The sequence below is a fragment of the Streptomyces muensis genome, from assembly GCF_021474425.1.
Classification (GTDB): domain Bacteria; phylum Actinomycetota; class Actinomycetes; order Streptomycetales; family Streptomycetaceae; genus Streptomyces; species Streptomyces muensis.
Map to the genome: position 1 here is coordinate 1 of NZ_JAKEIP010000047.1, position 45339 is coordinate 45339.

32 protein-coding genes and 6 pseudogenes are annotated in these 45339 nt (G+C 70.2%); 24 read left to right on the forward strand and 14 right to left on the reverse strand.

The window, feature by feature from the left end; translation table 11 throughout:
* Positions 1 to 392: 392 nt before the first annotated feature.
* Positions 393 to 815 (reverse strand): hypothetical protein, encoded by a 423-nt coding sequence (locus tag L0P92_RS14670; protein WP_234763101.1) that lies wholly within the window; start codon positions 813 to 815, stop codon positions 393 to 395.
* 341 nt (positions 816 to 1156) lie between these two features.
* On the reverse strand, positions 1157 to 1909 hold the full coding sequence (locus tag L0P92_RS14675) for a tyrosine-type recombinase/integrase (RefSeq protein ID WP_234763103.1): 753 nt from the start codon (positions 1907 to 1909) through the stop codon (positions 1157 to 1159).
* 129 nt (positions 1910 to 2038) lie between these two features.
* On the opposite strand from L0P92_RS14675, the gene L0P92_RS14680 reads away from it, so the two are divergent.
* Both L0P92_RS14680 and L0P92_RS14685 read left to right on the forward strand, forming a co-directional pair.
* Positions 2039 to 2365 (forward strand): hypothetical protein, encoded by a 327-nt coding sequence (locus tag L0P92_RS14680; protein ID WP_234763142.1) that lies wholly within the window; start codon positions 2039 to 2041, stop codon positions 2363 to 2365.
* 139 nt (positions 2366 to 2504) lie between these two features.
* Positions 2505 to 3274: pseudogene (locus L0P92_RS14685) on the forward strand (IS5 family transposase).
* A gap of 175 nt (positions 3275 to 3449) precedes the next feature.
* On the opposite strand, the gene L0P92_RS14690 reads toward L0P92_RS14685, so the two are convergent.
* Together L0P92_RS14690 and L0P92_RS14695 are read right to left on the reverse strand one after the other, a co-directional pair.
* Positions 3450 to 5189, reverse strand: a complete 1740-nt coding sequence (locus L0P92_RS14690; RefSeq protein WP_234763104.1) for an AIPR family protein — start codon at positions 5187 to 5189, stop codon at positions 3450 to 3452.
* Positions 5190 to 5405: 216 nt separating this feature from the next.
* Positions 5406 to 5793: pseudogene (locus L0P92_RS14695) on the reverse strand (P-loop NTPase family protein); the annotation flags it as partial.
* 508 nt (positions 5794 to 6301) lie between these two features.
* Between L0P92_RS14695 and L0P92_RS14700 the strand changes: the two are divergent.
* The 4 genes from L0P92_RS14700 to L0P92_RS14715 all read left to right on the forward strand — a co-directional run bounded on the left by L0P92_RS14700 (position 6302) and on the right by L0P92_RS14715 (position 15206).
* Entirely contained in the window at positions 6302 to 7414 is a 1113-nt protein-coding gene (locus tag L0P92_RS14700; RefSeq protein ID WP_234763105.1) for a tyrosine-type recombinase/integrase, read from the forward strand.
* A gap of 741 nt (positions 7415 to 8155) precedes the next feature.
* Complete coding sequence (locus L0P92_RS14705; protein WP_234763106.1) at positions 8156 to 11353, forward strand: FtsX-like permease family protein; 3198 nt, start codon at positions 8156 to 8158, stop codon at positions 11351 to 11353.
* Positions 11350 to 14124 (forward strand): ABC transporter permease, encoded by a 2775-nt coding sequence (locus L0P92_RS14710; protein WP_234763108.1) that lies wholly within the window; start codon positions 11350 to 11352, stop codon positions 14122 to 14124. Before L0P92_RS14705 ends, L0P92_RS14710 begins: the two co-directional genes overlap by 4 nt.
* A gap of 74 nt (positions 14125 to 14198) precedes the next feature.
* Positions 14199 to 15206 (forward strand): ABC transporter ATP-binding protein, encoded by a 1008-nt coding sequence (locus tag L0P92_RS14715; RefSeq protein ID WP_234763109.1) that lies wholly within the window; start codon positions 14199 to 14201, stop codon positions 15204 to 15206.
* A gap of 38 nt (positions 15207 to 15244) precedes the next feature.
* On the opposite strand, the gene L0P92_RS14720 is transcribed toward L0P92_RS14715, so the two are convergent.
* Positions 15245 to 15946 (reverse strand): ABC transporter ATP-binding protein, encoded by a 702-nt coding sequence (locus L0P92_RS14720; protein WP_234763110.1) that lies wholly within the window; start codon positions 15944 to 15946, stop codon positions 15245 to 15247.
* A 240-nt stretch (positions 15947 to 16186) separates the two neighbouring features.
* Here L0P92_RS14720 and L0P92_RS14725 point away from each other — a divergent pair, with 240 nt between their 5' ends.
* The 4 genes and pseudogenes from L0P92_RS14725 to L0P92_RS14740 all read left to right on the forward strand — a co-directional run bounded on the left by L0P92_RS14725 (position 16187) and on the right by L0P92_RS14740 (position 21371).
* Complete coding sequence (locus L0P92_RS14725; RefSeq protein WP_234763111.1) at positions 16187 to 16888, forward strand: (2Fe-2S)-binding protein; 702 nt, start codon at positions 16187 to 16189, stop codon at positions 16886 to 16888.
* A 12-nt stretch (positions 16889 to 16900) separates the two neighbouring features.
* Positions 16901 to 17880, forward strand: a pseudogene (locus L0P92_RS14730) (FAD binding domain-containing protein).
* Positions 17877 to 20084 carry a xanthine dehydrogenase family protein molybdopterin-binding subunit gene (locus tag L0P92_RS14735; RefSeq protein WP_234763113.1) on the forward strand — a complete coding sequence of 736 codons (2208 nt, stop codon included), beginning with the start codon at positions 17877 to 17879 and terminating at the stop codon, positions 20082 to 20084. The pseudogene L0P92_RS14730 and the gene L0P92_RS14735 overlap by 4 nt, the downstream one beginning before the upstream one ends.
* 132 nt (positions 20085 to 20216) lie before the next feature.
* Positions 20217 to 21371 (forward strand): XdhC family protein, encoded by a 1155-nt coding sequence (locus L0P92_RS14740; protein ID WP_234763114.1) that lies wholly within the window; start codon positions 20217 to 20219, stop codon positions 21369 to 21371.
* Between the two features lie 29 nt (positions 21372 to 21400).
* Here L0P92_RS14740 and L0P92_RS14745 read toward each other — a convergent pair whose 3' ends face one another.
* Entirely contained in the window at positions 21401 to 22270 is an 870-nt protein-coding gene (locus L0P92_RS14745; RefSeq protein WP_234763115.1) for a helix-turn-helix domain-containing protein, read from the reverse strand.
* A gap of 156 nt (positions 22271 to 22426) precedes the next feature.
* On the opposite strand from L0P92_RS14745, the gene L0P92_RS14750 reads away from it, so the two are divergent.
* The 7 genes and pseudogenes from L0P92_RS14750 to L0P92_RS14775 all read left to right on the forward strand — a co-directional run bounded on the left by L0P92_RS14750 (position 22427) and on the right by L0P92_RS14775 (position 27340).
* Entirely contained in the window at positions 22427 to 23053 is a 627-nt protein-coding gene (locus tag L0P92_RS14750; protein ID WP_234763116.1) for a TetR family transcriptional regulator, read from the forward strand.
* Positions 23054 to 23192: 139 nt separating this feature from the next.
* Positions 23193 to 23918, forward strand: a complete 726-nt coding sequence (locus L0P92_RS14755) for a GntR family transcriptional regulator (RefSeq protein ID WP_234763117.1) — start codon at positions 23193 to 23195, stop codon at positions 23916 to 23918.
* 140 nt (positions 23919 to 24058) lie between these two features.
* Positions 24059 to 25132: an Ldh family oxidoreductase gene (locus L0P92_RS14760; RefSeq protein ID WP_234763118.1), complete on the forward strand. Its 1074-nt coding sequence runs from the start codon at positions 24059 to 24061 to the stop codon at positions 25130 to 25132.
* Positions 25129 to 25431 carry a putative quinol monooxygenase gene (locus L0P92_RS14765; protein WP_234763120.1) on the forward strand — a complete coding sequence of 101 codons (303 nt, stop codon included), beginning with the start codon at positions 25129 to 25131 and terminating at the stop codon, positions 25429 to 25431. The genes L0P92_RS14760 and L0P92_RS14765 overlap by 4 nt, the downstream gene beginning before the upstream one ends.
* A 21-nt stretch (positions 25432 to 25452) precedes the next feature.
* Positions 25453 to 25890 carry a cupin domain-containing protein gene (locus L0P92_RS14770; protein ID WP_234763122.1) on the forward strand — a complete coding sequence of 146 codons (438 nt, stop codon included), beginning with the start codon at positions 25453 to 25455 and terminating at the stop codon, positions 25888 to 25890.
* Positions 25887 to 26381: pseudogene (locus L0P92_RS45225) on the forward strand (aldehyde dehydrogenase family protein); the annotation flags it as partial. The gene L0P92_RS14770 and the pseudogene L0P92_RS45225, both read left to right, overlap by 4 nt.
* Positions 26279 to 27340, forward strand: coding sequence for an aldehyde dehydrogenase family protein (locus L0P92_RS14775; protein ID WP_308289721.1), 1062 nt, complete (start codon positions 26279 to 26281; stop codon positions 27338 to 27340). The pseudogene L0P92_RS45225 and the gene L0P92_RS14775, both read left to right, overlap by 103 nt.
* Here L0P92_RS14775 and L0P92_RS14780 read toward each other — a convergent pair.
* Together L0P92_RS14780 and L0P92_RS45710 are read right to left on the reverse strand one after the other, a co-directional pair.
* Entirely contained in the window at positions 27314 to 28237 is a 924-nt protein-coding gene (locus L0P92_RS14780) for an NAD(P)/FAD-dependent oxidoreductase (RefSeq protein ID WP_234763124.1), read from the reverse strand. The genes L0P92_RS14775 and L0P92_RS14780 overlap by 27 nt on opposite strands.
* A gap of 34 nt (positions 28238 to 28271) precedes the next feature.
* Positions 28272 to 28796, reverse strand: a pseudogene (locus L0P92_RS45710) (ABC transporter substrate-binding protein); the annotation flags it as partial.
* On the opposite strand from L0P92_RS45710, the gene L0P92_RS14795 reads away from it, so the two are divergent.
* Positions 28774 to 28920, forward strand: a complete 147-nt coding sequence (locus L0P92_RS14795; protein ID WP_234763127.1) for a hypothetical protein — start codon at positions 28774 to 28776, stop codon at positions 28918 to 28920. The pseudogene L0P92_RS45710 and the gene L0P92_RS14795 overlap by 23 nt on opposite strands.
* A gap of 207 nt (positions 28921 to 29127) precedes the next feature.
* Here the strand turns inward: L0P92_RS14795 and L0P92_RS14800 are convergent, their stop codons facing one another.
* The 4 genes and pseudogenes from L0P92_RS14800 to L0P92_RS14815 form a co-directional block, all read right to left on the reverse strand.
* Positions 29128 to 30093 (reverse strand): glycoside hydrolase family 6 protein, encoded by a 966-nt coding sequence (locus tag L0P92_RS14800; RefSeq protein WP_234763129.1) that lies wholly within the window; start codon positions 30091 to 30093, stop codon positions 29128 to 29130.
* Positions 30094 to 30332: 239 nt separating this feature from the next.
* Positions 30333 to 31436 (reverse strand): annotated as a pseudogene (locus L0P92_RS14805) (glycoside hydrolase family 10 protein); the annotation flags it as partial.
* 399 nt (positions 31437 to 31835) lie between these two features.
* Positions 31836 to 32702 carry a GNAT family N-acetyltransferase gene (locus L0P92_RS14810; protein WP_234763130.1) on the reverse strand — a complete coding sequence of 289 codons (867 nt, stop codon included), beginning with the start codon at positions 32700 to 32702 and terminating at the stop codon, positions 31836 to 31838.
* 209 nt (positions 32703 to 32911) lie between these two features.
* Positions 32912 to 34537: a PucR family transcriptional regulator gene (locus tag L0P92_RS14815; RefSeq protein WP_234763131.1), complete on the reverse strand. Its 1626-nt coding sequence runs from the start codon at positions 34535 to 34537 to the stop codon at positions 32912 to 32914.
* A 260-nt stretch (positions 34538 to 34797) separates the two neighbouring features.
* On the opposite strand from L0P92_RS14815, the gene L0P92_RS14820 reads away from it, so the two are divergent.
* The 4 genes from L0P92_RS14820 to L0P92_RS14835 all read left to right on the forward strand — a co-directional run bounded on the left by L0P92_RS14820 (position 34798) and on the right by L0P92_RS14835 (position 40943).
* A complete protein-coding gene (locus L0P92_RS14820; RefSeq protein ID WP_234763132.1) occupies positions 34798 to 36066 on the forward strand; it encodes an aspartate aminotransferase family protein in 1269 nt (422 codons plus the stop codon).
* On the forward strand, positions 36063 to 38966 hold the full coding sequence (locus L0P92_RS14825; RefSeq protein ID WP_234763133.1) for an FAD-binding and (Fe-S)-binding domain-containing protein: 2904 nt from the start codon (positions 36063 to 36065) through the stop codon (positions 38964 to 38966). The genes L0P92_RS14820 and L0P92_RS14825 overlap by 4 nt, the downstream gene beginning before the upstream one ends.
* Positions 38963 to 40402, forward strand: a complete 1440-nt coding sequence (locus tag L0P92_RS14830; protein WP_234763134.1) for an NAD-dependent succinate-semialdehyde dehydrogenase — start codon at positions 38963 to 38965, stop codon at positions 40400 to 40402. Before L0P92_RS14825 ends, L0P92_RS14830 begins: the two co-directional genes overlap by 4 nt.
* A gap of 187 nt (positions 40403 to 40589) precedes the next feature.
* Positions 40590 to 40943 carry a cupin domain-containing protein gene (locus L0P92_RS14835; RefSeq protein ID WP_234763136.1) on the forward strand — a complete coding sequence of 118 codons (354 nt, stop codon included), beginning with the start codon at positions 40590 to 40592 and terminating at the stop codon, positions 40941 to 40943.
* Between the two features lie 43 nt (positions 40944 to 40986).
* Here the strand turns inward: L0P92_RS14835 and L0P92_RS14840 are convergent, their stop codons facing one another.
* Both L0P92_RS14840 and L0P92_RS14845 read right to left on the reverse strand, forming a co-directional pair.
* The gene (locus L0P92_RS14840) at positions 40987 to 41730 is read right to left on the reverse strand and encodes an IclR family transcriptional regulator (RefSeq protein WP_234763137.1); all 744 of its coding nucleotides are present in this window, start codon (positions 41728 to 41730) and stop codon (positions 40987 to 40989) included.
* A 372-nt stretch (positions 41731 to 42102) separates the two neighbouring features.
* Entirely contained in the window at positions 42103 to 42849 is a 747-nt protein-coding gene (locus L0P92_RS14845) for an IclR family transcriptional regulator (protein WP_234763144.1), read from the reverse strand.
* Positions 42850 to 43132: 283 nt separating this feature from the next.
* Here L0P92_RS14845 and solA point away from each other — a divergent pair, with 283 nt between their 5' ends.
* Positions 43133 to 44272: an N-methyl-L-tryptophan oxidase gene (gene solA / locus L0P92_RS14850; RefSeq protein WP_234763139.1), complete on the forward strand. Its 1140-nt coding sequence runs from the start codon at positions 43133 to 43135 to the stop codon at positions 44270 to 44272.
* Between the two features lie 2 nt (positions 44273 to 44274).
* Positions 44275 to 45336 (forward strand): succinylglutamate desuccinylase/aspartoacylase family protein, encoded by a 1062-nt coding sequence (locus tag L0P92_RS14855; protein ID WP_234763140.1) that lies wholly within the window; start codon positions 44275 to 44277, stop codon positions 45334 to 45336.
* Positions 45337 to 45339 lie beyond the last annotated feature (3 nt).

The window sequence follows — 45339 nt, forward strand, 5'->3', positions numbered from 1 at the left end:
GGACCTCATCGGAGACGCTCATATCACAACAACGAGCCGCATCACGGGAAGCAACACCTTGATTCTCTGCGAGCCCTTACGTGCTCTTGGCGGCGTTGAGGCGTCGAGCTCCTGATCGTCGATCATGGTCGTGTGTGTGGAACGCGTCTCGGGCAGAGATCATCAGCTACCGACGGATCACGGGCGTGTCGGCTGGTGTAGACACTGAACTCGTCGCCGTGTTGGTCCCCTTGCGGCATGAACTGCACCAGGCAAGGCTTGCGGCCTAGCCACGAAAGCGTGCCGTGGGGGGAGAGATGCGCGAAGCACCGGCTGATCTTCGTCGACCGGTCACGATGCACTGGCGCTGATGCTGCCTGACGCGCTGCCAGGAGACAGCCCGGAAGTCAACTTCACAACTTGGGGAGTTCCCCCCGCTCGCTGATCATTCGCATCCATCCCTCAAGGGTGGTGACGAACTCTTCGAGGTCGGAAGTAGTGTAGGAGGCTCCCTCATGGTCCCAGTCAGGGTCGAGGACGACGACGCGGAAGCCGTATCCCTGGTACCAGCCGGCGTCGATATTGATCTCCCGAGCCTGAAGGCCGCCCTTCCGCACTGCCTCCTGCTCGGTGAGCCACGGCGGTCGTGCGGTGCGTGCCCAGTACAGGTCCTCGGAGTCGTTGACCTCGACTCTTCCATCCGGGAGGCGTCGGGCCAACAACGTGTTGTAGATGACATTCCAGCCCATAGGGACACGCAGCGGGAGCAAACCCCAGTCCTCGGAAACAGCTGCGGCCAGGGGGGATTGAGGCGGAAGCCGGAAGATCGCGTCCATGTGCCGTCAGCATAGTCAGGGGGGTACGTCCTTATACAGGTCGAGGCTCGGACGAGACCCCAACCCGTGTCGATGTCCGCGCCAGTCAGTACCGACCCGCCTCCCTGGCGACACGACAGGGCGAACGTTGCCTGATGCGGCACTAGGTCGGATACGACGGGCGCACACAAGGGGACATACCCGCGCACAGTTCGAAAATGGATGCCAGAGCTGCTGCCGTGCTGCTCGCGGCGGCCAGGGCCCAGCCAGGAGCCGAACGCCGGTCGAAGGTTCGAACCGACGCAACCGGGTACCGCTGCGAATTGGCTGGATCCCTGTGAGGGCTGCAGAGGGAGGGGCGGTCAATCTGCTGAGGCGGTCATCGAAGCAAGGTGCGGCTGAGGCCGCTCCTGGACGCGGAGTTGGAGGCAGGAGGGGCAGGCGCTCAGGACGCGGACGCCGCGCAAGCCACGACGGTAGACCCGTTCCGCAATGACGTCGTCGGAGCGTCGATGTGTGAGAACGCGGTTCCGAACACGGTGACCATGACCTCCTCCACGGCGAGGGGGTGGGTGGGCGTAGGTATCCCAGGTCTCGGAGAATTTGGCGTGCCGGGAGAGTGCTTGCACGGTTTTCGGGTCGTGCTTGCCGGAGCCGCCGAGCGTGGTGGTGTAGAAGTGCTTGAGGTCGTGGAAGCGGGTTCTGTCCGGAAGTCCGGCTTGCTTCACCGCCCTTCGCCATTTCTGGTGGAAGTCTCTGATCAGTACGGGTCGGCCGTGACGGTTCGTGACGATCAGGTCCTCGTCCGGCGGCTCGGCGTAGCCGCGTGCCTGGCGGCGGCGTTGGGCGGCTGGTGAGACGGGCTCCGGCTCGGAGAAGCGTGACACGTGGTGTGCCAGCCGCTCGATCAGGTAGTGATCCACTGGCAAGGTGGCGTAGCTGGCCTTGGTCTTGAGGCGTACGGCCTTACCGCGCTGCCGTTGTTCTTCGATGTGCAGCAGGTCGTGTTTCCAGGCCACCTGGCTTCGCTTCAGCCCGAAGGCCTCGCCCTGGCGCAGTCCGGCGCAGGCTCCGAGCCTGATCAGGACCTCGTAGCGCGGCGCGACCGTCCGCATTGCCGCTGCGACCGCGGCGACCTGCCCAGGAGACAGTGAGCCGTTTTCAACCCCAGCAGGGCTGCTGACGCGGCTCGCCCCTGTTGAGCCAGGCGGAGGCTCTGCGGGCAAGATGACGTCGTGCCCACCATGGTTGTTGAGATCCACGTGCCCTTGCTGGCGACGCCCGGCCTGCCGGACGGCTCCTACCCGTTTCCCTGGATCGAGGAGGTCGAGGACTTCCTGTCCGATCTCGAAGACCAAGGTGACGTGGAAGTCTTCGATGAGGGAGAGGAGGACGGGGACGTCTACGTCTTCTTCATCACCGGAGCCGGTGAGGGGGATCTTCTGGCGGTGGCGTCCCGCGTGGCCACCTTTCCTGGCGTCCCTGCGGGAACCCTCGCGGTCGTCAGTAACGACGAGGCCGAGGAGTTCGGTCTGGGACGACGGGTGGCGCTTCCACTGCCTGCGCTCTGAAGACCGGTGCGGAGTCTCCGCCCTCCCTGCCCAGGGCAGTTTCAGGTTGCGCGACACAGGGGCACTGCGTGCGTGAAGAAGTGAAGCTCCTGGTAGACGAGTTGTCGACCAAGATCAACCTGTCCGTCCGGAGCTTCGCATGCTTGTCTACCCATCGGGACTCGATCTGTCCAGTTCAGCCCTACAGTTCCTGGCTGGGAAGCTGACGGCCCTGCGCCGTGAACGCGGAACACGGTGGCGCCGGCTAGGAACAGACCGGCAGACCCTGCTGGTCCTGGCCCACCTGCGATGCGGACACACCTACGCTCAGCTGGCCACCGGGTTCGGCATCAGCCTCAGCACCGTCTACCGGTACGTGAGCGAGGCCGTCGAACTGCTGGCCGCCCTCGCTCCCGACCTCGCCGAAGCGGTACGCGCTGCATCCCGCAAAGCCTTCATAATCCTGGACGGAACCCTCCTGCCGATCGACCGCATCGCCGCTGACCAGCCCTTCTATTCCGGCAAACACAAGAAACACGGCATGAACGTGCAAGTCCTCGCCGACCCGGCAGGGAGACTGCTGTGGGCCTCGCCCGCGCGCCCGGAGCCGTTCACGACCTTCGCGCGGCCCGCGAACACGGCATTCTCGACTCCCTGGCCGAAGCAGGCATCCGCTGCTGGGCCGACAAGGGATACCAAGGAGCCGGCGGAACCGTCCGCGTGCCCTACCGCGGTCGCTGGGAGAAGCTCTCCGCAGGCCAGCAGGCGGTCAACCGCGCCCATGCCAAAATCCGGGCGCTGGGCGAGCAGGCCATGGCCACGCTCAAGACCTGGCGACTCCTGCGCAAGCTGCGGTGCAGCACCACCCGCATCACCAGCCTTGTCCAGGCTGTCCTCACCCTCCATCTGACCTGCCCAAACCAAGGTTGAAAACGGCTCACTCTTTCCCGCGGTCTCCAAACGTGAACACCGTCCGCTCCACCGCCCCATGACGTTGCCGCGGCCAACCGTGCATGAGCTGGTTAGGGTCGTCGGCGGAGCGGCGTTGACATGGGCAGGCACGTAGCTGCGCTGGGCGTCGAGTGCGGCTCTTGCCACCTGCCAGTCAACGTTCGATGTGGTATCGACTTTGAGAGACAACGGCCTGGCGGAGCTTGGCGGTGAATTCAGGTGTGCGGGCTATGCGGTCGACACCGCCGGCTTTGCTCTGACGCAGGGCGCTCTTGAAGTTCTGCTCCAGCGTGCCCGTCATACGGGACATGAGGTCGTCGCTGAGGTGGTCGAGGTCGATGTTGAGCAAGTCCCGCGGGGTCGGCTGCCTCAGCCGGGTCAGGGTGTGGGCGGACATAGCTGCCAGGGGGTAGAGCCAGTTCTCCAGGGTTTCTCCCAGCAGGGGCCGATCTTCGGCGTACTGAGCGAGGAAGGTTCGTAAGCGGGTGTGGACATCGAGGCAGAGGCGGTAGACGTCCAGATCGTGGCGGGCGGAGAAGATCTGCGCGTAGTGCTGGTCGTCCAGTAGCAGCGCGTCCGAGTGTCGCAGGGCGGTATGTGGTTCGCGCTGGACGAAGGCGGTGAACTCCCGGGCCAGGCGGGTCATGCTGATGACCCGGTCGAGGGGGAAGCCGAGGTTGCGGTAATAGCTGGCGCGGCGTTCGTAGTAGTAACCACCGGCGTGGCCTAGGCTTTCCTCGATGTCCTTCTGGATGGCTTCGGTGGCTCGCAGGGCGCCCGCCGGCAGCTGCGTCTGGCTGTTCGTGGCTCGGATGATGCGGTCGCGGGCGGTTCCGGACTCGGGTGCGACCACGATCTTGACCAGAAGGGAGCGGTCGCGGTGCTGGCCGCCGTTCTGGAAGTAGCTGTAGATCTCATGGCTGGTCTGCAGCCCGTTGACGATCTGCGGTTCTTTGACGACGATCCTTTTGCCTGCGATCTGGGCAGCGTCGGCGACCACGGTGACACCGTTGTTGAACCACCAGAAGTCCTCACCGGTGCCGGACTTGAGGGTCTCGCCGATTGCGTTGTTCACCGCAGTGGACCCGGCGTAGTCGCGCACGTTCGATTCGAACAGTTCCAGTCGCAGTGCTTCGTTGTCGGAGGTGATGAAGCGGTAGTACTCGTCCAGGCGGGCCAGGCAAACGTATCCCTCGCCGAGCGAGGTGCTCATCGGGGTCTCGGTGAACACCAACTGCGCGACCGCTTTGGCACCTCGGGCGGTGCGTTCGCGTAGATCAGCGGCGTTGAGGTACTCCAGATCTGCCTTGGTGTCCGAAGTGATCTTCGCGAGCTCTCGCCGCAGCCGGTCTCCCTTGGCCTTCACGTTGGGGTGCGGCGTCTCGGCGGCTTTGTTGGCGTAGATCACCTTGATGCGGACCTGCGGGAACGATGACGCCAGCTCTTCGAGGATGTGCAGGAAGCGCCTGGTGCGGTCCAGGAGCTTGGCGTTCGTGTGTGCGGCCAGGTCATCTTCGTCCCGGCTCATGTCCAAAAGTGTCGGCAGATGGAAGTGGAGCTTCTCGACAACGGTCTCCTGGTAGCCCGTCGAGGTCTTGGCTTGCAGGATCACCAATTCGATCTTGCCGGCACGCGACGGCAGGAACTGATGGGCATCGGCGGTGACGTAGCGCTCGTCCACGAAAGTCCAGATGCCGTCGATGCCGCAATCGTGGGCACCGTCCACGATGCCGTCCATGATTTCGTCGTTGTCGAGGTCCCAGTCCTGCAGGGCCTTGTCGGCAGCGAAGAACGTGAAGAAGTCGTCCCTGTTCTTGTCCGGTGCCAGCTTCCGATGCTGGTCCTCCAGGATGCGGTCGAGTAGCCGCTGGTCGTTGTTCTGTACGGACGTCATACAGCACCACCCCCCACCAAGGCGTCAAACCCGGACAACGATGTTGGCAGGCTGGTGAGCCCGTGAACAGCCCGCGTGCTGCGCAGAGTTGGGAAAGCCACTGGTGGCTCGAGTGAGCGCGCTCAGTGGCCCGGTTCTCAGGGCACTCAAGGTCCCTGCCAGCTCATTCGAGATCCTTGGAGCGCTTGTGGCGGCGGCACGGCAGGTGATAGCCCATCAGTTTCCAAGATGGCTGTCGATCCAGGACAGGCCACCAAGGTTGAGATGGCGACGCGCTCGGTTCACCGCAACATAGGCGGGACGGGCGTCAGTATCGCTGACGGGTCCAGAGATAGAACGGCCTTCGGAGTCCTGTTGGTCAGTATCCTTGGGGGTGGAAGTCGTCAACGACCCGAACCGTTGGCCATTCGCGGTCCTTGGCTTTGTGAGCGGTGGAGACGGTCACATCGGCATCGCCCTCGTCGGTGAGCTTGTCGACCGCAGTGAGGATCGCTTCGGGGCCGTGCGTGTCGACCAGGTCGACGAAAGGCTGAAGGTCGCCGCCGACGGGGTCGTACGCCGCCTAGTTCTGCACTTCGACCCACGAGGCGAAGAGGACGAGCTCGCGGCCAAGCACGGCATCGCGGAGATGAGCTACTTCGGCGACCTCGAGCTCAGCTGGATCGACTCGGCTGCGTCGAGTAACCGTCTGTCGAGCTTTGCTGTGGCGGGCGTCGGCGATCCTTAGGTGTTCTGGTACGACGGACCCGTTCCCTCAACGGCGCGGGCGCGTCCGCCAGCCTCCGTGTGCGAGCACGGCATGGCGAGATGGAGTCACGCCCGACCACACCGAAGGCATCCCATCTTGCACGGCGTTACGTGGAGGCATTGTGGTCAATTTGTGTGGGTAGCGTTAAAAGGCCTCTACGTGTGCCAAGTAAGGAATGGTTGCGCGGTTGGCCAGTGTGTTCCAGAAGTGCAAGGCTGATAAGAGAAACCGGAACTATCCCTGTCACGGGCCGCGGTGTGGTCATGGGTGGACTGTTCGCTATCGGGAGGCCGGAGGGCGTCGGGGCCGGCAGCGGGAGGTGTCGTTCTCCCGGAAGGGGGAGGCGCGGAGCTTTGCCGTCACCGTGGAACAAGAGAAGCTCGTCAGTGCCCGTGCCGGCGTGTTCGGGTCGTCACGGTCCTTGGTTGATGTGTATCGCGAGTACATCGGCAGTGGGCCGTATGCGGATTCCACGCGGTATCAGTACGAGGCGAGCCTGCGCCTGCATATTGAACCGTATTTCCGGCACCGCACCATCGGGTCTCTGAAGCCCAAGGACCTTCGGGGCTGGCTGGCGTGGATGGTTGAGGAGTGCGGCTACGCGCGCAGCACGGTGGTCAATCGGTATGGAATCTTGCGTGGGGTACTCGGATACGCCGTCGCCAACAGCTACCTGGTCAGGGACCCGTCCCGGGGTTGGAGTACCAGCCGCCATTACAGCAGGCGAGGCAGGCGCAAGATGGTGCGGCTGCCGACGCTGGCTGAAGTCGTGGCCATCGCAGAGCATCTTCCGGCCCCCTACCAGTTGTTGGTGTGGTTGATGGCTGGGTGCGGGCTGCGGATTGGGGAGGCGAGCGCAGTCTGCCTGCAGCAGATCGACTTCGTGTCCGGCATGCTGTTCGTGGACCGGCAGATCACGCAGGACGCCGCCGCGTCGGCGGTCGGGCGGCGAGGACGTCTGGGTGCCGCTGGCCAGGGCCGGGCGCATCGGATCCGGCACCTCAAGTGGCGCGCGCCGGGTGAAGGGCGCCTCGTGCCGCTGCCGGGCAAGGTTGCGGCCAAGGTCCGCGAGCACATTCGGAGGCACGGAACCTTGCGTGTCGCAGCTGGCCCGAACCGCATGCCCGGGGACTACCTGTTCGCCAACATCGGGCGAACGAACATCTTGATGTACGCGCTGGTGCATCGGCTCTGGACCGCGGCGAGGAAGGCCGCGGGTGTCTCTCGGAAGATCACGCCGCTTTGGCTGCGGCACTTCTTCGCTTCGGCCGGCCTTGCCAAGGGTGTGCCCGTGACGGACATGGCGGTATGGCTCGGTCACAGTGATCCGCGCACGACCTATCAGACGTATGCGCACGTCCTGCCTGATGCTCCTGAGCGCTTGAGGTCGGTCATGGATGACGTACTCAGCCTCAAGACCCACCTCGTCCTGCCGCTGCAGTTCGAAGCGCTGCACGAGACCGGGTCTCCTTGCTGAGGGTGGGACACGTGACACGTGGCGAGGCCTCGCTGTTCGCGGTCGTGGGCAGCTCGATCGAGTGAACCTTGGCCGCGGAAAGGTAGAGCGGCAGTGCGTTGGACACGTTCAAGGGGAGACGGACTGCATCGGCGACCGTCGCTCATGAATACGGTCTGTGACCGCGGGCGAGGTTGGCTCGAGCATGTCGCAGGTGCGTCCTGGATCGTCTGGTGGGTCTGTACCAGCACGGGGAGATCCCGGTGCTGGTTCGGTGCTGACTCGAACGCCAGAAATCAGTCAAACCCGCATGTCCTAGCCCCGATCGAATGAGTTGTCGTACCACTCGATGGTGGTGCCGATGAGGCTGGCGGCGACGATGCGCTTGAGGTTGCCGGGGGGTGGGGGAGCGGTGGTTGTGGAGGCCATGTGCGCCACTTCCTCGTGTGCGGTGGGGACGGGTGTGTGTTCGCACACGGTAGGAATCTGCAGGTCAAGGGCACATGTGGTGGGACTACATAGTTCGGTGGCGGGGTATGCGTGTTGCCCCCATGCGCCTCTGATCGAACCGACTCTCAAAAACCGCCCACATTCGATCACAAGGCGACCAAAGTCCGTCCTACAATTCCCCCTTGCACCCGCACGCCACCGACGCCCCGCCGCGTTCGGTGCGTGCGGTGGAAAACGGGGGGTTTGGTGAGGGAACGAGCTGTGCCTGCGGGCGTGTTGCGATTAGTCGTGCTGCGAGCGTGGGCGTATCGCGTGCTTCTTGCCGCGGTGCTGCTGACCGTGCTGTTGACCACGGTCGTGCTGGCCGCGCTCACCGCCTACTCGGGCGCGATAGGCGATGCGGCGCTGCGGCGGTCGCTCGCGGAGCAGCGCGCCGCCGCCGAGGCCGCTCTGGTGGTCAAGGCCGACGCGCCGGCCGACCAGCGGCAGGCGGCCGACGACGCCGTGCGGGCGGGGGCCCGCACCATCTTCCCCGGGCTGCCCCTGCGGGTACGTACCCTGATGCGGTCGGGGCCCTATGCCCTGCCGGAGGCGCTGCGGCCGTCCTCCGAGCGGGACGGAAACCCGGACCTCACGTACTTCGCGGCCCTGGATCGCACACAGGTGCGGACCGTCGCCGGGCGGCTCCCCCGTGAGGCTGTGACCGCCGGGTCCATCGAGGTCGCACTGCCCCAGAGCGCCGCCAAACGGCTCGGAGTGGCGCCCGGCTCCCGGCTGACCGTCACCGACCGGCTGGACGGCCCGGCGGTGCGCGTGCTGATCACCGGCGTGTACCGGCCGGCGGACGTCCGGGCACCCTACTGGCGGCTGGACGACCTGGGCGGCCGCGGCGTGCAGGCGTCGAATTTCACGACGTACGGTCCCCTGCTCACCGCCCCAGAAGTGTCGGCGTCGGGCCGGGTGAGTGTCGGCGCGTCGGGCTGGCTGGTCTCGGCCGACTACTCCTCGCTGACGACGCAGCGGATCGGTCCGCTGCGCGAGGCCGCCCGCTCGGGGACCGCGGAGCTGCGCGAGCGCCCGGTGCTCAGCAGCGCGACCACGGCGGACACCGCCTTGCCCGAGGTACTGGACCGCATCGAACGCTCCTTGCTCGTCACGCGTTCCAGCATGCTGATCGTCGCCGGTCAGCTCGGACTGCTCGCGGCCTGCGCCCTGTTGCTCGTCGCACGGCTGCTCGACTCCGAGCGCATGGCCGAGACCGGGTTGCTGCGTGCGCGCGGCGCCACCCGGGCCCGGCTGGCGGGCCTGGCCGCGCTGGAGGCCCTGCTCATCTCCGTGCCGGCGGTGGTCGTGGCGCCGCTGCTGTCGGGGCCGTTGACGCGGCTGCTGGCCGGGCAGGGTGCCCTGGGCCGGGCCGGGGTGCGCGTCGACGTGCCGGCCGGAGGCCGACTCGAGGTATGGGCGGTCGCCGCCGGCGTGGCCGCGCTGTGCGGGCTGACCGTGGCCGTCCCGGCGTGGCGGGCGACCTTCGCGGGCACCTTCGCGGCGCGGGCGGGAGCGCTCCCCGCGCCGCTGCGTGCCGGGGCGGACGTCGGGTTGCTCGCTGTGGCCGGTGTCGCCTTCTGGCTGCTCGGCAGCCAGGAGTCCGGTGCCGTCACCGCCGACCGTGACGGGGTCCTCGGCGTCGACCCGCTGCTGGTGGTGGCGCCCGCTCTGGTGCTGCTCGCCGGAACGGTTCTGGTGCTGCGGCTGCTGCCGTTGCTGGCGCGTGTCGGCGAGCGGCTTCTGACCCGTGAGCGCGGACTGACCGCGGCCATGGTCGGCTGGCAGTTCAGTCGCCGGCCGATGCGCGGAGCGGGCCCGGTACTGCTCCTGGTCATCTCCGTGGCGCTGGCTGTGGTGGCGATCGGGCAGGACGCGTCCTGGCACCGTTCCCAGGCCGACCAGGCCGACTTCCGCGCGGGTGCCGAGGTGCGCGTCCTGTCCTCCGGAACCGGCGGTGTGGGCCGTACGGATGTCTACGCGGACCTCCCGCACGTGGATGCGGTCGCCCCCGCCGTCCGTGACACGGTGTCGCTCTCCGGGAGCCGCGAGGCGACCGTTGTCGCCCTGAACACGACGGAGGCTGCCGGGACGGTGCTGGCGCGGCCCGACCTGACGGACGGTCCGTTGCTCGCCGGGCTCGCGCCGCGCGGGGCACCCGCGGGCATCGAGATACCGAAGGGCACCACCCGGCTCACGCTGACCGCTGCCCTGCACAGCACCACACCAGGGGCGGAGGCCGACGTCTCGCTCACCGTGCGGGACCGCCACGGAACCCCCTACGAGATACCGTCCGGCAGCCTCGCCGCCGACGGCCGCCCGCACCGGCTGATCCCCGATCTGAACGGCGCCCGGGGCCCGTTGGCGTTGACCGGGCTCGCACTGAGTATGCAGCAGCCGGCCGACCGCCCCCACCGGCACCGCCTGGTCCTCGGCGCGCTCACGGCGACGGCTGGCGACGGTGACGTCCGGCAGTTGACCCTGCCGAAGAGGTGGACGACCGCGATCCAGGCCGACGCGGACGCCGCCCCACCCGACGACGACGCCCGGCCGACCCGTCCCCGGCTCACGTCGACGGCACCCGTCACCATGACGTACAGCACCGGGTACCAGATGGCCGGCCTCTCGCCGCCCGCCCTGCCGCTGGAGGTCCGGCTGCAGGTCGCCCAGCCCGCGGCGCCCGAGATCGTCGCTGTCGCCACCGACCGGTTCCTCGCCGCGTCCGGTACGCGCCAAGGCCAGCGCGTGCAGGTGACGTTCGGCGGTCATTCCCTGCCCGTACGCATCGTCCGCACCGCCGGCGCCCTGCCCACGACGGAAGCCACCACGCACGACGGCGGAGCCCTGCTGGTCGATCTCCGGGCCGTCAACCGGGTACTGCAGGCCCGGTACGGAACCAGCCTGCAGCCCACCGAGTGGTGGCTGAACACGGCCGCGTCCGGCGCCACCGCGGCGGCCGTGCGCGCTCTGCCCGACGTCGATCCGGAGCAAGTGACGGTGCGCGACGAGATAGCGGCGGAGCTGCGCGACGACCCCTTCGGGGCCGCCCCGGAAGCAGCGCTGATCGCGGCGGCGGCGGTGACGGTGCTCTTCGCCGCGCTCGGCTTCGCGGTGAGCGCGGCGGGGGCGATGCGAACCCGGGACGGTGAGTTCGCCGTGCTGCGCGCCCTGGGAACACCGCGCCGTCGGCTGGCCCGGCTGGTGGCCGTGGAGCACTGCGTCCTGATCGCCCTGGCGCTGCTGGTCGGCACGGTCCTGGGCACGGTGCTGACGCACGCGCTGGTTCCCCTCGTCGTCCTGACCGGGCAGGCCACCCGACCGCTCCCACCGGTTCTGGTCGAACTCCCGCTCCCGCGTCTGACCGCCCTGCTGGCGGCCCTCGCGGCGGGTCCCGCCCTCGTGACCGTGGCCCTCGCCCTTCGGCGGGCGAAGCCCGTGATGGCTCTCAGGGACGAGGTGACACAGTGACCGAGCAGCCGGTGCCCCGACAGGACGGGCGGACGAAGGCGGCGCCACCGCATGTGGGTGCCGGATTGCGGACCCGACTGAGGGCCTTCGCCGGTACATACGTGGCCCTCGCGCTCCTGGTGGCCGTGACCGCGGCGCTGGCCGCCGCGTACCCGCGTGCCGTCGACCGGTACGGGGACGCGGGGCTGCGCCGGGCGGTCGAGCAGGCCCGACCCGACCGGACGACCGTGCAGACGGAGGTCCCGCTGCCCTGGCTGGACACGGTCGAGGAGATGGAGGATGCCCTGCGCGTCGGTCCGCTGACCGCGGCGCGAGCCAAGATCCTCGCCACCGCCGAGGCGCCGCTGGTTCCCGACCCCGCGCAGTCGTCGTACGGCGTCCGCACGACCGTCCCCCTGGAGGCGTCCGACCCCTGGCTTCCCCGGCCCGCCGGCCTGCCCGCCCAACTGGTCCTCGCCGCCCAGCAGGACCTGGCCTCCCACGCCCGGCTCAGCGCGGGCCGGTTGCCGCGCACCACGGGCGCATCGGTGACCGCGGCGACCGAGCACGTCGAGGCCGCCGTCACCGTCGAAACCGCCCGCATGCTGCACATCCGGGTGGGCTCGGTGATCCACGTACCGGGCTCCGAGCGCGCCCCGCTCGCCGTCCGGGTCACCGGAATCGTCGTCCCACGCGCCCCCGAGGGCGCCTACTGGTCGGCACTGCCGGTGCTGCGCACCCCCTCGCTGAGCCGCGAGCCCGAGCTCTCGCCGACGGACGTCCACTGGCTCGGCGGCCTGCTACTCGCCGCCGACGCCGGCCCGGCCCTGCTGGGCACTCCCGGCCAGCCGCACCGGTACTGGAACATGGCCCCCGACGTCGCCGGCCTGCGCGGTCACGATCTCGACCGTCTGGCGTCCGCCGTGGCCGCCCTGGAGACGGGGCCTGGACTGCAGCGGATGCGGGAGGTCGTCGACGGGGACCTGGATGCCCAGACGCATCTCGACGAGGTCCTCGCCAACCATGCCCGACTACGGTCGGGGATCGACTCGTTGCTTCTCCTCGCCGCCGTCGGCACCGGCAGCCTCGCCCTGATCGTCCTGGCCATGGCCGGCGGCGTGGCAGCCGATCGTCGGCACGCGGAGCTGGCCCTGCTGCGTGCCCGCGGCGCCTCACTGTCCGGCTTGGCCCTTCGGCTGCTGGCGGAGACGGCGGTGGTGGCCGTGCCGGCCGCCGCCCTCGGACTGACCGCCGCGACTCTCGTCCTGCCCGACGCCCGCACCGCACCCGCCCTCGCCGCCGCCCTCGCCGTCACCCTGCTCGCCTGTGGCGCGCTCCCGCTGCGCGCCGTGATGGCGCACCGCACGGTACGGATGCACGACGGGCGGGAGGACCTCACCACCGCCCGGCCGTCGCGGCGCCGAACGGTGGCGGAACTGACCGTCCTGGTGATCGCGTCGGGGGCGGTCGCCGCACTGCGCCGGCAGGGGTCCGGCAGCACCGGCCTGGTGGCCGCCGCCCCACTGCTGACGGGCCTGGTCGCGGCTCTGCTGCTGGCACGCCTGCACCCCCTGCCGCTCCGTGCGCTGAGCAAGGCGACAACTCGCATGCGCGGCCTGGTGCTTCCGCTGTCGCTGGCCCAAGTGGCTCGTGCCCCCGGCTTCGCCGTGCTGCCCCTGCTCGCCCTGCTCAGCGCCCTGACCACGGCCGCGTTCGGCGGCTCGGTCCTGGCAGGGGTCACGGCGGCCCGCGACCAGGCCGCGCTCCTCCAGGTCGGCGCTGACGCCCGCATCGAGGCCACCACCGCTGAACTCCCTCGTGGCCTGCCCGACCGGGTTCGCCGACTGCCCGGCGTACGGGACATGACGGAAGCAAGCGTCACCGACGAGGCGAAGACCCCACTGGGCAGCCAGCCGGTATCGCTCGCCGGTGTGGACCCCGACGCTTACGCGCACCTGTCGCACCACACGGGACTGGGGCCCTTCGACGCGGCGAGCCTCCGGCAGACGGACGCCGCTACGGCGGGCAGCGCCGACCGGCCCCTGCCCGCGCTGGCCTCGACTCGCGTGGCCGACGAGTACGGCACCGACCCCTACTCCGTCCAGCTCCCGGACGGCACCTCCGTCACCGTCCGGATCGTCCTGGTCCGAGACCACACCCCGGCAGTACCCGGCGAGGACTTCCTGATCGTGGACCGCGCCGGCCTTCCCCGCGAAGCGGCCCGTACGACGACCCTGCTGCTGACCGGTGACGCCCTGAACGGCCGGGCGCTGCGCTCGGTGACGGAAGGCACGGCGGCGGCCGTCCAGTTGCGTGCCGAGGAACGCGCGCGGCACGTCGAATCACCGCTGCAGTCCGGTGCGGAACGACTGTACGGTGCCGCGGTCGCCGCGGGCGCCGGGTACGCGGTCCTCACGCTCGTGCTGACCGTGCTGCGCACCGCGCCCGAACGCGGCGCCCTGCTCGCCCGGTTGCGCACGATGGGCATGACCCGGGCCCAGGGCCGCCGACTTCTGATCCTCACGGCCCTCCCACAGGCGATCCTCGCCGCGGCCGGCGGCATGCTGACCGGCTGGGCCGGCATTCACCTGCTGTCGCCCGGCATCGACCTCACGACCATCGCCCTGGCCTCCCCGTCCGCGCTCGAGGGGGCCGTACTGCGCACCGATCCGCTCTCGCTCGCCGTTCCGGCGCTCACCGTGCTGCTCCTGGCCATCGGTGTGCCCGCCGGCCAGGCCTGGTGGACCAGCCGACGGGGCTCGGTGCGCGAACTGAGGCTGGGGGACAACTAGACCGTGAGCAGAGCCTCCAGACCAAGTTCCCCCCGCCACCGGCCCGTGCCCCTCCGACCGCCCAGGAGCAGCCGATGACCAGCACCCCGACCTTCCACGAGCTCGCCGACCGTGCCCTCGCCGCGCGCAACGCCGCCGCCTACGGTCACGACGCCCTGATCACCTGCGACCGGCTGGTACGGATCTTCTCCGCCGACGGCGTGGAGGTCCAGGCACTGCAAGGCCTCGATCTCCTCGTCCGCAAGGGAGAGCTCATGGCCCTGGTCGGCGCCTCCGGCAGCGGCAAGTCCACCCTCATGAACATCCTGGCCGGACTGGACAGACCCACCGCCGGCGCGACCCGTGTCGCCGACCACGACCTGGTCACGATGTCCGCCAAGGAACGACTCGCCTACCGTCGCAAGACCGTCGGCTTCGTCCGGCAGCAGACCTCCCACAATCTCCTGCCCTATCTCACCGCCGCGCAGAACGTCGCCCTGCCCCTGCAGTTGGCTCGCGCCCGAGGCCGGCGCCGAGCCTGGGCCGACCGCGTCATGGAACTCCTCGACCTGCTGGACGTAGCCGAATGCCGCGACCGTCGACCGCACCAGATGTCCGGCGGCCAGCAGCAGCGCGTCGCCCTCGCCGTCGCCCTCGCCAACGACCCCGCGGTCCTGCTCGCCGATGAGCCCACCGGCGAACTCGACTCCCACACCGCCGAACAGGTCTTCGCCGCCTTCCGCACCGCCAACGAGGAGTTGGGGACCACCATCGTGATCGTCACGCACGATCAGTCCGTCGCCGGAGAGGTCCGCCGTACGGTCGCCATCCGGGACGGCCGCACGGCGACGGAAGTCCTGCGCCACAGCGAAGTCGACTCCGCCACCGGCCAGGAGAACCTGGTCGCCCGCGAATACGCCATGCTCGACCGGGCCGGCCGCCTCCAACTCCCCGCCGAGTACACCCGGGCGCTGGGGATGCGCGACCGCGTCGCTCTGGAACTGGAGCCCGACCACATCGCCGTCCGCCCGGACGACGCTCGCAACGACCGTCACGGGGACGACGGACCCCAAGGCGAGGACCGATCCCAGGGCGAGGGCTGAACTCAGGACGTGGACTGACCCCAGGACGGGGACTGATCTCAGGACTCGGTGATCTCGGTGATCTCGCCGTCCTTCAGCTCCAGCACACGATCGGCTAGGTCGAGAAGTGTCGTGTCATGGGTGGCCACGAGCGCCGTGATCCGCTCGCTGCGGACGACCGCGCGCAGCAGCTCCATCACGGAGTGCCCGGTCTCCGCGTCCAACTGGCCGGTCGGCTCGTCGGCGATGAGAATCGACGGACTGTTGGCCAGAGCGCGGGCGATGGCGACCCGCTGGCGCTGCCCGCCCGACAACTCACCCGGGCGCTGTGCGGCATGGTCCGCGAGCCCCACGAGGGACAGCAGCAGTTCGACGCGCTCCTGCCGCTCGCGCGGGTCCGCCCTGCGCAACCGCAGTGGCACGCCCACGTTCTCGGCAGCCGTGAGGATCGGGATGAGCCCGAACGACTGGAAGACGAAGCCGATTTGCTCCCGGCGCAGCGCGAGGAGGGCGTCCTCACTCTGGTCCCGAAGGTGCAGTCCGTCAATGGTGACACGGCCGCTGTCCGGTTCGTCCAGACCACCCACGATGTTGAGCAAAGTGGTCTTGCCCGAGCCCGAACGTCCCTTGACAGCGACGAGTTCCCCCCGAGGGACCTCGAAGGACACACCACGCAGGGCATGAACGGCGCCGGCGCCTCGACCGTAGGACTTGTGCACATCCGCCACCTGCAGCATCGCTGCGGTCACCGTCTGACCCATCACGCCCCCGTATGCTTCGCTGTTTCCGCAGCGCGCCAGTATCTCACCTGGCGGACCGCTCTGCCTGCTACTGCCAGACGTACCAACGGCAGTGGTACATCCGCGCGTCGTCCCAAAACCGTCTGCTCGTTGTCCGGCGCCGAGTGCCACACAGTGGATGCCGTGCCGCACCGATGGTCCGGTGAGGCGGCGACGTAGCCGCGTACCTGCAGATGAACTCCGCCGACCGAGAGAGTGGACATGTCCATCGAACCGCCTGAGTCAACAGTCGCTCCACCGGAGGGATCTCCCGAGGGATCTCCCGAGAGATCTCCCGAGGGGTCTGCCAAGGGATCTGCCGAGGCATCTTCGTCCGACCCGTCCCGGCGTACGTTCATCGCGACCACCACTGCCGTCGGCGGTGCGGTCGTCGCCGGCGGCCTGATAGCGGGACCGTCCGTGTTCGGCGCCGGGCCCGCGGACGCCGCCCAGGCATCGCCGAGCAGCCGGGTCACCCTGACAATCAACGGCGAGCGCCGCACGATCACGGTCGACAACCGCACCTCGCTGCTGGACCTGCTGCGCGAGCACCTCGGGCTGACCGGCTCGAAGAAGGGCTGCAACGCCGGTGCGTGCGGCGCCTGCACCGTCCTGGTCGACGGCCGCCGGGTCAACTCCTGTCTGACGCTGGCGGTGCGGCTGGACGGCGCGGAGGTCACCACCATCGAGGGCCTGGCCAAGGGCGAACGGCTGCACCCGCTGCAGCAGGCGTTCATCGACCACGACGCCTTCCAGTGCGGCTACTGCACCTCCGGCCAGATCATGTCCGGCGTCGGCTGCATCGACGAGGGGCACACCGGCTCACCGGAGGAGATCCGGGAGTTCATGAGCGGCAACATCTGCCGCTGCGGCGCCTACGTGAACATCGTGCGAGCGGTCGAGCAAGCCGCGCACGGGAAATGAGACACGCTCCCCATGCATCCCTTCTCCTACACCAGGGCCGCCAACACCCGGCAAGCCCTCGACGCGGGCCGCGCCGGCGGCCGTTACATCGCCGGCGGCACCACACTCGTCGACCTGATGCGCGAGACCGTCGAACGCCCCCGCACGATCGTCGACATCAGCGCCCTGCCCCTGCGCGAGATCATGGTCACCCGGCGCGGAGGCCTGCGCATCGGCGCGCTGGTCCGGATGTCCGAGGCCGCCGCCCACCGGGGCGTGCGCGCCCTCTACCCCGTCATCTCGCAGGCGCTGGAGCTGAGCGCGTCGGCGCAGCTGCGCAACATGGCGACCATCGGCGGCAACATCATGCAGCGCACCCGCTGCACGTACTTCCGCGACGTGACCGCCGCCTGCAACAAGCGTGAGCCGGGCTCGGGTTGCGCGGCCCTGCACGGCGTCAACCGCACCCACGCGATCCTCGGCACCTCCGACGACTGCGTGGCCACCCACCCCTCCGACGCCGCCGTGGCGTTCACGGCCCTGGAGGCGACCGTGCACCTGCTGGGGCCGGACGGCGAGCGCACCGTGCCCTTCGCCGACTTCCTGCTCAGGCCGGGCAGCACACCGAACCGCGAACAGGCCTTGCGCAAGGGTGAGTTGATCACCTCCGTCGAGATTCCGGCCCTTCCTCGTCCGCTGCAGTCGGGCTATCTGAAGGTGCGCGACCGGCAGTCCTACGAGTTCGCGCTCACCTCGGCGGCCGTGGCACTGCACATCCGCGGCGGGGTGATCCACGAGGCCAAGGTCGCCGCCGGGGGAGTGGGCACCGTGCCCTGGAAGCTGCCCGCCGTCGAGCGGGAGCTCATCGGGCAGCGGCCGTCGAACGTCCTGTGGACCAAGGCCGCCGAGCGGGCGGCGGACGGGGCGCGGCCCCTCCGACACAACCGTTTCAAGGTCGAGTTGCTCAACGGACCGTCGAGCGCCAACTGCGCGTCGTAGGAGGTGGCAAGTGAGCCCGCAGCCGCAGGCAGCCGTCGGAGCGCCGCTGTCCCGGGTGGACGGGCGGCTGAAGGTGACCGGCCAGGCCAAGTACGCCGCCGACCACGACATCGACGGCGTCGTGCACGCCGTCGTCGTCGACAGCAGCATCGCCCGTGGCCGTATCACCGGCATCGACACGCGTGACGCGGAAGCCCAGCGTGGAGTCCTGGGCGTCATCAGCCACCTCGACAAGCCCAGGCTGACCTACCGCCAGAACCAGGTCAGCAACGCCTTCCCGGGTGAGCGGCTGCACGTCTTCCAGGACGACACCGTCCGGTTCTTCGGCCAGCCGGTCGCCGTCGTGGTGGCCACCACGCTGGAGGCCGCGGAGCACGCCGCGAGCCTGGTGAAGGTCTCCTACGACGCCGAAGAGTCGGCGACCGACCTGACCCGCGGCCCGGCCCAGGACGGGCCCCCGCCCTTCGCGCGGCCGTATGCGCGGGGGAACGCCGAGGAAGCGCTGGGTTCGGCGGATGTCCGGCTTGATCTGGCCTACCGGCTCTCCCGCAACCACCACAATCCGATGGAGACGCACGCCACCATCGCCCGCTGGGACGGCGACAAGCTCACCGTGTGGGACAAGACCCAGTGGGTGATCGGCACACAGAACGAGCTCGCTGCCGTGTTCGGCATCCCGCTGGAGAACGTGCGTGTCCTGTCGCCGTTCATCGGCGGCGCGTTCGGCAGCGCGCTGCGGGCCTGGCCGCACGTCACCATCGCGGCACTCGCCGCCCGCGAGATCGGCCGCCCGGTGAAACTCGCCCTGACCCGCAGGCAGATGTACTTCACGGTGGGCTACCGGCCCGCGTACGAGTACAAGCTGCGCCTGGGCAGCACCCGGCGCGGACGGCTGACCGCGATGACCCACGACTTCAAGTACGAGACCTCCCGCTACGAACAGTTCTGGGAGGCCAACCTGGCGCTCGGGCAGATGCTCTACGCCGTGCCCAACGTCAGCCAGAACCCCCAGATCGTGCCGCTCGATGTCAGCACCCCGCTGTGGATGCGCGGCCCCGGCTACGGCAGCTCCGCCTTCGTCATCGAGACGGCGATGGACGAACTCGCCTACAAGCTCGGCATCGACCCGATCGAGCTGCGGCTGCGCAACGAACCCGGTGAGGACCCGTCGACCCAGCAGCCCTTCTCCACGCGGCGGTTGCGCGAGTGCTTCCGGGTCGGCGCCCGCGCCTTCGGCTGGCGCCGGCGCGACCCCAGGCCCCGCTCCACCCGTGACGGCGACTGGCTGATCGGCACCGGCGTGGCCACCGGCTGCTACGACGTCTTCCGCGGACAGGCCCAGGCGCACGCCCGGCTCGACGCGGACGGCACCGCGGTGGTCCAGTCCGCGACCCACGACACGGGCACGGGCACGTACACCTCCATGACCCAGGTCGCCGCCGACGCCCTCGGCCTGACGGTACGCAACGTCACCTTCCGGCTGGGCGACTCCGCCATGCCGCCGGCCCCGGCCCAGGGCGCCTCGCAGACCATGCTCAGTGTGGGGTCCGCCGTCCAGGACACCTGCGACATGCTGCGTGAGCAGGCCATCAAGCTCGCGGTCGAGGACGAGCGCTCACCGCTGCACGGCGTCGACCCCGACGACGTCGTGGTCCGCGGCGGGCGGCTGCATGTGAAGGGCGACCCCGCGCGCGGTGAGACCTACCGGCAGCTCCTGGCCCGCAACAACCGCACCTATCTGGAGGCGCGCGGGTCGTACACGCCGGAGGAGGAGAGCCGGTTCTCGATGTACGGCTACGCCGCGATGTTCGCCGAAGTCGCGGTCGATGCCCGGCTCGGTCTGGTCCGGGTGCGGCGGATGCTGGGCGTGTACGACGCGGGGCGCATCATCAGCCCCAAGCTGGCCGAGAGCCAGGCCGTCGGCGGCATGGTGGGCGGCATCGGCGCGGCCCTCCTTGAACACACGGTCACCGACCACCGCGACGGCCGGATCGTCAACGCCAACCTCGCCGACTACCTCGTCCCCGTCAACGCCGACATCCCCGACCTCAAGGCCGTCTACCTCGACGGGGAGGACTACAAGGCCGCCCCCATCGGCGTGAAGAGCCTCGGCGAGCTCGTGCAGATCGGCGTGGCACCCGCCATCGCCAACGCCGTCTTCCACGCCACCGGACGCCGCGTCCGCGAACTGCCCATCACCGCCGAAGCCCTGCTCTGAACCCCGGACGGCCGGGCCTCCTTCCCCCGGCGGGCCCGCAGCCGATCCGGTCGGCCCGCCGCCGCGCCTCGATCCCCCATTTGCCGGCGCGGCGGCGGGCTCCCCACCTCCCGCCCTCTTGGAGAGCCACTCATGCTGAACATCGCGGACACGCTGTACCGCTGGTGCCGCGAGGCCCGCCCCTTCGCCCTCGCCACCGTCATCCAGGTCAGCGGCAGCGCACCCCTGCCGCCCGGCACCGCACTGGCCGTGGACACCGACGGCAACGTGGCCGGCAGCATCTCCGGGGGGTGCGTGGAAGGCGCCGTCTACGAGCTGTGCACGCAGGTCCTGGAGTCCGGCGAACCCCCGATACGGGCCTCGTTCGGCTACTCCGACGATGACGCCTTCGCCGTGGGCCTGACCTGCGGCGGCGAGATCGAGGTCCTCGTCCAGCGGATCGACCCCGCCGACCAGCCCCACCTCACCACCGCCCTGGAAGAGGTACTGGCCGGTGTGCCCATCTCCGTGGCGCAGGTGATCGACGGGCCGCGGCGTCTTCTCGGCCGCACCCTGTCCGTCTTCGGGGGCGGCAGCGCGTACGACGGGACATTGGGTAGCCAGCGGATGGACCGTACGGTGGCCACGCAGGTGTGCGCGCTGCTGCGGGCTGGCCGGACCGGCCGCGTCGAGGTCGGCGGCGACGCCGACACCTGCCCTCAGAAGCTGATGCTCCTGGTCCACACCCAGGCGCCGCCGCCCCGCATGCTGATCTTCGGCGCCGTCGACTTCGCCGCCGCCCTCGGCCAGGCCGGACGCTTCCTCGGCTACCACGTCACCGTCTGCGATGCCCGCCCCGTCTTCGCCACCCGTGAGCGCTTCCCGTACGCCGACGAGGTCGTCGTCGACTGGCCCCACCGCTACCTGGAGCACGCCGAGGTCGACGCCCGCACCGCGATCTGCGTCCTCACCCACGACGCCAAGTTCGACATCCCCCTGCTCCGCACGGCCCTCAAACTCCCCGTCGCCTACATCGGCGCGATGGGCTCCCGCCGCACCCACGAAGACCGTCTGGAACGTCTGCGCAAGACCGGCGTGTCCGAGGAGCACCTCGCGCTGCTGCACTCACCCATCGGGCTCGACCTCGGCGCCCACACCCCGGAGGAGACGGCGATCTCCATCACCGCCGAGATCATCGCCCACACCCACAACGGCACCGGCCTGCCCCTGTCCCGCGTCCCCGGTCCGATCCACGGTTCCGTCCCCGTGGCCCAGGTGTCGTCGCCGGCCGAGCTCCTGGCCGTATGAGGCCGCACGTGGGCGGAGCCGCTCGCGTCTCAGCGCAGCGGCTCCATCTCCCAACTGGCCAGCATCCGCAGGGCTTCCTCCGAGCGGGAGCCGGGCTCGGCGTGGTAGGTGACCAGCCGCATGGGGGCGCCCCCGTGAAGTGCCATGGGTTCGTGGACGAGGTCGAACTCTCCCACCAGCGGGTGCCGCATCCGCACGGTCTCGCCGACGGTCCCGCAGCTCACCTCGTGCCGTGCCCACAGTTGCCGGAACTCCTCGCTCTGCTGCGACAACTCCTGGATCAGCGAAGAGAAGTGCGGGTCCCCGGGGCTCTTGCCGGCGTTCATGCGCAACGCTCTCGCGACTCTCAGAGCGGTGCTGCCCGGATCGGCGAACCTCTCGCGAGCCTCGGACGAGAGGAAGGCCAGCCGGGCCGCGTTGCGCTCCTCGGGCGGCAGCAGGCCCCAGTCCCCGAAGACGGCCGCGGCGAGCCGGTTCCACCCCAGGATGTCCAGCCGCCGGTCGACGACGTAGGCGGGCACCCCGAGCGCGTCGAGCAGGTGCCGCACGCTGGGCCGCAGACGCTGCTGCGGGGGCGGAGCCTGCGCCGCGCTCTGCCGCTCGGGCTGGGCCAGCCGGACCAGATGCTCCCGCTCCTCGTCATTCAAGTGCAGTGCGCGGGCGATGGCGTCCAATACCTCCGCCGACATGGTCTCGCCGTAGCCCTGCTCCAGGCGCGCGTAATACGCGTACGACACCCCGGCCAACTGCGCCAGCTCCTCGCGCCGCAGTCCGGGGACCCGCCGCCGGCCGTACGAGGGCAGGCCCACGTCCTCGGGCCTGAGCCGGGCCCTGCGTGAGCGCAGGAACTCCTTCAACTCGGTACGCCGGTCGAGTCCGGACGTCGCATGTGAAGACATCTCTGCCCTCCGGTTGTCCTAGGTGCCTCGCGCGTGCGGTGCAGCGTACAGAATTGACTCAATGAATCATCTTGATACTCAGTATCTGGACACTACTCTGTGTCCTCGCCCTTTGATACTCGGTATCAAAGTGAGTCCTTGCTGTACCCTCCGGGTATGTCTGAAAGCGCCCGTGCCGCCAACCAAGCCGCACGCAAGCGGCCCGGCCTGCGCGAGCGCGTGCGGGCGACCGTTCAGGCGGAAGTGGTGGAGGTGGCGCACCGGCTCTTCACCGAGCAGGGGTTCGACCGGACCACCGTCGACCAGATCGCCGCCGAGGTGGGCCTGTCGCGCGCCAGCCTCTTCAGGTACTTCGGCACCAAGGAAGACATCGTCCTGGGACGCCTGGAGGAGACCGGCCACCAGATCGCGGCGGAGCTCGCCGCCCGCCCCGACGACGAGCAGCCCTGGGACGCGCTGCGCCGGGCCTTCGACGCCCTCACGCGGATCAACGAGGCGGCGCCGCCCGAGCAGGTACTCAGCTACCTGCGCATGCTCCAGGAGACCCCGTCACTGCGCGCGCGGCACCACGAGAAGCAACTGGGCTGGCAGAAGCTGCTGGTACCGGAGGTCGCCCGGCGGCTGGGGGCCGACCCCGACCGGCCCGAGGACACGAGGCCGAGCGCACTGGCCGCCGCCGCGCTCGCCTGCCTGGACGCGGCCTCCACGGCATGGGTCGCTTGTGAAGGCACCGTCCCGCTGGCCGTGCTGCTCGACCGGGCGATGGGGGCGTTGGCGAAGTAACCCGCCGGGCGGCGGCCGCGGCCGCCGCCCGCCGCGCGCTTCGCTTCCATGTACGGCGTCGCTCGCCTCAAGAACAGCCGAGGAGTTGAGCGGCGGTACGCTGTATACAGGATGGTGTGCGATGAAAGCGGGGAGATGCATGGCTCGGGCAACCGGTAAGAGCGAAGCGGTCTACGAGCGGCTCAAGGGCGACATCGAGTCGTTGCGGCTGCGGCCGGGAGCCAAGCTGAGCGAGGTCCAAGTGGGGGAGGAGCTCGGCGCCTCGCGCACGCCGGTGCGGGAGGCCATCCGCCGTCTCGCGAGGGACGGGCTCGTCGACTTCGTGCCGGGTGAGGTGGCCCGGGTGGCCCCGATCTCGCTCGGCGGAGTACGCGCCCTGTTCGAGTTCCGGATGCTGTTGGAGCCCCGGGCTGCCGCGTCGGTCGCGACAGCGGGTGCCGCCGACGAACGCGTACTCGTGCCGTTCCGTGACCTGCTCAAGCGGCTGGAGGAGTTCGACGAATCCTTCGGCGCGCTGGACGCCGGTGCGCAGGTCCGGTCGTACACGAAGTTCTACGACGTGACCGAGAGCTTCGACCAGGCCGTCATCGCCGCGTGCCGGAACCCCTATCTCGCCCGCACGATCCGCGACCTGCGCGGCCAGACCGTACGGCTGCGGCACCTCTCGCACAGCGGGCCACGTCGCATGCTGAACTCGCTGGAGGAGCACCGCGCGATGCTGAAGGCGATCACCCGCGGGGATGCCCAGGCGGCGGAGGCGGCCTGCCGGCACCACCTGGCGCAGACGCTCCAGGCGCTCATCGACAACCTGACCAGCCAGGACCTGACGTTCGGGAGGGACGTCCAGGTGGACATCACGGGCTGACTCTCGCCGCGAGGGATGTGTGTGGGGTTGCGCTTCCGCCTTCCCTGCTATGGATTTCCAAGTGCAGGGCTGTATACATTGCTGGATACCCTCTGGATACATCCTGACAACCTGACCTGCTTGATGCGAGGGGTCCTCTCATGCCGCACACCGTCGGCGCCGCCGACCTGCTTCGGTTCGCCGCCGCCACCACCGAGGCGTACGGCGTTCCCCCCGCAGACGCCCAACTGCTCGCGGACACCCTGGTGACCGCGGAGCTGTGGGGCCATCCGTCGCACGGGATGCTGCGTCTGCCCTGGTACCTCGGCCGTCTCGCGAGCGGCGCGACGGCCGCGGTCGCCGCGCCCGAGACTGTCGGTGACAGCGGAGCCGTTCTCGTCGTCGACGGCCGCGACGGTCTCGGTCAGATCCTCACCGACCGCGCGGTGACCTGGGGCGTGGAGCGTGCCCGTCGGCACGGCGTCAGCGCGGTCGCCGTCCGCAACTCAGGTCACTTCGGGACGGCCGCCTACTTCACCCGCAAGGCCGCCGAGCAGGGCTGCGTGGCACTGCTGGCCACCAACGCCAGCCCGGCCATGGCACCTTGGGGCGGCAAGGAGAAGACGATCGGCACCAATCCGTGGTCGATCGCCGCCCCGGGCGGCCGCCACGGCACGGTCGTGATGGACATCGCCAACACCGCCGCGGCGCGCGGCAAGATCTACCACGCCAAGGAGCGCGGCGAGCCGATCCCCGAGGGCTGGGCGGCCGACGCGGACGGTGTGCCGACCACCGATCCGCGGCGCGCCATCGAGGGACTGATCCTGCCGATGGCCGGACACAAGGGGTACGCCATCTCCTTCATGTTCGACGTGCTGGCGGGCGTGCTGACCGGCAGCGCCTTCGGCTCGTCCGTGGTCGGCCCCTACCGGCCCACCGGCCGCAGCGGCGTCGGTCACCTGCTGATCTGCGTCGACATCCGCTCCATGGCCGACCCGGCGGAGTTCGAGGAGCGGATGGAGGCCCTCATCGAGGAGACCAAGTCCACCCCCACCGCCCCGGGCACGGCCGAGATCCTCGTCCCCGGCGAGCCGGAGATCCGCACCGCCGAGCGCCTGCGCACCGAGGGCATCACGCTCGTCGACGACACCTGGGCCGCGCTCGTCCGCGTCGCCGCCGAAACCGCCGTACCCCTTCCTGTCCCGGTCCCCAAGTCCCAGGAGCTGCCCGCATGATCGCCCTGACCGTCTCCCTCCGGGTCGTCCCGGGCTGTCGCGACGACTTCCTCAAGGCCATCGGGGAGAACGCCGAGCGCACCTTCGGCGACGAGCCCGGCTGCCGTTACTTCGACGTCGTGTGCGACCTGGCCGACGACCACCACTTCGTCTTCCACGAGATCTACGACGACGAAGCCGCCGTTGAGGCACACCGCGCCGCGCCTCACTTCAAGGTCTGGCGCGAGGCCGCGGCCAAGTACGTCGTGCCCGGCAGCCAGGTCAACACGCTCTCCCGCCGCCTGTTCCACCACTCCTGAACTCCCCATAGGAGACGCTTCATGTGTACCGACCGCCCCGCCGAGCCGAATCTGCTCATCCACCCCGACGAGGTCGAACGCTTCGACCGCGGCGGCGGTGTGGCCACCATCCCCTACGTCGGCAAGTGGAACTCGCGGACGGCCGTCGTCACCACCGGCCAGACGGTCTTCCAGCCCGGCACCGGACTGCCTCTGCACAGCCACAACGTCGAGGAGTCGGTCCTGATCCTGGAGGGCGAGGCGACCGCGGAGATCGACGGCGAGTTCTTCGACCTGGAGGTCGGTCAGGCCACCTGGGTCCCGGCCGGAACCCCGCACCGGTTCTTCAACCGGGGCCAGGGCGTCATGCGGATCTACTGGGTCTACGGCGGCAGGGACGTCACCCGCACCATCACCGCCACCGGTGAGACCTTCGAGCACCTCTCCGCGAGCGACAAGGGAGGGGCGCCCACCTCATGAGCAGCACCATCCAGACCGTCGATCCCGCCACGGGCGTACCGATAGCGACGTACGAGGCCTGGGACCCGGATCGTGTCGAGACCGCCGTGGCGCGGGCCCACGCCGCGAGCCGCGCCTGGTCCCTGGTGCCGGTCGCCGAACGTGCCGCGCGCGCCGCCCGTCTCGCCCGCGCCCTGCGCGAGCACCGGGGCCCGCTCGCCTCCCTTGTCGTCGCCGAGATGGGCAAGCCGGTGCGGGAGGCCGAGGGCGAGGTCGAGAAGTCCGCGGTCACGGCTGAGTACTACGCCCGGCAGGGGCCCGCGATCCTCGCCGACGAGCGGGTCGAGGTCGACGGGGCGCAGGCCTGGGTGGCCTACGAGCCGGTCGGACTCGTCCTGGCGGTCATGCCGTGGGACTTCCCCGTCTGGCAGGTCATGCGCTTCGCGATCCCCGCACTGGTGGCAGGGAACGGTGTGCTGCTGAAGCACGCTCCCAACGTCACCGGCAGCGCGCTCGCCCTCCAGGACCTCTTCGTCGCAGCCGGTTTCCCCGAACACCTCGTGACCGCTCTCGTGCTCGCCGACATCGACGTACCAGCCGCGCGACAGCCTCGCTCATCGAGGACGACCGTGTCGCCGCCGTCACCCTCACCGGCAGCAACCGGGCCGGCGCGGCGGTCGGCGCGGCGGCGGGGCGGGCGGCGAAGAAGTCCGTTCTGGAGCTGGGAGGTTCGGACGCCTTCGTGGTCCTCGACGACGCCGATGTGGAGGCCGCCGCGGCGGCCGCGGTGAAGGCGCGCTTCACCAATTCCGGGCAGAGCTGCGTGTGCGCGAAGCGGTTCATCGTCACGGCCGCCGTGGCGGCGGAGCTCACCGCCGCGTTCGTGGCCGGGGTGGAAGCCCTTCGCGTCGGTGATCCGCGCGATCGGGACACTCAGGTCGGACCGCTCGCCCGCGACGACCTGCGAGCGGCGATCCAGCGGCAGGTCGAGGAGTCCGTCGCCGCCGGGGCCCGCCTCCTCACCGGGGGCAACCCCCTGCCCGGCGAGGGCTGCTTCTACCAGCCGACCGTCCTGGCCGACACCGGCCCCGGCATGCCCGCCTTCGACGAGGAGACCTTCGGGCCGCTCGCCGCCCTCGCCGTCGCCCGGGACGACGAGGACGCCGTACGACTCGCCAACGCCTCGTCGTACGGGCTCGGTCTGAGCATCTGGACGGCCGACCCGGGGCGCGGCGTGGCGCTGGCCCGCCGTGTCACCAGCGGGGCGGCCTTCGTCAACGCCGTCGTCGCCTCCGACCCGCGCCTGCCCTTCGGCGGCACCAAGCGCAGCGGATACGGCCGCGAACTGGCCGCCGCCGGCATCCGCGAGTTCACCAACACGCGCAGCTATTGGGTCACCGCCCGACCCGACAGCGCCCGCACCGGAGCCCTCCGGGACCTGTCCTCAGCCGGCGCCGAGCAGCGCCAGTAGTTCGGGGGTGTAGAGCTCGGAGACCGGGCTGAGGCCGGCCACCGTGTTGAAGTACCGGCGTACATGGTCCGGGTTGGAGGACACCGCCTTCAGGAGCATGCGGCGCTTGTCCCGTGCCGAGGCCTCCGCCACCAGCAGGGTCGCCTGGTAGTTCTCCATGAACATCTGGTCGCGTCCCTCGGCGAACCGCTTCAGCGCCAGGTCGAGGCCCGGCTCCGAACCCAGTGTGTCGCCCACGCGGTCGACCAGGAGCTGGGCCTGGGCGAAGGCGTCGCCGATGCCGCGCGCGGTGAGCGAGTCCTTGTGGTGGCCGACGTCACCGATCAGCGCCCAGCCGGGACCGCACGGCTGACGGAAGAAGTTCTGCTGGTCGCCCGTGCCGTAGAGGGGATCCAGTTGTTCGGCGCCGTCCAGCTTGGCGTACAGCTCGGGCGCGTTGTCGCGGATGTTCTCCAGATACGCCTCCTGGGCGCGGACCTTCACCTCGGCGAACCGCTGCTGCGGGTGGTAGGCGGAGACCAGCACCGCATCGTTCGTGGGGACCGCGGAGACCCATCCGCTGGGGCCCTCGTACAGCTCGAAGTGGGTCTTCGGGCCCTTCCAGAACGTGTAGTAGGCGCAGGTCAGCCGCGGGTGCTCGGTCGTCTTCGGGGCGCCCACCAGGCCCGCCACGGTGGAGCGCATTCCGTCGGCGCCCACCACCAGCCTTGCCCGCTCCACGATCGGCGGTCCGCCGCCCGTCGACAGGCTGACCCCGCGCACCCTGCCGCCCTCCTCGACGGGGCCGACCACCCCGCAGTTGTCGCGGAACTCCACACCCGCGGCGACCGCGGCCTCCACCAGGATCGGGTCGGGCACATGGCGGCGCGGCGCGTACGCCGCGGTGATTCCGTCCACCGGGTCGGCGCACCCCTGCCAGCGCCAGCGTGGTCTTGCCCGCTCCTGATTCGCCTACGACGGCGACCCGTTCGCCGGGCCCCGCCTGCAGTGACACCCCGTCGAGGACACGACGGCCCGCCGCGTCCTCGACCGTGAGGTTCTCGACGCGGATCACCGGTCCAGCCTCGCGGCGAGCCGGTCCATCCCGAGGTTGGTCGCGACCGCGAGGACTCCGAGGCACACGGCGGGGACCACGACGGCCCACGGGGCGAGGGCGATGCCCTCGATGTTCTCGCTGATCATGGCACCCCAGTTCGGTTCGTCCTCGCCGAAGCCCAGGAAGCCCGCGGCGGAGGTGAGAGCGACGGCGATGGCGAGTGCTGTAGGCGACGTCCGCCGCGCGGACCTTCTTGCCGTCGTGGAAGAGCACGCCCTCACGGAGCTGGACCGTCCAGCGGGTTCCGTCCGCGTTGGGCTCGACGGACTCGGCGAGCTTCAGCTTGTACTCGCCGTCCTCCAGCGTCACAAGGGAGTCGAAGACATGCGCGGCGACGATGGAACTCGCGCCGGCGCTCACCGTACGCGGGTCGAGGCCCGTGGTGTTGGTGGCGTCGGCGGCGGCGACTCGCAAGGTGTCGGCCGCCGCCTTGCCGGCGCCCTTCTCCTCGGGGGAGGACGAGGAGGAGCAGGCCGAGAGCTGATCACCCTCACGGCGATGGCCAGCAGCGCTCTGGCCTTGAGCGAACTCCGGAAGGGCGACCCAACACCTTGCGTCATGACGGTTCAATCCTCACATGGGCGCCGCCGGCCGACCGGCCACGGGATGCAGACCGTGGAACTCTCTCCCCTGCGCATGGCCACCGTCTGCGCAAAGGTGCGCACCGGAAGCGTGCCCGAGCGGCCCCGGATCAGTATCCGTAGATCATCTTGTAGGCGACCTCCGGGAGGAACTGTCCGGCCGAGGAGCCGGTTCCCACGCCGCAGTTGCCGTCGGACTCGCCCGGGACCTTGATCCACAAGAGCATCTCGGCGCCTCCGCCCAGCTGGGTGGGGGTGCCGATCCGGCGGCCCGAAGGGTTGCACCACTGGCCGTTGGAGCCGTTGCCGTTGCGGCTGGTGTCCACGACGAACGGCTTGGTGTAGCCGTACCGGGCGCCGAGTTCCCTGTTGACGGCGGCGCCGTACGCGGTGTTCTCGGCCGTGGTCAGGTAGTTGGAGACGTTGAGCGAGAAGCCGTGGGCCTGCCGGAGGCCCGCTTCGTGAAGGCGCTGGGCCATGGTCGCCGCGCTCGCCCAGGCCGGATTGCCGGCGTCGAGGTAGACCCAGGTGTTGGGGGCCTGACGGTTGAACTCGGCGAGCGCCCCGGTGAGCATGCTCTCGCGTTCGTCGATCTGGGCCTGGTTCATGCAGCCGTAGTCCCCGAGGGAGTCCGGTTCGAGGACGACGACGGCCGGGCGGGCGGCGATACCGCCCGCGAACTGGGCGATCCAGTTCGCGTAGGCGGACGGCGAAGACGCTCCGCCCGCGGAGTGCCCGCCGCAGTAGTCGCGGTTGTAGATGTTGTAGGCGACGAGGACGGGCAGCTTGTCCCGGGCGTCCGCGGCGCCCACGTACGCACCGGTGGCGGTGCCGATGGTGCCGCTCCAGGAGCCGAACCAGCGGGCCGTCGGAGTATTGGCGATGGAGGCGTTGATCGCGGACGCCCGGCCGTCACCGGGGTTCGCGGCGACCCACCGCTTCGCGCTGGAGTCGGGGTCCGCGTAGAACCCGTTGGTCATGGTCGTCGGGTCGGCCGCGTGGGCGGACGGCGCGGCGGTGAGCGCCAGCGGCAGCGAGGAGAGCGCTGCCACCAGGGCGAGGAGTCTGCGGCGCATGGGGGTACCTCGGCTTTCTGACATCTGGGAGGGGTACGTCCGAAGGTCGGGGCCGGGCACGGGGAGCGCTCCCATCGGAAGCGCTCCCCACGGCACGGTCGATCAGCAGGTCGAGTTGGTCTGGCTCAGGAGGCCGAGCCGCCACGGATCATCGCGCCGTGACCGATGTCCCGGGTTCAGGCGACCGAGGGGAAGGAGACGTTGTTGGCCCGTGTGAACAGATTGCTCTCGGCGTTGACGGCGCTGCGCGGGGCGGCGGGGTTGCCGCTGGTGGCGGCCAGTGCGTTACGGGTGGCGGTGGGTGCGTTGCGGGTGGTCGCGGGCGTGCCGCCCAGCGTCGTCAGCACCGCGTTGTACGCAGGCTTCTTGTTGCCGCCCCGGTCGAACAGCAGCGGGTTCTCCGAGGCCCGCCAGGAGTCGCTGTCGCGGATGCCCCAGACCGTGATGCCGGTGCAGCGCGCGACGTTCATGCAAGCCCTGACCGTGTTCGCGTACGCGTTCGGCGACGCCTGGGCGATGTCCAGTTCGGTGATCTGGACGTCCACGCCGAGCGCGGCGAAGTTCGACAGTGTGGTCTGGAAGCTGGCGGGCGGGCCGCCGGTGCCGAAGTGGGCCTGGAGGCCGACGCAGTCGATGGGCACGCCGCGCGCCTTGAAGTCGCGGACCATGCGGTGGACGCCCTGGGTCTTCGCGGCGTTCCAGTCCTCGATGTTGTAGTCGTTGTAGCAGAGCTTGGCGCCCGGGTCGGCCGACCGCGCGGTGCGGAACGCCTGCTCGATGAAGCCGTCGCCCAGCAGGTTCTGGAACACCGAGGGGCGGTGCTGGCCGCTGCCGCCGTCGGCGAAGGCCTCGTTGACCACGTCCCAGGAGTGGATCCGGCCCTTGTAGCGGTTCATCACGGTGGTGATGTGGTTGTTCATCACGCCGCGCAGCGTGTTCGCGTCCCTGATGGAGCTGACCCAGCCGGGTAGTTGGGAGTGCCAGACCAGGGTGTGGCCGCGCAGGCGCTGACCGCGGGCCTGCGCGCGGCCCGCGATCTGGTCGCCGGGGCCGAAGTTGAACGAGCCGCGGGACGGTTCGGTCGTGTCCCACTTCATCTCGTTCTCGGCCGTGACCGAGTTGAACTCACGGTCCAGGATGCCGGCGTACGTGCCGTCGCCGAGCCGGCCCGCGGCCACGGCGGTTCCGAAGTACCGTCCGGACTGGGCCGCTTGGGCGCCCAGCGTGCCGGCCCGGTCCGCGTCGGGTGCGCCGGTCGCGGTCCCGGGAGTCAGCAGGGCGGCCGTGGCCAGCAGGCCCAAGACCGAGGCTCGGCGACGGCCGAGCCGTTTCAACGGGTTCATGGTGCTCCTCGGTGGGGGGAGTTGGAAGTTGACGAGTCCATGACATTTCCGAATGCGCTCTGCTCGGCTCGTGCGGAGCGGCTCTCTGGGTGCGATATCGAACAAGGATCGACTTGCCGAGCATCCTGGATGATAGGAGGCCGGTGAACCCCGTCAATACCTCTCGCATGAATCGTTGAGAGCTTCGAAACATTCGAGGCTGGATGATCCCATGTCATGGCTAGCCTGATGTCTGGAAGCTTCAGTTATGCCATCTTTTGTCTTCAGTGTCGCTGTGCTGTAAAGGGTTGTCTGGTAGCGGCTGTTGACATCTTCGATGGCCTCTTCAATACCCGTGAAGCCTTGAGTTTCCGAATGATTGACGAAACGTCACCGTCCCTGACGGCACCGACCTCGGCGTCAGACCTTCCGGATCCGGTCGGCGATCTGCGGCCTCGCCGCGAACCCGGCCGCCTTGTACGTGGCGACACCGCCGACGTTGGAGCTCGGCGTGCACACGCGCACGCTGGAGGAGCCCATCTCCCGCAGTGCGGCCGCCCCGGCGACGGTGATCGCCCGGCCGTAGCCGCGGCCGCGGTGGTCCGCGTGGACGCCCATCGGCTCGACCAGTCCTGGCTTCCCAGGGCCGGCCGACCACACCGTCACCACTGCGGCGGGGTTGCCCTGGTCGTCGTAAACACCCAGGCATCGGGCGTCTTCGTAGAACGGTGCAGCGGACATCTCGTGCCGGTACTCGCGCGTGGGCTTCGTGGTGTCGAACGCGGACCGCAGGACGTCGGCGAAGTCCTGTGCCTGCTCCAGGCCGATCGCCTTGATCGGCACGCCGGGGGCCTCCACCGCATCGGCGAGGTCGCGGAAGAGCGGCGTCCACGGCTCGTCGACACCCCAGCCCTCCTTGGTCAACAGGTCGTGCAGCAGCAGGCCCTGCGGCGCCTCGATGGACACCGCTCCCTCCGGGAGGACGCCGCGCTCGGGCAGCGAGAAGTCCTCCACGAGCCGCCGCGCCAAGTCCTCGTCCTGGAAAGCGTCGGGAGCGACCGTCATCCGCACCAGCGTCGGCGTGTCCAGCATCCCGACGGCGAGGATCCGTCCGTCCCGGCTCCAGGTCCGGACCACCGCGGCCGTCTCGGCCGTTCCGAACCGGAAGTTCCAGCCGATGTCCCCGGGATGCAACTGCATCGGCGCTTCGTCGTGCTGCCACTCCCGCAGCGCCGCACTTGCCGCGCGCACCCCGTCGGCCGTCGGCGTACCCAGCACAATCGTCATAGCCGGGATCAGACACCCCGTCTTGGTGGCGTGCAACTGATTAACTGACCAGGGGCTTCAGGGGGATGGTGGCGTCCGGTGTGGCGTCGCGGCCCGTGGCACAGCCGGGTTCGCGAGCCCCCGAACCCGCGCGGCAGGTTTGTACACACGGGACAAGTTGCGCCGTGACGTCCGAGCGTCCCCACCCCCGGCTGCACCGGGATCGCGCGTCAGCCGGCCCGCCACACATCGAGTGCGGTGAGGGCCACGTGGAGTTCGGTGCGCTGGTCGCCCGATTCGAGGTCACGGGAGAGGAGGCGCTCGATGGTGCGCAGGCGTTGGTACATGGTTTCGCGGGAGAGGCCGCCGCGGCGGGCGGCGGTGGTCTTGTTGCCGGCCGCGTCGAGGTAGTGGCGCAGGGTCGTCAGCAGGTCGGTGCCGTGTTGGGTGTCGTGGTCGATGAGGCGCCGGAGCTGCCGTTCGGTGTACTCCTGGATCCGGGGGTCCTCGCGGAGGGCGTACAGCAGACGGCGCAGGCCGACGTCGGACAGTTCGTGGAAGGAGCGGTCCGGGGGGAGGGGCTGGCCGGGCGGCGTGGCCTCGGCGACGCGGGCGGCCTCGCGGAAGGAGCGGGCGGTGTCGGTGAGGTCTGTGACCTCCGAGCCGACAGTCACCACTGCGCCCGGGGCCAGGCCCAGTACTGTGCCGGACAGGCGTTCGAGGACGGGGCGCCAGGTCTGGGAGGGGCGCAGAGCCAGCAGGATGCCGAGGCGGTCGGGGGCCAGCTCGCCGACCAGGGCCGGCACGCCCGCCGTACTGAGCTCCTGCATCAGACGGGACTCGGTCTCGGCTCCCGCCTGCCCCGCCCGCAATTCCACCAGCGCGGCGACGAAGAGGCTTCGATCGGTCGGCAGGCCCAGTGCGGTGCAGCGGGCGCGGGCGTCCTGCGCGGAGCGATGGCGCTGTTCGACGAGGTCGAGCAGGGCGTTCCGGTGCGCGGTGCGTTCCCACGGGACGGGGTGGATGAGGCGCGCGACGGTCAGTGCCATCGCGGTCCGCTCCAGCAGAGTGATGTCCTCCGGCCCGAACGCCGGTCCGTCGGTGCGCGCCGGGAGCATGGCCACACGACCCCAGCGCTCGCCCTGGTACTCGACGGGGGCGGTGAGCCAGCCCTCCGGGCCGCGCGTCGCCGTGGTGTCGCCGGGCCCGGTCGCCCTGGAGCGCTGCTCCCAGTCGGCGAGTGCCTCCTCGACGGTGAGCCCGGACGGTTCGCAGATCAGGGCCTGGTGCACCAGGTTCTCCAGGACGACCGTGCGCCCGCTCATCTCCGCCGCCGCCCGCACCACGTCCTCCGGCCCCGCGCCGCGCAGGGTCAGGGTGGTGAACGCCTCGTGGATGCGCTGCGTGCGGCGCATCGCCTCCGTCTGGTTGCCCAGCAGGAGCGCGTGCACGACCTGTGTGACCTCAAGGAAGTTGACGTCCTCGGCCAGGGTGACGAGGGGCAGGCCGCGGCGGCGGCAGGCGTCGACGAGCGCGTCCGGCGGTCGGTGGTAGCGGCGTACGAGTTCGATGACCAGGGCCGCGGCTCCGATGTCGGCGAGTTCGTCGACGTACCGGCGGACGGCGGCCGTGTCCTGCGGCAGGGGCATTCCGGTGGTGAGGACGAGTTCGCCGCCCTTGAGGAACGACGCGGGGTCGGTCAGCTCGGTGATGTGGACCCACCGGACCGGTCGGTCCAGGCCCGGTACGCCGGTGACGACCCGGGGCCGTCCGGCGGCCAGGACGGGAAGCGCGAGGACATCGGCCACGGTGAGCGGACGGGTGGGCCCCTGGTCGGCCGGATGATCGTCGGTCACGTTCTCTCCACGGGAGTCCCTGCTCGAACTCGGTCCGGAGCTCGGGGGAGTGCCCGGCCACTGTGCCAAGCGTCTCTGACCTGCGCAAGAGCGGCCCGTGAGCGATCGGCACCCGTGGTGGCCCCGATCAGGCTGACACAACGTCCGGATGTCGCGTCCCGGCCGGACAGATCGCGCGTTGGAGCACCCCTCGCCCGTGGGGATGCTCGGAAGACCGCAGCAGACCGCAGCAGACCGAACACCGAGGCCGGGAGACGAACATGACCGCACTGTCGCCGCACCTTCGCCAGGCCACGCCCGTGGTGGCGGCCCGGGGCGAGGGCGTCCACCTCTTCGACCATGACGGCCGCCGCTACCTCGACTTCACCGCCGGCATCGGCGTCACCAGCACCGGGCACTGTCACCCCAAGGTGGTCGCGGCGGCGCAGGAGCAGGTCGGCACGCTGATCCACGGCCAGTACACGACGGTCATGCACGAGCCGCTGCGCCGCCTGGTCGACAAGCTCGGCGAGGTGCTGCCGGCCGGCCTGGACAGCCTGTTCTTCACCAACTCCGGCAGCGAGGCGGTGGAGGCCGCGCTGCGGCTGGCCCGCCAGGCCACCGGTCGGCCCAACGTCATCGTCTGTCACGGCGGCTTCCACGGCCGTACGGTCGCCGCCGCCTCGATGACGACCTCCGGCACCCGCTTCCGCTCCGGCTTCTCCCCGCTGATGAGCGGTGTCGTCGTCACCCCCTTCCCGTCCGCCTACCGCTACGGCTGGGACGAGGAGACCGCGACCCGCTTCGCGCTGAAGGAGCTGGACTACACCCTCCAGACGATCTCCTCGCCCGCCGACACGGCCGCGATCATCGTCGAGCCGGTCCTGGGCGAGGGCGGCTACGTCCCCGCGAACCGCGCCTTCATGGAAGGCCTGCGCGAGCGCGCGGACCGCCACGGCATCCTCCTCATCCACGACGAGGTGCAGACCGGCGTCGGCCGCACCGGCCGCTTCTGGGGCCACGACCACTTCGGTGTCACACCCGACATCCTCGTCACCGCCAAGGGCCTGGCCAGCGGCTTCCCGCTGTCCGGCATCGCCGCCTCCGAGGAGCTGATGACCAAGGCGTGGCCCGGCTCGCAGGGCGGCACGTACGGCGCCAACGCCGTCGCCTGCGCCGCGGCCTGCGCCACCCTCGACGTCGTACGCGACGAGAAGCTCGTCGAGAACGCCGAGGCGATGGGCAAGCGGCTGCGGCAGGGCCTGGAGGCGGTGGCCGACCGGACGCCGGGCATCGGCGACGTGCGCGGCCTCGGCCTCATGCTGGCCACCGAGTTCGTCACCGAGGACGGCAGCCCCGACCCCGAGACAGCCGCCCGCGTCCAGCGCGCCGCCGTCGACGAGGGCCTGCTCCTCCTGCTGTGCGGCGCCTGGAACCAGGTCGTACGCATGATCCCGGCGCTCGTCATCGACGAGACGGCGGTGGACGAGGGCCTCCAGGCATGGGCGACCGCGGTCGAGGTCGGAACATCGGGAGCGGCACGGCGATGACGGACACCACCACGGCCCTGGAGCCGCTGGTCGCGCGGCTCGCCGAGACCGCTTCCGGCCTGCGGGTGGAGACCGGCCCGGGCTCCACCGGTCTCTACGCCTACGACGCCTCCAACTACCGGGTCCCGCCGAGGGCCGTGGTCTTTCCCCGCAGCGCCGACGACGTCGTCGCGGTGCTGCGGGCCTGCCGCGAGACAGGCATCCCGGTCACCGCGCGCGGCGGCGGCACCAGCATGGCGGGCAACGCCGTCGGACCCGGCGTGGTGCTGGACTTCTCCCGGTACATGAACCGGATCCTGGACATCGACCCGGTGACCCTCACCGCGCGCGTCGAGGCCGGAGTGATCCTGGACGCGCTGCGGTCGGCGACCGCCCTGCACGGGCTCACCTTCGGCCCTGACCCCTCCTCGCACAGCCGCTGCACCATCGGCGGCATGATCGGCAACGACGCGTGCGGCAACCGGTCCGTGCGGCACGGGCGCACCAGCGGGCACATAGAGGCGCTGGAGATCGTGACGGCCGACGGCGTGCGGGCCGTCGCCGACCGGACCGGCCTGCGGGCCGCCGACCCAGAGGACAGGGACGCCGTCCAGCGTGTCGCAGGTCTGGAAGCGGATCTGCGCCGCCTGATCGACGCCAACCTTGCGTTGCTCCGCACCGAACTGGGCCGGATACCGCGCCAGGTCTCCGGCTACCAGCTGCACCACCTGCTGCCCGAGCACGGCTTCGACATGGCCCGAGCGCTGGTGGGCACCGAGGGCTCCTGTGCGGTCGTCACCGCCGCGACGGTCCGCCTGGTGGCGACCGCACAGGCTTCCACCCTCCTCACCCTCGGCTACGACGACGTGGTCGACGCCGCCGAGGACGTCCCCGAGATCCTGCGCTGGAACCCCACCGCCGTGGAGGGCATGGACGAGGCGATCGTCGCCACCATGCGTGCCCGGCGCGGTCCGGACTCCGTCACCGGGCTGCCCGAAGGGCGGGCTTGGTTGTACGTCGAGCTCGACGGCGACGACCAGGACGCGGTCGACGCCCGTGCCACCGAACTGCTGGGCGTACTCAAGGCCCGGGGCCGGATGACCGGTGGGCGCGTCGTGCACAGCCCGGCCGAGCGCCGCTCGCTGTGGCGGGTCCGCGAGGACGGGGCAGGGCTCGCCGCCCGACTCGTCGACGGCGGGGAGTCCTGGCCCGGCTGGGAGGACGCGGCCGTCGCACCCGAGGACCTGGCCGCCTACCTGCGCGACTTCCGCAAGCTGCTGACCGCGCACAGCCTGACCGGCGTGCTGTACGGGCACTTCGGCGCGGGCTGCGTCCACGTGCGCATCGACTTCGACCTCGCCACGGACGCGGGCCGGACTGCCACCCGCCGGTTCCTCTCCGAAGCCGCCGCCCTGGTCGTCGAGCACGGCGGAACCCTGTCGGGCGAACACGGCGACGGGCGGGCCCGCGGCGAACTGCTGGAGGTCATGTACAGCCACCGCATGATCCAGGCGTTCGCCGCCTTCAAGGAGATCTTCGACCCCGAGGGGCTGCTCAACCCGGGCGTCATCGTGGCCCCGGCCCGCCTCGACGCCGACCTCGCCCTGCATACACCCTCGGACGTGCTGCCCGTCGAGAGCCTCTTCTCCTTCCCGCACGACGAGGACGGCTTCGCGGGAGCGGTACGCCGCTGTGTCGGTGTCGGCCGCTGCCGCAGCGACGCCGGCGGTGTGATGTGTCCCAGCTACCGGGCCACGGGGGAGGAGAACGACTCCACGCGCGGCCGGGCCCGCCTGCTCCAGGAGATGGTGCGGGGCGGAACCGTCCAGGACGGCTGGCGCTCCACCGAGGTGCGTGACGCCCTCGACCTGTGCCTGTCCTGCAAGGCCTGCTCCAGCGACTGTCCGGTCGGCGTCGACATGGCCACGTACAAGGCGGAGTTCCTGCACCAGCACTACAAGGGCAGGGTCAGACCCCGCTCCCACTACTCCCTGGGCTGGCTGCCCCTGACGTCCAAGCTCGTCGGATACGCGGCCCGCCCGGTGAACGCGCTCCTGCGCGGACCCGTCGGGAAGCTGCTCGCACGCCTCGGCGGCGTGACCACGAAACGCAACATCCCCGCCTTCGCCTCCCGGCACGCGCTGCGCCGGGCCCTGCGCACGGCGAGGACCGGCGAACCGGCGAAGACACTGCTCTTCGTGGACAGTTTCACCCGCGCCTTCCGTCCCGAGGTGGCCGGGGCGGCGAGCCGCGTACTCGCCGACGCCGGCATCCCCTGCACGGCCGAGGACGATCTGTGCTGTGGCCTGACCTGGGTGAGCACCGGACAGCTGTCCCGGGCGCGCCGCATCATGGCCCGCACGGTCGCCCGCCTGGACAACGGCGACGACCGGCCCATCGTCGTGGCCGAACCCAGCTGCGCCGCGGCGCTCAAGCGTGACGTGCCCGAACTCCTCGGCACCGACGCCGCCCGGCGTGTCGCGGCCCGCGTCCACACCCTCACCGGAGCCCTGACCGACCTCGCCGCACCCGGCTGGGCGCCCCCGGAGCTGCCGGACAACGTCGTGCTGCAGACCCACTGCCACGAGTACGCCACCTTCAAGGGCCGCCACCCCCGCGACCTGCTCGGCCGCCTCGGCGTACGGAAGGTCGACGAGGCCGAGGGCTGCTGCGGACTGGCCGGCAACTTCGGCTTCGAGGAACAGCACTACGACACCTCGATGGCCGTCGCCGACCTGGCCCTGAAGCCGCGCCTCGACGACATGGACCCCCGCACAGCGGCCGTCGTCGTGGCCGACGGCTTCAGCTGCGCCACCCAGATCGACCACCTCGCCGGAGACCGGGGCATCCGCGCCCTGCACCTCGCGGAACTGCTCGACCCCGCCGCCGACCGGCCCGGACAACCAGGAGAGAACTCATGACCGACACACCCACGCAGTTGTTCATCGGCGGTGCCTGGGTGGACGCCGCGGACGGCGCCACCATGCCCGTCGACGACCCTGCGACCGGCGAGGTCCTCTGCCACGTGGCCGACGCGGGTCCGAAGGACGCCAAGCTGGCCGAGGAAGCGGCCGTGCAGGCGCAGGCAGAGTGGGCGCGTACGGCGCCCCGGGTGCGCAGCGAGATCCTGCGCCGCGCCTACGAGATCATCCTCGAACGCACCGACGAGCTCGCCCACCTGATGACGTCCGAGATGGGCAAGCCGCTGGCCGAGGCCAGGGGAGAAGTGGCGTACGCGGCGGAGTTCTTCCGGTGGTTCTCCGAGGAGGCCGTCCGTATCGACGGTGGCCTCGCCACCTTGCCGGACGGCCGCAACCGCATGCTGCTCTCTCGCCGCCCGGTCGGCCCCTGCCTGCTCATCACCCCGTGGAACTTCCCGCTGGCCATGGGCACCCGCAAGATCGGCCCGGCCGTCGCGGCCGGCTGCACGATGGTGCTCAAGCCGGCCCCGCAGACCCCTCTCTCCAGCCTGGCTCTCGCCGCGATCCTCAAGGAGGCCGGGCTGCCGGACGGCGTGCTGAACGTCGTCACCACCTCCCGTGCGGGGGAGGTGTGCGAACCGCTCCTGCGCGGCGGGCGGATTCGCAAGCTCTCCTTCACCGGCTCCACGGCGGTCGGGCAGCTGCTCCTCGCCCAGAGCGCGGAGGCGGTCGTACGGACCTCGATGGAGCTGGGTGGCAACGCGCCGTTCATCGTCTTCGAGGACGCCGACCTGGACAAGGCCGTGGACGGCGCGATGGTCGCCAAGATGCGCAACATGGGCGAGGCCTGCACGGCCGCGAACCGCTTCTTCGTGCACCGGTCGGTGGCGGAGGAGTTCGGGCGGCGGCTTGCCGAGCGGATGGGCGAGCTCGTCGTCGGTCCGGGCACCCGGGAGGGCGTCGACGTCGGCCCCCTGATCGACAGGAGGGGGCGCGCCAAGGTGGAGGAGCTGGTCGCCGACGCGGTGGAACGCGGGGCTCGGGTGCTCGTGGGCGGCCGTACACCCGAAGGCTCCGGCTGCTTCTACCCGCCGACCGTGCTGGCCGACGTCGATGCCGGCAGCCGCCTGATGGACACGGAGATCTTCGGCCCTGTCGCAGCGATCCTCACCTTCGACGACGAGGACGAGGTGATCCGCCGGGCCAACGACACCCCCTGGGGCCTGGTCGGCTACCTCTTCACCGAGGGCCTCGACCGTGCCCTGCGGGTGAGCGAGCGGCTGGAGGTGGGCATGGTGGGGCTGAACACGGGCCTCGTGTCCAACCCGGCCGCGCCCTTCGGCGGCGTCAAGCAGTCGGGGCTGGGCCGCGAGGGCGGCCGGGTGGGGATCGACGAGTTCCTGGAGTACCAGTACCTCGCGGTGGCTGTGAGCTGACGGCGGTCATGCCCTGACCGCGCCGCAGCACGCACCGCGACGGCCTCACCCGTGCCCGGTTTTCCACGCCGCCGGGCACGGGTGTGCGGCCATCGATTTCTCGAGCCCGACCACCAGTTTCCCGAGTCGGACCATCAATTTCCCGAGCCAGACCATTTAATTTCCCGAGCCCAAGGAAAAGACGAACATGTCGTTCCTGAAGACCATCGACACCGATCCTTCCTTCGCGCCGCACCAGTCCGGCCCGCTCCCGGAGCGTCTGGTCTCCGGTGACCCCGCGTTTCTGACCTGGCCCCAGGACATCGCTCGTGGGGAGATGATTCATACGGGCGTCTGGGAGGCGACGCCCGGCGAGACGCGCTCGATCAAGGGCGAGACCTTCGAGTTCTGCCACATCCTCGCCGGCGTCGTGGAACTCACGCCGGAAGGCGGCGAGCCGGTGGTCTACAAGGCGGGCGACAGCTTCGTCATGAAGCCGGGCTTCGTCGGTGTCTGGAAGACGATCGAAACCGTGCGCAAGATCTACGTGATCGTGAAGTGATGTCGACGCCTGAGGCCCGACGCCCGCGAAGCCGGGACCGTCGTCAGGCCAGGTGCCGGGCGGTGATCTCCGCCGCCGTCTCGGCGACCAGGCGGCCCAGCTCGGGCAGCCGGCCGGGCTCGAAGCGGGAGTCGGGCAGGGAGACGGCCACGGCGGCCAGCGGTGTGTCGTCACCGTCGAGCACGGGTGCCGCGATAGCGCAGATGCCGTGCAGGTACTGGTTGTGGTTGACGGCGTAGCCACGCTCTCTCACGCGGCCGAGCTCCGCGCGCAGCTGGCCCGGGTCGGTGATGGTCTCCTCGCCGTAGCCCTCGAGCGTCTCCGCGGTGACCTCTGCTATCTCGGACTTCCCCAGATGGGCCAGGACGGCGTGCCCGGCGGCGGTGGCGTGCAGGGGCGAGGTGTCGCCGATGGCGTGGAAGGTGCGTACGGCGTGGTCGCAGTCGACGCGGTCGACGACGACCATGCCTTGCAGGGCGTCGGGCACCGACAGGTGGATGGTCTCGTTCACGGCGTCACGGAGCCGGATCATGGGTTCACGGGCGGCGGCGAACAGGCTGGAGCCCTGCAGTGCGACGGGGCGTACGGCCAGTACGCGGGCGCCGATCTCCCAGCGGGTGGTGTCCTTGCGGTTCGCCCGCAGCCAGCCCGCCTCGTTGAGGGTGACCAGGGTGCGCTGCACGGTGGACTTCGGCAGCCCGAAGATTTTCGTCAGCTCCCCGACGGTCACGGGTTGGTGTCGGGCGACTGCCTCCAGAACCCGCAGTGACCTGGTGACGCTCTTCATTTCCATTCCATGCCCCCTCAGACCCGTGGATCCCTGGTTCTCACTTCTCGACTCCAGCACGGAGTCACGGTCATGATCTGTGCCGGATTTCAGCATAGCGTGCCACAATGTGGTACGCAGCTGGAGTTCGGTCGATCGGTGGACCGGCCTTGAGGTGTGCCGGGGTCCCGATTCCCCGCGGCGATGGACAGCGGCAGGGCCTTGACCGGGCCTGCCGAGCCGCGTGGTGCGGCCGCTCTGCGTCCGGCCTTCCCCCGGCCGGGCGCAGAGCGGTGGCTGCCGTGACACATGACCGAGGGCCGACCTCGCACGCGTCAGCGCGCCAGGCCGGCCCTCGATGGACGGCTTGCGGTGCGGGTCGTCGTCCGCCGTTCAGGCGCCCAGGCGGCGCTGTGAGATCTCCGCGGCCGTGTCCGCGACGAGGCGGCCCCACTTGGGTGCCCGTTCCTCGTCGTAGCGCGCCTCGGGCATGGAGACGGCCACGGCTGCCAGCGGGGTGCCGTCCTCGTCGAGCACGGCGGCGGCGACGGCGCAGACGCCCGGACGGAACTGGTTGCGGTTGACCGCGTAGCCGTCGGTGCGGATCCGGTCCAGCTCGGCGCGCAGCTCGTCGGGTTCACCGGGGGTCGTGTCGCTGAACCGCTCCAGCCCGGCCGCGATGAGGTCTTCGACGTCCCGCCTCGGAAGGTGCGCGAGAACGGCGCGCCCGACGGCCGTGGCGTGCAGAGGCGAGGTGTCGCCGATCGTGTGGAAGGTCCGTACCGGGTGGTCGCAGTCGACGCGGTCCACCACGACCATGCACTGCAGGGCGTCGGGCACCGACAGGTGGATGGTCTCGTTCACCGCGTCCCGAAGGCGAACCATGGGTTCACGGGCGGCGGCGAACAGGCTGGACCCCTGCAGTGCGGCGGGGCGTACGGCCAGTACGCGGGCGCCGATCTCCCAGCGGGTGGTGTCTTTTCGGTTCGCTCGCAGCCAGCCGGCCTCCGCCAGCGAGACCAAAGTGCGCTGCACGGTGGACTTCGGCAGCCCGAAGATCTTCGTCAACTCCCCCACGGTCACGGGCTGATGCTGGGCGACCGCCTCCAGGATCCGAAGCGACCTGGTGACGCTCTTCATTTCCATCCGGTTTCCCCCTGTTAATCCTCGAAATTTCTGCTGGACACCCTCTTGACTCCCCACTGAAGCCACTGTCATTCTCTGTGCCAGATTCTAGCACAGCATTCCACATAGTGGCACGGCCTTCGGAGAGACCCCCGGAAGTGAGCCGGACTGCGAGACGCGGCGGTTGCGAGCCACAGGTCCACAAGGGGGACCTGGCTCCCGCCCAAACCATCTCGAATCGAACAATCCTCACGTCGAAGGCCCAGCATGCGCCTCGGCGATACGAAAGGAAAGTCCTGTGTCAGCTGCCAGGAAGCGCGTCGCGGTGATCGGCGTCGGAACGATGGGCAGCCAGGCCGTATGGCGGCTGGCGGCCCGCGGCGCCGAGGTCGTCGGCTACGACCGCTACGCACCCGGCCACGACCGCAGTGCCGCCGGCGGTGAGACCCGGATCTTCCGCAGCGCCCACTTCGAGGACTCCCGGTACGTCCCGCTCCTCAAGCACGCCGACGCCCTCTGGGAGCAGCTCCAGCAGGAGACCGGCCGCGAGCTGCGCCGCCTGACCGGATGCCTGCTCATGGGGCCGACCGACCACCAGCAGATGGCCACCGTCCTGCAGTCCATCGCCGACCACGACCTCGACCACGAGGTGCTGGACGCCGAGGCGCTCGCCAAGCGCTTCCCGCAGTACCGCATCGAGCACGGCGACGCGGCCGTGCTCGACCGCCGCGCCGGGTTCATCCGCCCGGAGCTGACCATCCAGACCGCCGCCCGCCGCGCCGAGCAGCTGGGCGCCGTGATCCACCGCTACACCACGGTCCGCGAGATCGTCCCCGTCGCGGGCGGCGTGGAGATCCGCACCGACTCCGGCAGCGAGCGCTTCGACACCGCCGTCGTCACCCCCGGCCCCTGGGTCAACGACCTCCTGCCCGACCTGCCGTGGGAGGTGGAAGTCCGCCGCCTCGTCAGCGCCTGGTACGTGCCCACCGCCCCCGACGCCTGGTTCGGCGAGGAGCGCCCGGCCTTCATCCGCACGGCACCCACCCACTGCTACGGCCTGCCCTCCCCGGACGGCATCTCGGTCAAGCTCGGACTCTCCCGCGCGCTGCACCGGCTCGCCGACGACCCCAACCAGCTGGACCGCACCGTGCGGCCGGACGAACTGGAGGTCTTCTCCGAGCTGATCGGGCGTTACCTGCCCGACCTGCACCCGGACCCCACCCGCCTCTCCGTCTACATGGAGGGCTACACCGAGAGCAGCCGCCCCCTGGTCGGCCCCCTGCCCGGCGCCGAGAACGTCATCCTCCTCGCCGGCTTCTCCGGCCACGGCTTCAAACTCTCGCCCGCCTTCGGCGACATCGCCGCGGACCTCGCGCTGGACGGCGCCTCGCCCCAGCCCATCGACTTCCTCTCCACCGTCGGCCGTACGGAGGCATGACCATGAACGACGCCACCCTCGCCGTCGGCTCGCTCCAGGCCCAGCCGGGCACCAAGGTCCGCGGCACCCGCCAGGCCGATCTCGGCACCCTCACCGCGGACATCCCGGTGACCCTGGTCAACGGAACCCGCCCGGGTCCCCGGGTCGTCATCACCGCCGGTGTGCACGGCGGCGAATTCACGCCCATCGAAGCCGCCGCGCGCCTGGCAGACCTGCTGGAGCCCGGAGAGGTGAGCGGGCAGGTGATCATCTGTCCGGTCGCCAACCCTCCCGCCGTGTACCAGGGCCGGCTCAACGTCTCCCCGGTCGACGGCGTCAACCTCAACCGCGTCTTCCCCGGCGACCCGGACGGTGGCCCCACCGAGCGGCTGGCCGCCTGGCTCTTCACCCACCTCGTCGACGGCGCCGACGTCTACATCGACCTGCACTGCGGCGGCATCGACCAGGTCCTGCGGGACTTCGTCGGCTACCGCCTCACCGGTGACCCGGACCTCGACAAGGCGACGGCCGAACTGGCAGGCTCCTTCGGCATCGAGGACGTCATCCTCGGGCTGACGCCCGAGGGCGGCAACAGCCACGCGGCCGCCGCCCGCCGGGGTGTCTCGGCGGTCCTCGTCGAGGTGGGCCAGCTCGGCCGGCGGGACGAGGCCACCGCCCTCCGCCGCGTCGACGGACTGCTGAAGGCCCTTCGCCATCTCGGCGTCCTCGACCAGGACGGCTCCGCTCCGGCACCGATCCGCGAGTGGGTCTGGTCCGGCGGCGCCACCGCCGAGGCCACCGGCCTGTGGTACCCGGAGTTCTCCTTCGACGCCGACGTCATCGGCGAAGTCGCAGAGGGCGACCTCCTCGGCCGCATCATCGACCCGACCGACGGCACGGAGCACACCGTCCACGCCCCGGCAGACGGCCGGATCTTCTACGGCATGCACGGCCTCACCGTCGCCCCCGGCAAGGAACTGGCCGCGCTGGCCGTCCCGTGGAACCCCGACACGGCCGCGCGGGCCGACACCTTCCAGGCCCCCGGTATGGGTGCCGGATCAGACGAGGCGGACCCCCGCCCCTAGACC

Coding starts and splice junctions, on each gene's coding strand:
- L0P92_RS14670 (WP_234763101.1), bottom strand. CDS start 815: ATGGACGCGATCTTCCGGCTTCCGCCTCAATCCCCCCTGGCCGCAGCT.
- L0P92_RS14675 (WP_234763103.1), bottom strand. CDS start 1,909: ATGCGGACGGTCGCGCCGCGCTACGAGGTCCTGATCAGGCTCGGAGCC.
- L0P92_RS14680 (WP_234763142.1), top strand. CDS start 2,039: ATGGTTGTTGAGATCCACGTGCCCTTGCTGGCGACGCCCGGCCTGCCG.
- L0P92_RS14690 (WP_234763104.1), bottom strand. CDS start 5,189: ATGACGTCCGTACAGAACAACGACCAGCGGCTACTCGACCGCATCCTG.
- L0P92_RS14715 (WP_234763109.1), top strand. CDS start 14,199: ATGACCAGCACCCCGACCTTCCACGAGCTCGCCGACCGTGCCCTCGCC.
- L0P92_RS14720 (WP_234763110.1), bottom strand. CDS start 15,946: ATGGGTCAGACGGTGACCGCAGCGATGCTGCAGGTGGCGGATGTGCAC.
- L0P92_RS14725 (WP_234763111.1), top strand. CDS start 16,187: ATGTCCATCGAACCGCCTGAGTCAACAGTCGCTCCACCGGAGGGATCT.
- L0P92_RS14740 (WP_234763114.1), top strand. CDS start 20,217: ATGCTGAACATCGCGGACACGCTGTACCGCTGGTGCCGCGAGGCCCGC.
- L0P92_RS14745 (WP_234763115.1), bottom strand. CDS start 22,270: ATGTCTTCACATGCGACGTCCGGACTCGACCGGCGTACCGAGTTGAAG.
- L0P92_RS14750 (WP_234763116.1), top strand. CDS start 22,427: ATGTCTGAAAGCGCCCGTGCCGCCAACCAAGCCGCACGCAAGCGGCCC.
- L0P92_RS14755 (WP_234763117.1), top strand. CDS start 23,193: ATGGCTCGGGCAACCGGTAAGAGCGAAGCGGTCTACGAGCGGCTCAAG.
- L0P92_RS14760 (WP_234763118.1), top strand. CDS start 24,059: ATGCCGCACACCGTCGGCGCCGCCGACCTGCTTCGGTTCGCCGCCGCC.
- L0P92_RS14765 (WP_234763120.1), top strand. CDS start 25,129: ATGATCGCCCTGACCGTCTCCCTCCGGGTCGTCCCGGGCTGTCGCGAC.
- L0P92_RS14770 (WP_234763122.1), top strand. CDS start 25,453: ATGTGTACCGACCGCCCCGCCGAGCCGAATCTGCTCATCCACCCCGAC.
- L0P92_RS14795 (WP_234763127.1), top strand. CDS start 28,774: ATGGAACTCGCGCCGGCGCTCACCGTACGCGGGTCGAGGCCCGTGGTG.
- L0P92_RS14800 (WP_234763129.1), bottom strand. CDS start 30,093: ATGCGCCGCAGACTCCTCGCCCTGGTGGCAGCGCTCTCCTCGCTGCCG.
- L0P92_RS14810 (WP_234763130.1), bottom strand. CDS start 32,702: ATGACGATTGTGCTGGGTACGCCGACGGCCGACGGGGTGCGCGCGGCA.
- L0P92_RS14820 (WP_234763132.1), top strand. CDS start 34,798: ATGACCGCACTGTCGCCGCACCTTCGCCAGGCCACGCCCGTGGTGGCG.
- L0P92_RS14825 (WP_234763133.1), top strand. CDS start 36,063: ATGACGGACACCACCACGGCCCTGGAGCCGCTGGTCGCGCGGCTCGCC.
- L0P92_RS14830 (WP_234763134.1), top strand. CDS start 38,963: ATGACCGACACACCCACGCAGTTGTTCATCGGCGGTGCCTGGGTGGAC.
- L0P92_RS14835 (WP_234763136.1), top strand. CDS start 40,590: ATGTCGTTCCTGAAGACCATCGACACCGATCCTTCCTTCGCGCCGCAC.
- L0P92_RS14840 (WP_234763137.1), bottom strand. CDS start 41,730: ATGAAGAGCGTCACCAGGTCACTGCGGGTTCTGGAGGCAGTCGCCCGA.
- L0P92_RS14845 (WP_234763144.1), bottom strand. CDS start 42,849: ATGAAGAGCGTCACCAGGTCGCTTCGGATCCTGGAGGCGGTCGCCCAG.
- L0P92_RS14855 (WP_234763140.1), top strand. CDS start 44,275: ATGAACGACGCCACCCTCGCCGTCGGCTCGCTCCAGGCCCAGCCGGGC.